At 40.6% G+C, this 57,671-nt stretch carries 40 protein-coding genes, 3 tRNA genes and 8 pseudogenes (2 of these 51 cut by a window edge); 28 read left to right on the top strand and 23 right to left on the bottom strand.

The annotated features are described in order from the left end of the window. Positions 1-549, top strand: a pseudogene (locus P4S61_RS00510) (glycoside hydrolase family 3 protein) (it extends 2,027 nt beyond the left edge of the window). 71 nt (positions 550-620) lie between these two features. Here P4S61_RS00510 and P4S61_RS00505 read toward each other — a convergent pair. The 3 genes and pseudogenes from P4S61_RS00505 to P4S61_RS00495 form a co-directional block, all read right to left on the bottom strand. After that, positions 621-2,111, bottom strand: coding sequence for a tryptophan halogenase family protein (locus tag P4S61_RS00505; protein ID WP_337117589.1), 1,491 nt, complete (start codon positions 2,109-2,111; stop codon positions 621-623). A gap of 7 nt (positions 2,112-2,118) precedes the next feature. Beyond that, a pseudogene (locus P4S61_RS00500) lies at positions 2,119-3,653 on the bottom strand (tryptophan halogenase family protein). Positions 3,654-3,759: 106 nt separating this feature from the next. After that, positions 3,760-6,732, bottom strand: a complete 2,973-nt coding sequence (locus P4S61_RS00495) for a TonB-dependent receptor (RefSeq protein WP_337117588.1) — start codon at positions 6,730-6,732, stop codon at positions 3,760-3,762. 483 nt (positions 6,733-7,215) lie between these two features. Here P4S61_RS00495 and P4S61_RS00490 point away from each other — a divergent pair, with 483 nt between their 5' ends. Beyond that, complete coding sequence (locus P4S61_RS00490; RefSeq protein ID WP_337117587.1) at positions 7,216-7,680, top strand: GNAT family N-acetyltransferase; 465 nt, start codon at positions 7,216-7,218, stop codon at positions 7,678-7,680. Between the two features lie 43 nt (positions 7,681-7,723). Here P4S61_RS00490 and P4S61_RS00485 read toward each other — a convergent pair whose 3' ends face one another. Beyond that, positions 7,724-8,788 carry a GGDEF domain-containing protein gene (locus tag P4S61_RS00485; RefSeq protein ID WP_337117586.1) on the bottom strand — a complete coding sequence of 355 codons (1,065 nt, stop codon included), beginning with the start codon at positions 8,786-8,788 and terminating at the stop codon, positions 7,724-7,726. A 744-nt stretch (positions 8,789-9,532) separates the two neighbouring features. Beyond that, positions 9,533-10,444: a LysR family transcriptional regulator gene (locus tag P4S61_RS00480; protein ID WP_145233062.1), complete on the bottom strand. Its 912-nt coding sequence runs from the start codon at positions 10,442-10,444 to the stop codon at positions 9,533-9,535. Between the two features lie 155 nt (positions 10,445-10,599). On the opposite strand from P4S61_RS00480, the gene P4S61_RS00475 reads away from it, so the two are divergent. Together P4S61_RS00475 and P4S61_RS00470 are read left to right on the top strand one after the other, a co-directional pair. Further along, on the top strand, positions 10,600-11,052 hold the full coding sequence (locus P4S61_RS00475; protein WP_337117585.1) for a DoxX family protein: 453 nt from the start codon (positions 10,600-10,602) through the stop codon (positions 11,050-11,052). 125 nt (positions 11,053-11,177) lie between these two features. Further along, positions 11,178-11,993: a DODA-type extradiol aromatic ring-opening family dioxygenase gene (locus P4S61_RS00470; RefSeq protein ID WP_257326135.1), complete on the top strand. Its 816-nt coding sequence runs from the start codon at positions 11,178-11,180 to the stop codon at positions 11,991-11,993. Positions 11,994-12,925: 932 nt separating this feature from the next. Here the strand turns inward: P4S61_RS00470 and P4S61_RS00465 are convergent. From P4S61_RS00465 to P4S61_RS00450, 4 genes and pseudogenes are all read right to left on the bottom strand, one after another. Next, a tRNA-Val gene (locus P4S61_RS00465) sits at positions 12,926-13,002 on the bottom strand. Positions 13,003-13,035: 33 nt separating this feature from the next. Next, positions 13,036-13,112 (bottom strand) — tRNA-Val (locus tag P4S61_RS00460). Positions 13,113-13,223: 111 nt separating this feature from the next. Continuing rightward, positions 13,224-14,294, bottom strand: coding sequence for a DUF3080 family protein (locus tag P4S61_RS00455; protein WP_182734306.1), 1,071 nt, complete (start codon positions 14,292-14,294; stop codon positions 13,224-13,226). Further along, positions 14,272-15,626: pseudogene (locus P4S61_RS00450) on the bottom strand (MATE family efflux transporter). Before P4S61_RS00450 ends, P4S61_RS00455 begins: the two are co-directional and overlap by 23 nt. Positions 15,627-15,802: 176 nt before the next feature. On the opposite strand from P4S61_RS00450, the gene P4S61_RS00445 reads away from it, so the two are divergent. Next, entirely contained in the window at positions 15,803-16,432 is a 630-nt protein-coding gene (locus P4S61_RS00445; protein WP_337117584.1) for a riboflavin synthase subunit alpha, read from the top strand. Positions 16,433-16,450: 18 nt separating this feature from the next. On the opposite strand, the gene P4S61_RS00440 is transcribed toward P4S61_RS00445, so the two are convergent. Both P4S61_RS00440 and P4S61_RS00435 read right to left on the bottom strand, forming a co-directional pair. Further along, positions 16,451-16,654, bottom strand: a complete 204-nt coding sequence (locus P4S61_RS00440; protein ID WP_145233067.1) for a CPXCG motif-containing cysteine-rich protein — start codon at positions 16,652-16,654, stop codon at positions 16,451-16,453. A 183-nt stretch (positions 16,655-16,837) separates the two neighbouring features. Further along, entirely contained in the window at positions 16,838-17,698 is an 861-nt protein-coding gene (locus P4S61_RS00435; protein WP_145233068.1) for a fructosamine kinase family protein, read from the bottom strand. A gap of 131 nt (positions 17,699-17,829) precedes the next feature. On the opposite strand from P4S61_RS00435, the gene P4S61_RS00430 reads away from it, so the two are divergent. Then, positions 17,830-18,525, top strand: a complete 696-nt coding sequence (locus P4S61_RS00430) for a DUF445 domain-containing protein (RefSeq protein WP_145233069.1) — start codon at positions 17,830-17,832, stop codon at positions 18,523-18,525. A 58-nt stretch (positions 18,526-18,583) separates the two neighbouring features. Here P4S61_RS00430 and P4S61_RS00425 read toward each other — a convergent pair whose 3' ends face one another. Continuing rightward, entirely contained in the window at positions 18,584-18,949 is a 366-nt protein-coding gene (locus P4S61_RS00425; protein WP_145233070.1) for a DUF3718 domain-containing protein, read from the bottom strand. A 353-nt stretch (positions 18,950-19,302) separates the two neighbouring features. Between P4S61_RS00425 and P4S61_RS00420 the strand changes: the two genes are divergently transcribed. From P4S61_RS00420 to P4S61_RS00410, 3 genes are all read left to right on the top strand, one after another. After that, entirely contained in the window at positions 19,303-20,088 is a 786-nt protein-coding gene (locus P4S61_RS00420; RefSeq protein ID WP_145233071.1) for a hypothetical protein, read from the top strand. Positions 20,089-20,184: 96 nt separating this feature from the next. Beyond that, complete coding sequence (locus P4S61_RS00415; protein ID WP_145233390.1) at positions 20,185-21,567, top strand: amidohydrolase; 1,383 nt, start codon at positions 20,185-20,187, stop codon at positions 21,565-21,567. A 12-nt stretch (positions 21,568-21,579) separates the two neighbouring features. Continuing rightward, a complete protein-coding gene (locus P4S61_RS00410; RefSeq protein ID WP_145233072.1) occupies positions 21,580-22,821 on the top strand; it encodes an amidohydrolase family protein in 1,242 nt (413 codons plus the stop codon). Between the two features lie 148 nt (positions 22,822-22,969). On the opposite strand, the gene P4S61_RS00405 is transcribed toward P4S61_RS00410, so the two are convergent. Together P4S61_RS00405 and cspD are read right to left on the bottom strand one after the other, a co-directional pair. Continuing rightward, positions 22,970-25,192, bottom strand: a complete 2,223-nt coding sequence (locus P4S61_RS00405; RefSeq protein WP_145233392.1) for an NADP-dependent isocitrate dehydrogenase — start codon at positions 25,190-25,192, stop codon at positions 22,970-22,972. 465 nt (positions 25,193-25,657) lie between these two features. Beyond that, complete coding sequence (gene cspD / locus P4S61_RS00400; protein ID WP_054204685.1) at positions 25,658-25,873, bottom strand: cold shock domain-containing protein CspD; 216 nt, start codon at positions 25,871-25,873, stop codon at positions 25,658-25,660. A 209-nt stretch (positions 25,874-26,082) separates the two neighbouring features. Here cspD and clpS point away from each other — a divergent pair, with 209 nt between their 5' ends. Together clpS and clpA are read left to right on the top strand one after the other, a co-directional pair. Beyond that, the gene (clpS, locus tag P4S61_RS00395; RefSeq protein WP_179959204.1) at positions 26,083-26,391 is read left to right on the top strand and encodes an ATP-dependent Clp protease adapter ClpS; all 309 of its coding nucleotides are present in this window, start codon (positions 26,083-26,085) and stop codon (positions 26,389-26,391) included. Positions 26,392-26,460: 69 nt separating this feature from the next. After that, the gene (gene clpA, locus P4S61_RS00390) at positions 26,461-28,725 is read left to right on the top strand and encodes an ATP-dependent Clp protease ATP-binding subunit ClpA (protein ID WP_145233074.1); all 2,265 of its coding nucleotides are present in this window, start codon (positions 26,461-26,463) and stop codon (positions 28,723-28,725) included. A 176-nt stretch (positions 28,726-28,901) separates the two neighbouring features. Here clpA and infA read toward each other — a convergent pair whose 3' ends face one another. The 5 genes and pseudogenes from infA to trxB all read right to left on the bottom strand — a co-directional run bounded on the left by infA (position 28,902) and on the right by trxB (position 34,890). Then, a complete protein-coding gene (gene infA / locus P4S61_RS00385) occupies positions 28,902-29,120 on the bottom strand; it encodes a translation initiation factor IF-1 (protein ID WP_002962494.1) in 219 nt (72 codons plus the stop codon). Between the two features lie 90 nt (positions 29,121-29,210). Next, positions 29,211-29,914 (bottom strand): annotated as a pseudogene (locus tag P4S61_RS00380) (arginyltransferase). Further along, positions 29,907-30,621, bottom strand: a pseudogene (gene aat / locus P4S61_RS00375) (leucyl/phenylalanyl-tRNA--protein transferase). Before aat ends, P4S61_RS00380 begins: the two co-directional pseudogenes overlap by 8 nt. A 177-nt stretch (positions 30,622-30,798) precedes the next feature. Next, on the bottom strand, positions 30,799-33,612 hold the full coding sequence (locus P4S61_RS00370) for a bifunctional aconitate hydratase 2/2-methylisocitrate dehydratase (RefSeq protein ID WP_182717360.1): 2,814 nt from the start codon (positions 33,610-33,612) through the stop codon (positions 30,799-30,801). Positions 33,613-33,939: 327 nt separating this feature from the next. After that, positions 33,940-34,890 (bottom strand): thioredoxin-disulfide reductase, encoded by a 951-nt coding sequence (trxB, locus tag P4S61_RS00365; RefSeq protein WP_182717361.1) that lies wholly within the window; start codon positions 34,888-34,890, stop codon positions 33,940-33,942. 287 nt (positions 34,891-35,177) lie between these two features. Here trxB and pssA point away from each other — a divergent pair, with 287 nt between their 5' ends. The 3 genes from pssA to P4S61_RS00350 all read left to right on the top strand — a co-directional run bounded on the left by pssA (position 35,178) and on the right by P4S61_RS00350 (position 37,633). After that, positions 35,178-36,503: a CDP-diacylglycerol--serine O-phosphatidyltransferase gene (gene pssA / locus P4S61_RS00360; protein ID WP_149982341.1), complete on the top strand. Its 1,326-nt coding sequence runs from the start codon at positions 35,178-35,180 to the stop codon at positions 36,501-36,503. Positions 36,504-36,650: 147 nt separating this feature from the next. After that, a complete protein-coding gene (locus tag P4S61_RS00355; protein WP_337117583.1) occupies positions 36,651-36,920 on the top strand; it encodes a hypothetical protein in 270 nt (89 codons plus the stop codon). Positions 36,921-37,102: 182 nt separating this feature from the next. Continuing rightward, positions 37,103-37,633 (top strand): GNAT family N-acetyltransferase, encoded by a 531-nt coding sequence (locus tag P4S61_RS00350; RefSeq protein WP_337117582.1) that lies wholly within the window; start codon positions 37,103-37,105, stop codon positions 37,631-37,633. A gap of 69 nt (positions 37,634-37,702) precedes the next feature. On the opposite strand, the gene P4S61_RS00345 is transcribed toward P4S61_RS00350, so the two are convergent. Continuing rightward, complete coding sequence (locus P4S61_RS00345) at positions 37,703-38,485, bottom strand: nucleoside-binding protein (RefSeq protein ID WP_182731289.1); 783 nt, start codon at positions 38,483-38,485, stop codon at positions 37,703-37,705. Between the two features lie 75 nt (positions 38,486-38,560). Continuing rightward, positions 38,561-39,875: pseudogene (locus P4S61_RS00340) on the bottom strand (Na+/H+ antiporter NhaC family protein). Positions 39,876-40,146: 271 nt separating this feature from the next. Here P4S61_RS00340 and dapB point away from each other — a divergent pair. The 5 genes and pseudogenes from dapB (at position 40,147) to P4S61_RS00315 (ending at position 47,225) form a co-directional block, all read left to right on the top strand. Continuing rightward, positions 40,147-40,945, top strand: a pseudogene (gene dapB / locus P4S61_RS00335) (4-hydroxy-tetrahydrodipicolinate reductase). Between the two features lie 207 nt (positions 40,946-41,152). Beyond that, positions 41,153-42,289, top strand: a complete 1,137-nt coding sequence (carA, locus tag P4S61_RS00330) for a glutamine-hydrolyzing carbamoyl-phosphate synthase small subunit (RefSeq protein WP_145233083.1) — start codon at positions 41,153-41,155, stop codon at positions 42,287-42,289. 16 nt (positions 42,290-42,305) lie between these two features. Then, complete coding sequence (gene carB, locus P4S61_RS00325) at positions 42,306-45,524, top strand: carbamoyl-phosphate synthase large subunit (RefSeq protein WP_145233084.1); 3,219 nt, start codon at positions 42,306-42,308, stop codon at positions 45,522-45,524. Positions 45,525-45,573: 49 nt separating this feature from the next. After that, positions 45,574-46,050, top strand: a complete 477-nt coding sequence (gene greA, locus P4S61_RS00320; protein ID WP_145233085.1) for a transcription elongation factor GreA — start codon at positions 45,574-45,576, stop codon at positions 46,048-46,050. A 128-nt stretch (positions 46,051-46,178) separates the two neighbouring features. Then, positions 46,179-47,225, top strand: a complete 1,047-nt coding sequence (locus P4S61_RS00315; RefSeq protein WP_145233086.1) for a S66 family peptidase — start codon at positions 46,179-46,181, stop codon at positions 47,223-47,225. 51 nt (positions 47,226-47,276) lie between these two features. Here the strand turns inward: P4S61_RS00315 and P4S61_RS00310 are convergent. Then, positions 47,277-47,353, bottom strand: a tRNA-Pro gene (locus tag P4S61_RS00310). A gap of 106 nt (positions 47,354-47,459) precedes the next feature. Further along, the gene (locus tag P4S61_RS00305; RefSeq protein WP_145233087.1) at positions 47,460-48,080 is read right to left on the bottom strand and encodes an arylesterase; all 621 of its coding nucleotides are present in this window, start codon (positions 48,078-48,080) and stop codon (positions 47,460-47,462) included. On the opposite strand from P4S61_RS00305, the gene P4S61_RS00300 reads away from it, so the two are divergent. The 9 genes and pseudogenes from P4S61_RS00300 to tolB form a co-directional block, all read left to right on the top strand. Continuing rightward, the gene (locus P4S61_RS00300; protein ID WP_337117581.1) at positions 48,081-48,794 is read left to right on the top strand and encodes an ABC transporter ATP-binding protein; all 714 of its coding nucleotides are present in this window, start codon (positions 48,081-48,083) and stop codon (positions 48,792-48,794) included. Continuing rightward, positions 48,784-51,284: pseudogene (locus P4S61_RS00295) on the top strand (ABC transporter permease). Before P4S61_RS00300 ends, P4S61_RS00295 begins: the two are co-directional and overlap by 11 nt. A gap of 121 nt (positions 51,285-51,405) precedes the next feature. Continuing rightward, complete coding sequence (gene ruvC, locus P4S61_RS00290) at positions 51,406-51,930, top strand: crossover junction endodeoxyribonuclease RuvC (RefSeq protein ID WP_145233090.1); 525 nt, start codon at positions 51,406-51,408, stop codon at positions 51,928-51,930. 1 nt (position 51,931) lies between these two features. Continuing rightward, positions 51,932-52,549, top strand: a complete 618-nt coding sequence (ruvA, locus tag P4S61_RS00285) for a Holliday junction branch migration protein RuvA (protein WP_145233091.1) — start codon at positions 51,932-51,934, stop codon at positions 52,547-52,549. Between the two features lie 7 nt (positions 52,550-52,556). Further along, positions 52,557-53,564, top strand: coding sequence for a Holliday junction branch migration DNA helicase RuvB (gene ruvB, locus P4S61_RS00280; protein WP_337117580.1), 1,008 nt, complete (start codon positions 52,557-52,559; stop codon positions 53,562-53,564). A 945-nt stretch (positions 53,565-54,509) separates the two neighbouring features. Then, positions 54,510-55,214 (top strand): protein TolQ, encoded by a 705-nt coding sequence (tolQ, locus tag P4S61_RS00275; protein ID WP_145233093.1) that lies wholly within the window; start codon positions 54,510-54,512, stop codon positions 55,212-55,214. Next, complete coding sequence (gene tolR / locus P4S61_RS00270) at positions 55,201-55,635, top strand: protein TolR (protein WP_145233094.1); 435 nt, start codon at positions 55,201-55,203, stop codon at positions 55,633-55,635. The genes tolQ and tolR overlap by 14 nt, the downstream gene beginning before the upstream one ends. 1 nt (position 55,636) lies before the next feature. Next, entirely contained in the window at positions 55,637-56,563 is a 927-nt protein-coding gene (tolA, locus tag P4S61_RS00265; protein ID WP_145233095.1) for a cell envelope integrity protein TolA, read from the top strand. 9 nt (positions 56,564-56,572) lie between these two features. After that, a protein-coding gene (tolB, locus tag P4S61_RS00260) for a Tol-Pal system beta propeller repeat protein TolB (protein WP_145233096.1) crosses the window boundary here: on the top strand, positions 56,573-57,671 show its 5' portion. Its footprint extends 260 nt past the window's final position; 1,099 of the gene's 1,359 nt are visible here — the first part of the coding sequence; the start codon lies at positions 56,573-56,575; its stop codon lies beyond the right edge, outside the window.

Here is a 57,671-nt window from a genome sequence, read left to right as displayed (position 1 = left end):
TTGCCTAATATGGCTATTTTTAATGGCGTGCTGACTGATCCATGGCGATTGTTTTTAAAGTCAGCACAGCAGCAAGTTCAAGTAGCTAGCAATAGCGTTGAATTAGCAGGTATTAGTTATCGTACTGAAGATAAAAATATTCAAGAAGATGCAATGGCATTTGTATTTACAGGTATAGGCCTTACTACAGCCGAAATCAATAGTAACTTCACTGAAGATAAAGTGGCTTATATCGAAGCAAACTCAGCGCTGAGTTTTGATTACAAGATAAATAGCGAATTTGCTGCTCCATTATTTGTTGCTATGAGTTGCGAGCATGGTTGTGGTGGACGTGTTGATATCAGCGCAGAACTCAAAAAGGCTACATTAAATAGATGGCAAACACTCAGCATAGACTTAACCTGCTTTACTGAGCAAGGCGTTGATTTTTCAAGAGTGATTAGCCCATTTTCATTACAGAGCACGGGTAATGGTTCGGTTTCTGTGGCGAATATCAACTTTGTGCCAGAGGGAGCAAAACAGGCAACAATTATCTGCCCAGATAGTTAACTTAGTCTTTGATTTTGTTTTGTTGTGCAAAGCCCTTTAAGTGATTAAAGGGCTTTTTATGCTCACTCAGATTACTCCGCAGAACAATATTGTTGTAAGAACGCTTTATGTGTTGGCAATTGTGCCACGCGTTGAGTAATTTGCTGTTTGATACTGATCAGAAAGTGGCTTAACTCATCATCACTCATCAGGCTTGCAATTAAATGGTATTGTTTGGGTTTGATACCTTGACCCAACATTACTTGCACCCATGAGTCGACTCTAAAAATATCGCCGTCATCTAAAAATACCCGCCCAGTTTCTTTGAATAAACTAATTTTATGAACAAGGGTATCAGGCACTTCCATATTTTTACAATGACGCCAAAATTCGCTATCAGTGCGATCAGTTACTTTATAATGCAAGACAATAAAATCACGAATATTTTCAATCTCACTTTTTAGCTGTTTGTTGTATTCGTGGATTGCTTGTTCGGTAATACCATCAAATGGAAATAGCCGGATAAAGCGAATAATGCCCGACATAATTAAATGAATACTGGTAGATTCAAGTGGTTCAACAAAGGCACTGGCAAGCCCCAAAGCAAGGCAGTTTTTATTCCAGCCTTTGCGGCGGCGGCCAGTTTTAAATTTAATTACTCTGGGTTCAGTGAGAGTTTCACCTTGAATATTACTGAGTAAAAGCTGCTTTGCATCAGTATCGTTTAAATAACGGCTACAATACACTAGACCATTACCTACGCGCTGTTGCAGAGGAATTTGCCACTGCCAGCCTACATCATGTGCTATTGAGCGGGTATAAGGCACTATATCATCGCTAATGGCTCTAGTTTGTACTGCAATTGCGCTATCGCACGGCAGTAAGTGTGACCAATCTTCATAGCCGGTATGCAAAGCCTGTTCAATAAGTAGTCCATTAAAGCCGGTACAATCAATAAAAAAATCACCATTTATGATACTTTCATCTGCAAGAGTTAGGCTGTTTATGAAGCCCGAAGTGGCGCATTTATTAACGTGGATTATTTTTCCCTCTAGACGTTTAACCCCTAGTTGTTCTGAAAATTCACGTAGGAATAATGCATAACGACTCGCATCCATATGAAATGCATAATTAATTGGATTTTGCTGATTAAAAGCACACTTACCTTGTTTAGCTGCTTGCAGTTCATAACAGTAATCACCAAACTCGGATTCAAGTCCTAATGTTAAGCTGTGTAGCCAAAAATGATGAAATTCACCTGCCCAGCATTCTTTGCCCGTCATGCCAAATGAGTGAATATAATCGGTGTTTTTTTCGCCCCAGTTTTCAAAACTGATCCCTAATTTAAAGCTTGCTTGGGTAGCTTTCATAAATGCTTGCTCATTTATGCCAAGTAATTTATGAAAAGTGCGGATCGGTGGAATAGTAGCTTCACCAACACCAACCGTAGCAATGTCGTCGGATTCGATAAGGGTGACATTGATATTTTTACCAACGAGTTTACTGAATGCAGCCGCAGCCATCCAACCAGCTGTACCACCGCCAGCGATCACCACATTTTTTATAGGTTTGTTGTGTGTCATTGTCAGGTTAAGCCTTATTGTTTAAAAGTTGATTTAATAATGCGCGATTTGTTGGTAACCCTTGTAAGTATTTGGCAATTTTTTCACGGTTTTGCTGATAAAAATACTGCCCAGCTTTAGCGTTATTAAAGGTATTTTCTGCTGTTGTATTTTGCGTGTGAAAGCCCATTCCATACAATACATATTGATAGCTGGCAGAGGGGAATACCTCTTCGTTTTCAATTAAATCAAACCTGCTTGGTGGTTGATATTGCCAAATTGCCAGCAATTCATTCAAACGAGTAGGAATGCTCGATGGTTTTTTTATATCACGCCAGTATTGACTATCATCACGTTCACTTAATATGTAGTGTAACTTTAAAAAGTCGATTACTCGCTGCCAGCGATAACTAAAGCGCTCATTAAACCGTTTAGCCAGCAAGTCCATATGAGTACGGTTTTGCGGCATTTGTTCGCTTAACATGCTGATTGAAAGCTCCACCATCGCCAGTGCTGATGCTTCAAGTGGCTCTATAAAACCTTGCGACATACCAACAGCAACACAGTTTTTTACCCAAAACTGTGTGCGGTAACCAGGAATAAAACTCAGCTTGCGAGTTTGTATTTGCTCGGCGACTTGTTCACCAACAGATAGCGCAGCATAGCTTTTTAAGGTGTTCACAGCGGTTTGTTCATCACAGTATTTATCGCTATAGGTATAACCAATACCACGACGACTCGGTAGACCAATATCCCAGATCCAACCATGTGGCTGCGCCGTTGATAAAGTGGCTGAGGCGATCTCTTGTTGATTATCGTTATAAGGGAGATGTGCAGCGATAGCGCTATTATTAAAAAGAATATGCTCTTGTGTGATAAGCGTTGCGCCATAGTGCTCACCAATCAAACGCGCCCGAGCACCGGTACAATCAATGAATAAGTCGCCGTCTATGTCACCGTGCTTTATGGTGGTGAGTGAATGAATATAATCGTCATGGTCATTTTTTACTTCGATGACGTCATCAATAATATGATGCACATTGAGTTTTTTTACGCAGTGGTGTTTTAAAAATGTGGCAAACTTACCGGCATCAAGATGATAGCCGTAATTAGTGACCGCCGCGTATTCTGGTGTGTGTAACTGCTTAGGTGCAAGTGCTGCTTGGCAAACAAAACTTTGCATATTAACGGCGTCGGCATATTTTTGAGTGCTTGCATGATGTTGCCAGTAAGCGTGTAAATCGGTTTCTAAATAGCCTTCGGGAGTCATAAACGGATGATAGTAGTTTTCGCCTATATTTATGTTACGCCAGTTTATGAATTTTGAACCTTGCTTAAATGAAGCATCGCAGTGACGTATAAAATCTATTTCTTCGATACCAATTCGCTTGAGCGTATTGCGCATAGACGGCCAAGTGCCTTCGCCTACACCTGAAATAGCAATGTTTGCAGACTCTATTAAGGTAATCTTTTTTTAGGGTGTTCAGCGGCTAATAGCCCTGCACTTAGCCAACCTGCTGCGCCACCACCTAATACCACAATGTGTTGTATTTTATTATTCATTGTGTGCTCTGTTGTTTTAATAAAATTGCTATTAACCTGCAACGCAAAAAGCCGCTAACAACTAGCGGCTTAATACTCATGGCGTTAATGAGTCAATAACCCTTGCTTAGAAGTTATAACGCATACCAATATTATAGCGTGCACCATTTTGTTCTAAATTCCATAACTGTGCTTCATACCGGCCATGTTGGCGCATATTTTGTTCAGTAATGTTAAGCCCTTCGACAAAGAACGACATTTGTTCACTGTAGTTGTAAGCAATATTAAAATCAATTTGGTAATACTCATCTGTAAAGCCCGGCTCGTTAACGTAACGGGCAGCACTGTTTAAGAATTTATCACGCCAGTTATAGGCGATACGCGCCTGAAACTTATCGTTTTCGTACATGGCTATAAAGTTAGCTGTGTCGCTTAAGCCAACAAGGGCAAATTGTGTGACGGTTGGATCAGCGGCTACATTATAATCAATATCACCATTTACTATGGTGTAGTTAGCTTGTAAGCCAATACCCGTGTCGCCAAAGAAGTGTTGTATAGCAAATTCATAACCATCAATTTTGGCATCTTTACTGTTGGTTGGTACTTGTGCCGTAAAGTCCATCAGTGGGTCATCACTGTTTGGTAGAACGTCGTAAGCGGCTTCAAATTCTTCATAGCTCATCGAGTCAAATGCTACACCATTTTCCATTGCAGCAACCATTTGGAATAAATTTGAATCGGTAAACGCAATACCTTGTGCCTCAAGCTCTGCTTTGGCTGCTTGTGCTCTTGGACCCGCAGATGCATCGCGTAAGCCGTAGTAGTTTTGAGTCATTGGTGATAGACCAATAAAATTATCTACTTTTTTATTAAAGTAACCAATCGACACATAACTTAGATCAGTGAAGTACCACTCAGCAGATACATCAAAATTATTCGATTCAAGTGGGACAAGGCTAGGGTTACCAGTTGCTGCTGGTGCATTAGTGGTGCCTGGAATGATCGAAGGGCCGGTAGGTACACCTACTGTTGCCGCAGAACTTAAATTGTCGTAAGTAGGGCGGGCAATAGTGGTACTGTAAGAGGCGCGAAGAGTCACATCCTCAATAACGTTAATGTTAAAATCTAAGCTAGGTAAAAAATGGTTATAGCTTGAGCTCAAGGAATAGTCATCTTTATTGGTGCCGTAACGCACATTAAAGTCGTTGTTACCTTCCCATGCAACTGCATCAGGTAAATCAATATTAGCAGTTGAGGTAATATCGGTTGTTTCGTAGCGCGCACCAATCACAAGGTTAAATACCATGCCATTGATTTCGTTACTGTAATTATATTGTACAAATGCCGCTTGAATATCTTCTTCAATAGTGCGATTTGTTGCAAACGCGCCATCAGCCGCAAAATTGAACCCGTATTGATCTGCCGCCCAGTAACCAATTTGTGAAGCACTACCGGTAAAGCCTTGATCAAATGAACCACTGGTATCGTAATCATCAAATTCTGCTAAAAAATTAGTTGGATCTAAATAGCCATCGGGTAGTTCTCCAGGGTTTTCAATGCCCCAGTTACCCATTGTATTACGTGTAAGCGATTGTAAAGAGTGACTTTCCATTGAGCGTGACTCAATACCAAAGTCGATACTGCCGTTGTCTATGAGATAACTACCGTGTAGTCGAAATTCATCAACGGTTGATTCTTGACTTGCAAAGTTTGCATCTAAAATTGAGCTACCTACATCAGCTTGATCAAGCGCTCCTGAGCAGTTTAGATTTGTGCGACTACAGTCATCGAAATCTATTACCATAGAGGGTAAGTCACGGCTAAAGTCAACTTGTTGTGCGGCCACGACATTGGCACCTAAGCCTGCATTTATCCAACTACCATAAGGCGCATCGGGTTTGCTGGTGGCTTTTGAGCTGTGGGCATCAAACGTAAAGTTCAGTTGATCACTAAAGTAGTATTGAAGGTTTAAACCGATTGAATTATTTTCGTTTACTTGATTTTGCTCTTGTAATGCTAAGCCTAAGTCGCGAGTGGATAAGTCGCGGCGTTCTTCACGGTAATAAATAGGTGTTTTAACAGCATTGTCATCAAATGTTAAATGGGTTTTATAGTTGTCCATCCAAATTGATTGCTCTGCACGGGCTTCAAATAACTCTTGCTGTGAGTAAGTATAATCAAGTGTTGCGGTAAACGAGTCAATTGGGCTGTATTGCAATGTTAATTGAGCATTAGTACGAGTTCGCTCACGATCTGCAATGGTGTAGCGCAAGTCTGATGGCATTGAATAATACTGGCCCATCGCAGGAGCATTTTCTAATACAATGTCATCTGCTGCTTGAGGGATGGTGCCATCATATTCTGTGGTGCGCCATTCGCCAACAAATGCCCCGGTTGCTGAACTATCACGCTGTTGCATACTTGCTGTGAGTGAAGCACCAAATTTAGCATCTTCATCTGTCCAGCTAAAGATCCCTGAAATTTCTGGAGTAACGTCATCGCCGACACGGTTAGTTGTATCGTGCTGTGCTTTAACACCAATATTGGCAACTAGGCCAGGGTTATCAAGTGGACGAGCGGTATTGATATTAATAGTTGCACCAATGCCACCAGATGCGATGCTTGCTTTACCTGTTTTATATACTTCCACTGATTTCACACTTTCTGAGGCAAGATTAGCAAAATCATAAGCTCGAGAGTTTGGAGCACCACCACCAGCAGGAAGAGAAGCCGCAGGCATTGTACGTCCGTTTAATGTCACCATATTATAATCTGGACCAAAACCACGCACTGTCACTTTAGAACCTTCACCATTGCTACGGTCAATTGAAACACCGGTAATGCGTTGCAGCGATTCAGCTAAATTAGTGTCTGGAAATTTACCAATGTCTTCTGCAGAAATGGCATCAACAACCCCAGATGAGTAACGCTTAAGCTGAGTTGATTCTTTGATACTGCCTTTAAAACCGGTGACTTGAATCACTTCTAATTCACTTTGTTGTTCAACCTCGGCGGCAAACGTAGACAGAGTGGTTGCGGCACCTAAAATCAAAGATAAGCTGGTGGCTAACTTTGTTTTCATTAAAATATGCTTGGACATTAGACTTCCCTCGTACTGTTATCATTATTATTTACTCGCCACAAAAATGCGGCGGTATCACTGTGTGTGGAAGCGCTTCCATAGCGGCTTGTATTGATTTCTGTGGAAGCGCTTCCAGAAAGGCTAGTGTAATTTTTATGTTGCGTCAACAACTGTGTTTAATTTATTGCAGCTAAAATGTATTAGATTTGTTTATTTGGATGTGGTGTTTATTGTTTTATATATAATTATCGGTCAATTATTTTTTATTTTCATCTTTGTAACTTTATTAGGTAAATGAGTGTTCGCATGGTTTTTATGCCCATAAATATGAAAACAACTGAACTTAAACGGGAGGCTAATTGAATGATGGAGTAGCAATTAGCATAAGCAAAAAGTACCTTATTGTTATTATCTAATTGCGGTTGGTATATTTATAACGTATTGTTTGTTATCAATTAACATGGAATATATCGTACTTCCCGCGATTAAGTAAGAGTCGTTATGTTGTTAACTCACGTCAGAAATACCCACATAAAAGAAATCATGTCATGGTTTTTAAATGAAGAAGAAGTTCATGCATGGGCTGGGCCTAATTTTAGATACCCGTACGATTTTAATTCTTTCAAAAAGGGTTTAAAACTTGATGAAATAAACTCATTTGTATTGCTTGCTGATGATAATACGCTAATGGCTTTTGGTCAGTTTTATTTACGTATTGGTCGTTGTCATCTAGGTAGGTTAGTGGTTAACCCTGAGTATCGTGGCGGTGGCATTGTAGCAACACTAATTACGCAGCTCAGTGAACTAGGTCAATTAACTTTAGCTACGCAAACATGTTCTTTATTTGTATTAGCTCATAACAAAAGTGCGATTAAAGCGTATAAAAAACTTGGCTTTGTGCTTGCTGATTACTCAGAGCCAATACCACTTGCTAATTGTTTGTATATGACAAAGACACCAGGCTAAGTTTAATCAGTGGTTATACTCAGTGGATTCAGTGTTTAAAAAATTACAATTCAGTTCGGTTACATAACACCGTTGGCAACATGGTCGGTTTGTTGATCACTAATAACCACTTGATCCGGCCTTTTGCTTTAGCAATATATAAGCGTTTATCGGCTTGGTCTAACAGTGTTTTAATTGAAGCATTGGCATCATAACTACTGCTAATTCCCACACTTACTGATAAATTTATAGTGTTACCTTTAAAACGTAAGCTATGCCCTCTAATTGCATCACAGAGTTTTTGAGCAGTTACCTGAGCTTGATTAAGTGATTGATCTGGAAGTAATAAAGCAAACTCTTCACCACCAATTCGCGCAGCAATATCGTTATCATTTAATTGTGCCATGATATGTTGCGCTATCCATTTTATAGCGGTATCACCTGTGCTGTGACCATATTTATCATTAACACTTTTGAAGTAATCAATATCGATCATAACTACCGAAAATGATTGCTGATATGCAACACCTTGTTTGAGAAGTTTTTCACCTTGCATAAAAAAACCACGTCGATTTAACAGACCTGTTAATACATCGTGATTAACTAGACGCTGAAGGTTTTCTTCAATATTTACAAATAATAAAAACGGCAATACCAATGCTGTAGCAGTGGCTAGTATTATATGGCTTACTAAAATTGCTTGTAGCCAAAGACTATAATCAGTTGCAGAATTACTAACCAAAGGAGCTGCTAACATAAATACTTGTATATACATGATGAGAGAGTGGCTAATAAAACAGCCGGACAAGATTTTTTGTTGCATTGGTGCTACGCATTTCATCTTATAGACTAAGTATGCACCGTAAATAAAGAGTGTTGCAATAACGAGACTTGTCACCAATTGGCCTGCTGTAATCGCATAGATTGGTAGTAACACAATTGCACTGGCAATCACTAAGGTTAAAAAGTGCCGATTAGTATTTCTAGTTAGATTAGTTACTTTCTGCAAACCAATAAGAGCGAGTATAGGACTGATTATGATGCACATATCTGCCAGATAGTGCGTAATAAAAGGGCTATCAAGTACTATCCGTAGACATGCTAAGATTTGCGAGACCACAAATATCATACACGACCCGCCTAAGTATAAATAGCAGGGTTGTTTTTTATACTTATAAACGGTAAAAAAAAGCCGCCGATCAGGACATTCAAAAGTAACGAGATGCTAATCACAGTGGGTAAATGTAGCATTATGAATCTGCCTTGTTTAATCGTGCTGCTTCCAGCAACTATTGGTATAGTTATTATATATTGGTATTCACGAATAAACATAATTAGTGCGCAATTTATGATTAACGGGTGATAGGCCATCAAAGCTAAACTTGTTAGGTTCGAAAGTGGCTAAACTAATAAGTATATTACCATCAGTTATAATCCAATGAGCTAGCAGTAAAGATATCAGATTGGAATTATTTACGCGAGGTGTTGTTATCGTAAAATTGCAACACAATTAAATTACTGCTCATTAAGATCGCCGTTTTTAAAATTGGTACTAGCATATAGTAAACGAGGTTATTACGTTGCTAAGTTAATAATGATAGAGCTCTAATTTTGTTCAGTAAGATCAAATTAATCGCGCTATATTGTTAAGCGCCTGTTCCAAACTCGTCACAGGTATAAAAGGCGTTAGAGCACAGCAGGATAAGGAGTGATCATTGGCTTAGTTGTTCAGGTAAGCTTTTTACAGTAAGTAAAGTACCCGCTAAAATTGTATAAGAGTTATGACGTGTAATAATTGTTAAACGGTAGCACTACCGCAGTTTTATCCACATGGCTAAACTTATATAATTCAATCGACATTACTCATTAATTATTAGGTTACTACTTTGTCCCAATATGGTGGCGTACCATAGTATCCGTTTATAAAATCAATAAAACACCTGATTTTATGTGGTAGTAATTTTCGGTGGGCATAAACAACATATAAACCAACAGATCCCGTTGCAAATTGAGGTAAAACTTCGATCAACTTGCCACTATTAATGGCTTCACTGGCGATAAATGTAGGCTGTAATGCGATCCCTGCACCGGCGATAGCACAATCAACTAATACATCCCCATTATTACTTTGAAACTCGCTACTACGTTGCGTGTTTTTTACCCGTAACCACTGATATATTTCGTCTTTAGTATCCATTTCTGTGTAGCTATAATGCAAGTATCGGTGGTTTTTTAGATCTTCAGGTTTTTCAGGAGTACCATGTTTTTCAAGGTAGTCAGGTGAGGCACATAAAATTAATCTAATGGGCGCAACCTGCTTGGCAATCAAAGACGAACTTTTGAGTCGACCAATACGCAGTGCTACATCATAACCTTCATCAACAATGTCAACTTTGCGGTCGTTCAGTTGCAAATCAACATTAACAAAAGGGTAATGTGATTGGAACTCAGTCACTAATTTACCCATGTGTTTTAACGCGAATGACACTGGAGCACTTATTCTCAGAGTTCCGGTTGGGTGCTGCTGTAAGCCCCCTAATTGTGAATCCATTTCATCAATACTTAACAATATCTGTTGCGCATGCTGAAAATAATGTGTGCCAGCTTCAGTGAGGCTTACTTTACGGGTAGTGCGATTTAGTAACCGTACAGCAAGGCGTTCTTCTAGTTTAGAAACGTACTTACTAACCAATTGTGGTGAAAGTTGTAAGGTTGTTGCCGCATTGCTAAAACTACCTTCGATCACCACAGATACAAAGGCTCGCATTGCATCAATTCTATCCATAATTTTTCTCATATTTAAATTGATTAACAACATTTTGTTGTTAATCATTCTTTATTTGTCATCTTACTCCGCCATGACATTGATAGTAAAGTGTACTTATCCCAACAGGGTCTAATTAAAACGTAAATAAATACTTTGCTAAAGAGGAACAAATAATGAAACTAATAAACACGATACTAAAATCAGATGCAGGACTTGCCGCTTTAATACTTCGCGCGCCAATTGGTTTGATTTTAGCTGCACATGGATCACAAAAATTGTTTGCTTGGTTTGGTGGTTATGGTCTGGAAGGAACAGGTCAATGGATGGCGAGTATCGGTATTACTCCAGGTTATTTAATGGCATTACTCGCAGGCAGTGCTGAATTTTTTGGCGGTTTAGCATTATTACTTGGGTTATTGACTCGTCCTGCTGCACTTATTTCAGCATTTACCATGCTAGTGGCTATTTTTTCAGTACATATAGACAATGGCTTGTTTATGGCAAATAACGGCTACGAATATGCACTGACACTGTTTGTAGTACTGATTGCGCTAACATTACAAGGTGGTGGTCGTTTTAGTATTGATAACTTTATAGCGAATAAATTAACGTCTAGGCAGTTATAGTCCAAGCATGTTTAATCACTATTATGAAATGGCGTGGATTACGGATAAATCCGCGTCTTAGCTTTGCGTTAGTTTAACTATCAAGGTTTACTTGCTCATGTTAAGTGAGCTTGTTTGGAGTAACTATGAATAATGTAGACATTGCATTTATCTCTCATGGTGGCGGCCCAATGCCACTGTTAAATGAACCAAACCATACACAATTGGTTGCTTATTTAAAATCACTTGCAAGCACGCTAAAAAAACCAAGTGCCATTTTATTGATTAGCGCTCATTGGGAGGAGTCAGTAGCTACTATTACTGCCAATGCTGCACCGGGAATGATTTACGATTATTATGGTTTTCCGCCAGCTGCCTATCAAGTGCAATACTCAAGTCAGGGAGAGCCCAAGTTAGCTGAAAAAGTACAACAAGTGTTACAACATGCTGGTATTGAAGCGAAGTTAGATCATCATCGCGGTTACGATCATGGTTTGTATGTGCCTTTAACATTAATGTACCCAGCAGCCGATATACCCGCGATTCAACTATCACTAGTGAATAACTTAGATGCTGCACAGCACTTAGCAATCGGTAAAGCGTTGCAATCTTTGGATTATGAAAACTTATTAGTTATTGGCTCTGGTTTTTCGTTTCATAACATGCAGGCATTTTTCGCGCAGGATAATCAGCAGAGCCAAATCAATAACCACGAATTTGAACAGTGGCTACGATCGACCTTAAGTGATAACACCGTGCCTGAACCAAAGCGTAATTTAATGATGCAAAACTGGCATAAAGCGCCTCATGCACGTTATTGTCATCCGCGAGAAGAGCATCTATTACCACTGCATGTATGCTATGGCTTAGCTGGCAGAGCAAGTGATGAATATGAAAATGTTACTATTTTCAATAAGCAATCAAGCGCATTTGTATGGCGAAGGAAAGAGCTGGGTATTTAATATTTGAATCATTGATCTTCTGTGTAGAGTCAAATCGTGGCGGGCATTTTTTAATTTATTTATTCAGAATTGATACGACTGAGTGGATCCGAACCACTGACCTTTGGACCGGGTGAGCAAGAGTAGGTAGTGCTTTTTCTTGATATAATTTCTATTTATGAATTGGTACGACTGAGTGGATTCGAACCACCGACCTTTGGACCAGGTGATCAAGAGTGGGTAGTGCTCTAACCAGCTGAGTTGTAGTTTACTTAAGATTTATAAAGTAGGTTAGGCTGATTTTTGTTTTTACTTGAATTGGTACGACTGAGTGGATTCGAACCACTGACCTGTGGACCGGGTGATCAAGAGTGGGTAGTGCTCTAACCAGCTGAGTTGTAGTTTACTTAAGATTTATAAAGTAGGTTAGGCTGATTTTTGTTTTTACTTGAATTGGTACGACTGAGTGGATTCGAACCGCTGACCTTTGGACCGGGTGATCAAGAGTAGGTAGTGGGCTAATCAATTGAGCTAGGGTTTACGAATTGAGGATATTAGTGATTAAGATTGGTACGACTGAGTGGATTCGAACCACTGACCTGTGGACCGGGTGATCAAGAGTGGGTAGTGCTCTAACCAGCTGAGTTGTAGTTTACTTAAGATTTATAAAGTAGGTTAGGCTGATTTTTGTTTTTACTTGAATTGGTACGACTGAGTGGATCCGAACCGCTGACCTTTGGACCGGAGTGATCAAGAGTAGGTAGTGGGCTAATCAACTGAGCTAGGGTTTACGAATTGAGGATATTAGTGATTAAGATTGGTACGACTGAGTGGATTCGAACCGCTGACCTGTGGACCGGGTGATCAAGAGTGGGTAGTGCTCTAACCAGCTGAGTTGTAGTTTACTTAAGATTTATAAAGTAGGTTAGGCTGATTTTTGTTTTTACTTGAATTGGTACGACTGAGTGGATTCGAACCACCGACCCCTACCATGTCAAGGTAGTGCTCTAACCAACTGAGCTACAGTCGTACAATATATTTTAATAGGACTTTTCCTTAAATTTGGTACGACCGAGTGGATTCGAACCACCGACCCCTACCATGTCAAGGTAGTGCTCTAACCAACTGAGCTACGGTCGTATCATAAATTTAAGTTGTGCTAATTGCTTAACAACGGTCGCTAATATATAGCGTGCGCTGAAGTGAATCAAGCGAGAAACGCTTTTTTTAGTTCGTTTGCCGTTTTTTTATTCATATTGGGCTGATTTCACACGTTTTATAAAATTTTTGCCACCAAATAACGTGTGTTTTGGTGGAGTCTTTAAATGCTGTGAGTATATTACTTGGCTGCGCTGGGCTTAGTAATGCCGTTAGTTGCGGTTGTGTTGGGCTGGAGTCTTGCCATAATGCTCGATACAACGGCATTAGGCGCTCTAAAGCACCTGATAGTTGAGCCTGATAGGGTTGTAACTGCTGCAAGTAATATTTCTTGAATACGTTGCTGAGGATCTGTGCTTTGCGTTTATTTTTTAGCGGGTTGCATAGTGTGCTTAGCTCAATATTCGCTAAAAAGTTACTAGTACTATTATTTAGCTGTGTTTGTTGGCGTACTGCGCTTATTAAAGCTTGATTGAAGTTAAACTGGCGCAATTGTGCCAGTAGCGGATAGAGCGCTTGAGAGTCTATTTGTGCATATTGCTGCTGTATTATTTGCTGTTTTAAATTCACTAGGCTTTGCAGCGCAAGTTCGGTTTCTACAAGGCCGGCTAAGTTTGTATCAAGTGTATAGCCGGTTAGCTGCCATGTGCGTTTTAGTTCTGGGTCTTTATAAAGTAGCTGCTTGAACTGCTCTAATAACTGTTGTTTTTTATTATGTAATTCGTTACTTATGGCTTGATAACTTTTTGAATCAGGTTCTAGACTATCTAAGCACTGTGGTGCAAATTGAATAAATTGAATCTGGTATATTAACTGGCTAGCAGGAGAGGCGAGTTTTCCTAGTTGACTATTATGTTCAGCAATAAGGGTATTGAGTTTACAGTGTGAAAGTTGTGCCAGTTGCAATATGCTCAACTGTTGTGCATTTTTTGGTTTATTGTTGCTAACAACTGATAGCGCAACATTGGTAAGTTTTGCTGTATCAGGAGTTGGCTTATCTAACGCATTCGCGAGCCGCTGCTGATATTCTAAATACACATCAGCGGGTTTATCTGTGCATGCACAAAGTAGCAGTAAACAGCACAGTAAACTACAAAGGTAACCAAACCGTGACGTTTGGTTACCTTGTTGGTGCGATTTTTTAAGCGCTTTTAAGTGGTTCATGTTTGAATCTATTCGCGACAGTGAGCATTAATAACACTGCGGCTACACTTAAGCCGACGATGATACCTACCCAAAAACCATGCGGGCCCATTGCTGGCACTATTAAATCGGTGCGTGCTAAAACAAAACCCAGTGAAAAACCAATCAACCAGTAAGATATAAAGGTTATATACGAAATCGGTGCTGTGTGTTTTAAACCCCTTAACATACCGTTGGCAGCTACTTGTAAGGAATCAGGTAGCTGATAAATACACGCTAGAATCATGATTGACGTTGCTAAGGCAATAACACGTGCATCATCTGTATAAAGTTGACTGATCACGTTTCGGCCAAAGAAGGTGATGGCAGCAAGTAGAATGGCAATGATCATGGCTAGAATATAGCTTGTTGAAATAGCTTTTTTAAGCTGCTCAAAATGATGTTGGCCGTATAAATTGCCAATCCGAATACTGATCGCAATAGATAAACTCAGTGGCATCATAAACAGCAAGGTTGTGACACTTGCAGCAATCTGATGGCCGGCTACCGCAACCGCACCTAAGTGCGCAATAAATAAAGGAATACAGGCAAATAAAGTGACTTCAAAAAATGTAGCAAGTGAGATTGGTATGCCCACCTTAGTAATTGCCCACATGGTTGGTAATTGCGGTGCTTGAAAGTTTGCTAATAATGTTTTGGCATCTACTTTTTTACTTAATTGGCAATAAATAACTTGTGCGATGGCCATAGCAGTAAATACTAATGCTGTGGCAATCCCACAGCCTGCACCACCGAGTGCGGGCATACCAAACATACCGTGAATAAACACATAGTTGGCTGGGATATTGATGGCTAAACCAATTAAGCTGATATAAAAAGCCGGCTTTGTCATCCCCATGCCTTCGGTAATATTACGATAAACACTGAACACTAAAAATCCAATAATGCCCCATTTTACAAAATGAATATAATCATAGGCCATATTGGCGATAGCAGAGCTGGTATCGAGTTTGAGAATAATAATATCGGCAAAATAGGCAATAGATAAACCGATAACACTCAATACACCAGCTAGGTACAAGCCTTGTTGAAAGTAATGGCTGATGCCGGTTTTATCGTTAGCGCCGGAAAATTGCGCAATTATGCCAGTCAGGGCTAATAATATGCCTTGCAGAGCCAACATGGCGGGGTTCCATACGCCGGTTGCAATTGACAATGCTGCTAAATCGGTAGGACTCACTTGTCCTGCCATGATGGTGTCGACCACTGACATTAAAACTAAGGTTACTTGTGCTAAAAAACGGGGATTGCCAGAGAAACTAACCGTTTGGCTTCCCAACTACAAAAAGTCATATCACTTACTACGTAAACTGAAGAGGCAGATAGTGTAATCGATAAAGCACAGAATCAAAAATTATAGCGATGAGTCAATGTTATTGGTTACAGTAATAATAACGTGGATCGGGTAAACTAAAGCGTGAAATAATATGAATAGTATCTACTTTAGGTAATGAAAGGTGAATTGATTTATGTTTACAGGAATTGTGCAAACACAAGCGACGGTGATTTCAACTAACCAGCAGCAAGGTGTGATGCGTTTAGTGCTCGCTGTAGCAAAGCAATATGTTACAAAACTTGAGTTAGGCGCCAGCGTTGCCATTAATGGTTGCTGTTTAACGGTTGTTAAAGTAGATAATATCTCTGATCAACCGCTTGCTCAGGTTCACTATGATGTAATTGACGAAACATTACAGTTAACTAATTTAGGAAAGCTTATTGCTGGCAGTACCGTTAACTATGAGCGCTCTATGACTTTTGGTACTGAGTTAGGTGGGCATATTGTATCTGGTCACATTCACTGCACCGCCCAGATTGAAAATATTATTCATACACAAGATAATTGTAAAATACAGTTATGCTTACCAAGTCAATGGCAAAAGTATGTGATGTATAAAGGTTTTGTATCAGTCAATGGCGCTAGTCTCACGGTAGGTGAAACCGATGAGCAGGGCTTTTGGCTGCATTTGATCCCAGAGACGTTAGCTATTACCAATATTGGTAAGACTGCAATTGGTGATGCGCTAAATATCGAGGTTGATCAACAAACTTATACCATCATCAATACGGTCGAAAATTACTTACGACCGCAGGCTTCGTAGTCAAATATAAATGCTAGGCTAAAATATTTGTTCGTCATCGCTATCAATATGTAACTCTACCTTACTATTTGCATAGTCAATATGCATATTAAAATGGATAGGGTTACAGCATGCTGCGCAATCTTCGAAGTAATCTTGATCGCCATCACTAGCATCAAGGGTAATATGAATATGATGGCCACAATGTGGGCAGCAGATCCGTTGTGAGAGTTGGTTTTTCATAAATGATTCAACCTTACAAAGCAGAGCAATAAAAGGTAATTATTTATCGCTGCTGATAAATGGTTATGCACCCCATAATTGAACGCTAGCGCCTGTCATTGCTCGGGTTGTTCAACATTAGGCGATACCTAAATATAGTCTGCTTTATTCATTTGTGACATCTATTTGACAATAAAAACGACCTTATTTCAGTAGTAGTTCTATTTGTTGTTTAGCTTCAGTAAGATAGTGGCCGGCAAAGATATTTGCATGATTTAAAATAGGGTAAAGCTGGTAAATTAACTTACGTTGCTCATAGCCATGTGTTAGTGGGTAATGCTTGTTATAGGCGATGTAAAAAGCGTCAGGTAAAGGAGCAAACAGCTCGCTCATGGCAATATCAACTTCCCGATCACCATAATAGCAACTCGGATCAAATACACTCGGTACTGATTGAATAAATCCCATGTTGCCACGCCAAAAATCGCCATGCAACAATGATGGCTTTACGGTATGACCATGTAGCATGTCTTTTATCAGTGCGACAAAGTAATCTTTGTCGACGAGATCAATGCCTTTTTCATGCAGTAATTGGAGCTGCCAGCCAATGCGCTCTTCGGCAAAAAATATATTCCATTTTTTATGCCAGCGATTGGGCTGAGTTGTTGGGCCAATAAAGTTATCCTGATCAAAACCAAACATGGCTTGGCGATGTTTCAGATGCAGGCTTGCAAGGTGGCCACCCATAATATGCCAGTTGGTATGAGGTTGTTGGTCAAGTTCAAGCCATTCTAAAACGATAAATGAAAACTCAATATTAGCACCTGTAGTGATACAATCTGGCACCATAAATAAGCTCTCTTTAGTGAGCAGTTGTAAATTGTGGGCTTCGTTTTCAAATCGCTCTAAGTCACTACGATGGGCTACTTTAACAAAATACTGGTGTATACCATCACTGAGTTGAAATAATTTATCGCTATTAGGGCTTTGCAGTTGGCGTTTTATAGTGTGTTTAAAGTCAAAATGCATTGCTTGGCTGATCTGTTCGTTAACCGTATTCCACATAGCATTGTTCGCCTTTTGTACAGATAATTAAACTATGGCAAAAAGTAGTTAAATAAACAAACTCTTGAGAGTAAAATTAATGTTTTATAAGCGCGCGCTTAGCTTTATGCAACAACCAAGTGGAGAGAATGATGAATAAAAGCCTTATTACCAATGTAATTGCCGGGATTTTAGTGGTGGCGGGTTTTCTATTTGACCAAGCAATTGTACTGTCAATCGGCTTATTTGCACTCTCAGGCGCAGTGACTAATTTACTCGCAGTGCATATGTTATTTGAAAAAGTACCTTTGTTATATGGTTCGGGCGTGATCCAGCTGAAGTTTGCAGGGTTTAAAGTGGCGATTAAAAATCTTATTTTAACCGAGTTCTTTTCAGAGCAAAAAATATCTCAATTGTTAGGCAACAAAAATATCAATGTTGATCTACAGCCAGTGATCAATGAAGTCGATTTAAATCCTGCTTTTGATAGCTTACTTGACGTTATTGAGCACTCCCAATTTGGTAGCATGTTAGCGATGTTTGGTGGTAGTACCGCGGTTGAGCCGATGCGCGAAGCATTTATTGACAAAATGCGTGGTTCATTACTTAATATGAGCGAAACCGATGAGTTTAAAAGCTTGGTGAATGAAAAATTAACGCAATCAGGACTCGCAAGTGATTCGTTGTTTAACACGGTTTCTGGCTTAGTTGATGAGCGTTTAGACGAGCTGACACCAAAAATGGTCAAAGATATTATACAAACCATGATCCGTGAGCATTTAGGCTGGTTAGTTGTATGGGGCGGGGTATTCGGTGGTTTGTTTGGCCTGATTGCTGCAATCATATAAATTAGTTTTTAAGCAGGCCAACGACTCGCCTGCTTAAATTTGATATTGCTTAGCCATACTACTTAGAACCGGCAACAACCATAATTGTTTGTTGGTCTAGTTTTGCTAAATCTTGAATTGAGGTACCCGTTGTCGTTTCAAGGTTTAGATATTTTGCCGTTTTATTAAAACCGTAAGTTCCCGCAAATTTTGCGATACTCATGTCGTTACAACGCAGTTTATCGGTTGTGGTTGTTTTGCTAATACGTAAGTCTCTCATCGTTGCATAAAGTTGCGAAGGCCTATTGGAGCTCACCGCCATGCATATTTGGGTACTTGGACTATTATCAGCTGCAACAAATTGTGCAGCCTCAGTATTTGTTGCAGTAAGTGCTGCAGAGCTTAAAAGTAATGTTGTACAAATCGTTGTTGATAAAGTATTCATCATCATTCTCCAGTGGTTTGGGTATGTCTGCTTGTTGATGAGTTAATTATCAGCTTTATTTTTAAATAAAGCTGTAAATGAAAATCGACAAGATGTAACACCGTGTGTGGATGTGTTTTATAATAATTAACCATCTGATAATAAATGATTTAATGTATGTATTTTGACATGTTTCAAACAAATTATTTTTCACTTTTTTTATTGTTTTTGGTTGTTTTTCAATCTGCTTTCATAGGTTTTACATGCTATTTACTTTAGAGTCATTGTACTTTGTTGTGCAGCATTACTGACATATTTTTCAACCCTGTTATGATCGTCTTGATTATCAAAATACCTGTCTATTAGGAGACTCTGTGAGTAAAACATTGGCGAGTTATTATCAGCAAGCATACGCCTGTGAACAGCATAATTTTAACCGTTGCTTTTATTGTGGCTGTGAAGCGACTGAGCGCGATCATTGCCCGCCATTGCATATGCTACAAAGCATTATTGATTTAGGTGAAGAAGCTGAGTTTATTAGTATTCCAGCGTGCTATGAATGCTATGCAATATTGCACAACGAGCGCTTAATGACGATTGATGAACGCTTTACTAAGTTAAAAAACAAACTCGGTGCCAAATACGCTAAACCACTGCGGGTTTATAATATGTGGCATGAGAATGAACTTAGCGATATGAGTGATGAGTTTGCACATAGCATTAAAGCGGGTATGGCGTTAGGAAAAGAAGCCGCAGAGCGCTTGGCGTTTAGTGGTTTTAGTTATGCAACCGAAGAAGCCAAGGTCACAGTGCGAGAAAAAACGGCTGAGTTTGATGTTGAAGGCGCCATTTTTACTGATTTTAAAGAAGCTTTAAATTATTGTATTAGCGAATTAAAAGTACAAAAAAGTGATTTTTATAAAATTTTAGTAGAAGACTACCAAGGTGATTTTAATAAAGCCTTGAGTCAGTATCGTCATCGTCACGATAAAGTGACTGCCGCTAAAGATGGCGATTGCCTAATTAAGGATTTTTCAAAATTGCATAAACAAAATTCAGACTTCGTAACTCGAACTGTTAAGCACTTTATTAGTAAAGATCCAAGTTTGACAACAGAAGCTGCACTTGAGCAACTGTATAACAATTATATTAAGAAATAACATTCATCTTATATAAATGCAGCTCTAGCTGATTTTTTAGCTTTATGTTGTGTGTTTATATAAAGTAACAAAAAAACAACAACAGAGACTAATATGATGCAAAAATTTGCTCCTTCATTGTTGGTTGTTGCACTTGGTGTGGCGATTGCCGGCTGCCAAGACAACGGCCCACAAGACGACAAAGTAACAATCAATAAAAATCCATATCCAAGTACCTATAAGGTACTTAAATCAACCACGACGCTTATCACCAATGCAACAGTACTAACAGGTACAGGTGAGCGTTTAGAAGAAGCCGATGTATTACTTGTTGACGGAAAAGTGCAACAAGTCGGTAAAGATCTAACTGCACAAGCTGATTTGACTATTGATGCACAAGGTAAATGGGTTACACCTGGGCTCATTGATGTACATTCACATTTAGGAGCATACCCAAGCCCTTCTGTTGAATCTCATCAGGACGGCAATGAAATGACCAGCCCAAATACTGCCGAAGTGTGGGTTGAGCATTCAATTTGGCCGCAAGACCCTGGCTTTAACCGCGCGCGTGAAGGCGGTATTACCGCATTACAAATTTTACCTGGCTCAGCTAATTTATTTGGTGGTCGTGGGGTTACTTTAAAAAATGTTCCATCGCACACGATGCAGGGTATGAAGTTCCCTGACGCACCGTATGGTTTAAAAATGGCCTGTGGTGAAAACCCTAAGCGTGTTTACGGGCGTAAAGGGGTTTTACCATCAACACGAATGGGCAATATGGCTGGCTATCGCACTGCTTGGATTGGCGCCGCTGAATATAAACGCGCGTGGGATAAATACGATGCTGATTATGCAGCAGGTAAAAATCCAGAGGTGCCGCATCGTGATATTAAATACGATACATTGCGTGGTGTATTAGAAGGCGAAGTAATGATCCACAATCATTGTTACAAAGCAGAAGAAATGGCAATGATGATTGACCTTTCAAAAGAGTTTGGTTATCACGCGGGTACTTTCCATCACGGTATTGAAGCATACAAAATTGCTGATTTACTTGCAGATAACGGCTCATGTGCTGCGCTTTGGCCTGATTGGTGGGGCTTTAAAATGGAAGCTTACGACATGGTACAAGAGAACGTAGCGATTGTTGATGCGGTTAAAAATTCTTGTGCTGTTGTTCATTCAGATTCTGACACCACAATCCAGCGCTTAAACCAAGAAGCCGGTAAAGTAATGTACCGCGCTAACGATAATGGGTTTAATATTTCAGAACAGCACGCAATTAAATGGATCACTTCGAATGCTGCAAAATCGCTAGGTATAGCTGATAAAACCGGTTCACTCGAAGCTGGCAAACAGGCTGATGTGGTAATTTGGAATCAAAGTCCGTTTAGTGTTTATGCTAAAGCTGAGCAAGTATTTGTTGATGGTGCGAAAGTGTATGATCGCTACGATGATACATTCCAAGCACAAAGCGATTTTATGTTAGGTCAAAAATAAGGAGTAACTAGGATGACAAAATTAACACATTCATTTTCACTCTCGCTAGTTGCTGCTGGTTTGTTAGCAAGTACTGCGGTGAACGCCCAATCAGTCGCGATCATCAACGCCACTGTTCATACCTCAACTGAGCAAGGTATTTTACAAGGCGCTAGCATCATCATGGATGAAGGCAAAATTATTGCTATTAATCCTGCAACAGTCGAAGCTGATACGATTATTGATGCCAAAGGGCAAATTGTTACAGCTGGCTTTATTGGCAGCATGAATCAGTTAGGTCTAGTTGAAGTGGGCGCTGTTGCTGGCTCTCGCGATGCTGGCGATGATAAAGCGGGGATCGATTTTGATCCAAGCCTAGCATTTAATGCTCACTCAAGCTTGATCCCGTATGCACGTAAAGGTGGCATCACCCGTGATGTGATCACCCCACATGGCGGAGAAAGTATTTTTGCAGGCCTTGCCAGCGTAGTTGATTTAAGCGGTGAGTTTGACAGTGTTAAGCAAACGCAAGTCGCGCTGGTAGTTAATTTAGGTGAGAAAAGCAAAGGCTCGCGCGCAATGTCGCTGAAAAACTTGATTGATAAGTTAGCAGCACATCAACAAAAAGCCAGCAAAAAAGATAAAAAAGACGATGCTGTACCAAGCACTGAAGATAAAGTGCTCGATAAAGTATTAGCGGGTGAAATGCCACTATTAGTAACGGCTTCTCGCGCCGCAGATATTATTGAGCTAATCAAAGTAAAACAACAGTTTTCACTTAATTTAGTGATTGCAGGCGCACAAGATGCCGTGGTTGTAAAAGAGCAATTAGCGCAAGCAAATGTTCCAGTCATTGTAAGTTCTATGGAGAGCTTGCCAGGCAGTTTTGATTCGCTACATGCGAGTTTAGATAATGCAGGCAAACTCGAAAAAGCAGGCGTAAAGGTGTTGTTGTCGATCGCAGGCGATGCCAGTCACAATGTTTATCAATTGCGTTTTGACGCGGGTAATGCGGTTTCTTATGGCATGACACAAGCGGGTGCATTAAAAGCGATAACAGCGAATGTTGCTGATGTATTTGGAATTAATGCCGGTAGTGTGGCGGTAGGTAAAGCTGCTGACTTAGTGATGTGGAACGATGACCCATTTGATTTTACTAGTCACGTAACTAAAATGTTTATTAACGGCGAAGAAGTTTCAACTGAAGCACGCCAAGATAAACTCCGTAAGCGTTATACTACTGACTCAGATATGCCTCGCGCATATACTAAGTAACTACGTTCAGCTTAGTAACTTGAACAATTTAAAGGCTGCATTTGCGGCCTTTTTGCTTTTTGTATCAGTGAAAAATAAAACATTATTTAAAAACCACAAAAAAGGCGCTCACTTTAACAGTGAGCGCCTTTTAAATTTAAATCGATACTTATACTAGTTTAGCTAAGATATCGTTAAATGTTGTGCTAGGGCGCATTGCTTTAAATGCTGCATCATCATTTGGTTGGAAATAACCACCGATGTTTACAGCTGGGCCTTGTGCATCGTTAAGTTCGTTAACGATTTGTTCTTTGTTGGTTTCTAAATCACTGGCGATTTGTGTGAACTGTGCTTTAAGTTCACTGTCATCGTTTTGCTTGGCAAGCTCTTGCGCCCAGAATAAAGATAGGAAGAAGTGAGAACCACGGTTATCAATTTCTTTCACTTTACGAGACGGTGATTTGTTTTCAGCAAGGAAAGTACCTGTTGCTTTATCAAGGGTATCAGCTAGCACTTGTGCTTTGTTGTTACCAGTATTGACAGCTAGGTGCTCAAGTGATGCCGCAAGTGCTAAAAACTCACCTAACGAATCCCAACGTAAGTGGTTTTCTTTTTCGAATTGTTGAACGTGCTTCGGTGCTGAACCACCCGCGCCAGTTTCAAATAAACCGCCGCCATTCATAAGTGGTACGATTGAAAGCATTTTTGCACTCGTACCAAGCTCAAGAATTGGGAATAAATCAGTTAGGTAATCACGTAATACGTTACCTGTTACTGAAATAGTATCTAGGCCATCTTTAATGCGTGCAAGAGAGAATAAGGTTGCTTCAAGTGGTGCAAGTATTTGAATATCAAGGCCAGATGTATCGTGGTCTGGCAAGTATGCGTTAACTTTTTTGATTAACTGTGCATCGTGTGCACGGTTTTCGTCAAGCCAGAAAATAGCAGGGTTACCGGTAGCGCGTGCACGGTTTACAGCTAATTTTACCCAATCTTGAATTGGTGCATCTTTAACTTGGCACATGCGCCATACATCGCCTTGCTCAACAGTGTGTTGTAGCAATACGTTGTCAGCACTATCAACAACACGGATCACACCATTTGCTGGTGCTTCAAAGGTTTTGTCGTGTGAACCATATTCTTCAGCTTTTTGTGCCATTAGGCCAACGTTAGGAACGCTACCCATAGTGGTTGGATCAAATGCACCGTGTTCTTTACAGAAATCAATTGTTGCTTGATAAACACCAGAGTAACAACGATCAGGAATGACAAAGCTAGTATCTTGTAATTTACCTTCACTGTTCCACATTTGACCGCTTGAACGAATTGCAGCAGGCATAGACGCATCGATAATCACATCACTTGGTACGTGTAAGTTAGTGATACCACGATCAGAATCAACCATCGCAATTGCAGGGCGTGTAGCGTATACAGCGTCAATATCAGCTTCGATTTCAGCGCGTTTAGCATCGTCTAATGTTTGGATTTTAGCGTAAACATCACCAAGACCATTATTAACATCAACACCTAGCTCAGCAAATAAAGCGCCGTGCTTAGCAAAAACGTCTTTATAGAATACTTTTACCGCATGACCAAAGATGATTGGATCAGATACTTTCATCATGGTTGCTTTCATATGTAATGAAAACAGAATGCCTTTTTCTTTTGCAGCATCGATTTCAGCCGCTAAGAAAGCTTGTAGTTTCGTAATACTGATTGAAGATGCGTCAATCACTTCACCAGCAAGTAATGGCGTGCTTGCTTTAAGAACAGATACGTCGCCATTTTCAGCAACGTGCTCAATACGTACATCAGTAGCAGTATCAAGCGTTACTGATTGCTCAGAGCCAAAGAAATCGCCTTCGCTCATGCTCGCAACATTTGAAGCAGAATCTTTGCTCCATGCACCCATTGAATGTGGGTTGTTACGTGCATATTCTTTTACAGAGCCAGGAGCACGACGATCAGAGTTACCTTCACGTAATACTGGGTTTACAGCACTACCTTTGATTTTGTCGTAAGTTGCTTGAATTGCTTTTTCTTCATCTGTTTTAGGTTCAGCAGGGTAGTCTGGCAGTGCGTAACCTTTTGCTTGTAATTCTTTGATAACAGCACGTAATTGTGGAACTGATGCACTGATATTTGGTAATTTAATGATGTTTGCTTCAGGTTTTTTAGCCAGCTCGCCTAATTCAGCAAGCGCATCACCAATACGTTGTTCTTCAGTTAAATACTCAGAGAAGTTAGCAATAACACGACCCGCTAAAGAGATGTCACGTGTTTCAACTTCAACGCCTGCGGCATTAGTGTATGCTTGGATGATCGGCAGCAAAGAGTATGTTGCTAGTGCCGGAGCTTCGTCTGTTTTAGTGTAGATAATTTTTGATGTCATCATCATTCCTAGATAGTAGGCGTAAGAGCCATATTCAACAATGCAAAGAAATATCATCGCCATCATGCGTGCACGACGTGACAATGATCAGTCAGTTAGGTGTTAATACTGTTGATTAAATAATCACACCTGACGAACTGTATTTAATTTTATGTTATTTATAAACTAAGTAAATTAGCCATTAGCCTAATTATTAGTGTTTAAAGGGCCTTTTGAGGCTGCTTTTAAGCACCTAAGAGTGTAACAAGCTTGGCAACAAAGGGCTAATAACAAATATAACATGGGGGTATTAAAAAAGAATTTCAAGAGGAAGGACAGTTTTTGTTCATTCTGTACGTTTAATTTCTAATAGATTAGAAATGCCAGCTTTGAATCTGAATGTAAAATTTAATTGAGATTAAATAGTTTAGAGGAATTAAGCGAGGATCTTTACAGGTCGCTCGCTTTAGTCGAACGTCTAAACAACTACACTAACTCTTCGTTAGGCGCTATATTAGTCGCATGCATGCCTTTAGGGCCTTGCTGCAATTCGAATGTTACATCTTGACCAGCTTTAAGTGTTTTATAACCGTCCATTACAATCGTTGAGTAATGGGCGAATATATCATTCTCGCAGCCGTCTTCTACGATGAAACCAAAACCTTTGGCATTATTGAACCATTTGACTTTACCACAAGCCATACTTCTACATCCTTCTATAAGTTGACTAATTTAGTTATTCTAAACCGTATAGTTTGATAGACTGACTAAGGTTTAATCAATCTACAACTGACTGTAGTTTATTTCGCCGATCAGTCAAGTGTTTTAAACTATTTTTTTAACATTTAATTTATTTTTTATTCAAGTTTGCTTGAGTTCCAAAGACAAGACTATATTTAATTATGAGTGGCATGAAAGATTCAGGTGTTTTAGATACGGTTCGCGATAGTGAGAAGCAAAAACTGCAACCACCGCGAAAATACAAAGTCATTTTAAATAATGATGATTACACGCCAATGGACTTTGTGATAGAAGTACTAACGACGTTTTTTAATATGGATAGCGATAGAGCAACAGATGTGATGCTGCAAGTTCATCAAAATGGTCGCGCAATTTGCGGTGTTTATACCGCAGATGTAGCGTATACCAAAGTTGAACAAGTTAACCGTTATGCACGAGATAACGAGCATCCACTGCTATGTAGTTGTGAGCAGGAATAATACCAAGGTAGGGTGATCAAAATACCCATCACAACGGTATAAAAATATTATCTCAGTAAGGGGTTGCTAATGCTAAACAAAGATTTAGAACTAACTTTAAACGCGGCGTTTCGCGAAGCGCGTACACGTCGCCATGAATTTATGACTGTAGAGCACCTATTACTTGCCCTACTTGATAATCCATCGGCTGGAGAAGCGCTACACGCCTGCGGGATTGATATGGCAGCATTAAAAGCTGAGCTATCAGAGTTTATTAATGAGACCACTCCAGTCATTCCTGATTTAGAAGAAGAACGTGAAACTCAACCAACACTTGGTTTTCAGCGGGTATTGCAACGCGCAGTATTTCATGTGCAATCATCGGGTAAAAACGAAGTAACAGGCGTCAATGTGCTGGTTGCCATTTTTTCAGAACAAGAAAGCCAAGCGGTTTACTTGCTGAAAAAAGCTGATATCTCGCGACTAGATATTGTGAACTTTATATCTCATGGTATCTCTAAAGCAGACGATGACATGGGCGGTGAAGATGCTGATGACATCCATGAAGAAGTACAAGCCGTTCAAGGCGAAGAGCCAAGTAAATTAGAAAACTTCACGTCTAATTTGAATGTACTCGCCCGTGAAGGGAATATCGACCCATTGGTGGGCCGTGATAGTGAAGTAGAGCGCACGGTACAAGTACTGTGTCGTCGTAAAAAGAATAATCCGTTATTAGTTGGCGAAGCTGGGGTAGGTAAAACTGCTATTGCTGAAGGTCTAGCGTATCGCATAGTGCATGAACAAGTACCCGAAGTGATTGCCGATGCTGTGGTGTACTCGTTAGATATGGGGGCATTACTTGCAGGTACTAAATACCGCGGTGATTTTGAAAAGCGCTTTAAAGCATTACTAAAAGAGCTTCAGGCGAAACCTGGCGCTATTTTGTTTATTGATGAGATCCATACCATAATTGGTGCCGGCGCAGCCTCTGGTGGCGTTATGGACGCATCTAACCTGCTTAAACCACTGCTTTCGAGCGGTAAGTTACGTTGTATGGGCTCAACTACCTATAACGAGTATAAAAATATCTTTGAAAAAGACCGTGCGTTAGTGCGCCGTTTTCAGAAAATTGATGTACTTGAACCAAGTGTCGCTGATACCACTAAGATACTTAATGGTTTAAAAGAACGTTACGAAGAGCATCATGGCATTCGCTATACGCAAAAAGCGTTAAAAGCGGCGGCAGAGCTCAGTGCTAAGTACATTAATGAGCGTCACTTACCTGATAAAGCCATTGATGTTATTGATGAAGCGGGTGCTAGCCAACGATTACAACCGATCTCTAAACGCAAAAAAACCATTGGTGTGGCAGATATCGAATTGATCGTGGCAAAAATGGCGCGTATTCCGCAGCAAAGTGTGTCATCAAGCGATAAAGAGACTCTTAAAAATCTTGATCGTAACTTGAAGATGTTGGTATTTGGCCAAGATCAATCAATCGATGCACTAACCTCGGCCATTCGCTTATCACGTTCAGGCTTATCAAATGAAGATAAACCAGTCGGTTCGTTCTTGTTTGCAGGACCAACGGGTGTAGGTAAAACGGAGGTAACTAAACAGCTTGCAAAATGTATGGGTGTTGAGTTTATCCGTTTTGATATGTCTGAGTATGTTGAGCGCCACGCGGTAAGCCGTTTAATTGGTGCGCCTCCAGGCTACGTTGGTTTTGAACAAGGTGGTTTGTTAACTGAGGCTGTGATTAAAAATCCACATTCGGTTGTCTTACTGGATGAGATTGAGAAAGCTCACTCAGATATTTACAATATCTTACTGCAAGTGATGGACCATGGCACGCTGACCGATAATAACGGCCGTAAAGCTGACTTTAGAAACGTTGTGGTGGTGATGACTACCAATGCGGGCGTACAAGAAACAGTACGTAAATCAATAGGCTTTACTGATCAAGATCATTCTCATGATGCGATGAGCGAAATCAATAAAGTATTTTCGCCAGAATTTAGAAACCGCCTAGATAACATCATTTGGTTTAACCACCTTGATCGTGATGTAACTTTACTGGTTGTTGATAAATTTATTGTTGAGTTACAAGCGCAGCTGGATAAAAAGTCAGTTAATCTTGAGCTTACTAATAAAGCGCGGGAATGGTTGGCAGATAAAGGCTACGATAAAGCTATGGGCGCACGTCCAATGGGCCGCGTGATCCAAGAGCAATTGAAAAAGCCGCTGGCAAACGAGATCTTATTTGGGCAACTTATCGACGGTGGCACAGTGAAAGTGTCTATCAAAGATAAAAAATTGCGTTTTGATTATGAAACGAATTTAACACCTGCATAATTGCAGCGTTAAATAGAAAACAAAAAGCCCAGCAATTGCTGGGCTTTTTGTTTATTAAATGTAATTGTTAGTTTAGCTATCAATTACATTTAATAAACGCTTCAAGCTAATGTAGAAAGTAACTAAGTTACTCAGACAACTTAGCTAAAAACTTGATATTTCGTTAACGCACTAACTTAGCGAGCACGGAATACGATGCGACCTTTTGATAAATCGTATGGGGTCATTTCTACGGTAACTTTATCGCCGGTTAAAATGCGGATATAGTTTTTACGCATTTTACCTGAAATGTGAGCCACAACTACGTGACCATTTTCAAGCTCAACTCGGAACATTGTATTTGGTAAAGTATCAAGGACCGTCCCTTGCATTTCGATTACGTCTTCTTTCGCCATGTTTAGCGTAACACCTCTTTAATAGTTAAACGATGCAGATTCTGCCGAAAATACACCAATAAGTAAAGCCGCAGTAGGCATTTTTGTAAATTAAATAGCCAGCCACTGGTCTGCAACCCTATTTTGGGCAGGTAAAAATTGGGTTTTGTAACGCATTTTTGCACATTCATCAATTTGATAACCTAAATAGACAAATTCTTTATCGTATTGTTTGGCGAATTTGAGCTGCTCTAAAATCATAATTGTGCCCACACTGAAGTGCTCATAATCAGGATCAAAAAAGTGTAAATAGCAGAAACAGCGTTGTGCATACAATCAGTTACCGCCACTGCAACCAGTTTCTCTTGGTCCCATAATTCAATAAAAGTAATTGGTAACCAGTGACAAAATATAAAGCTGTTAAACTGACTTTGTTCTGGTGGGTACATAGAACCGTCTTGGTGACGCTCGGTAATGTATTTACTGTATAACGGAAAGTATTCAGGGCGTTGTTGGTCTGAGTATTTCACGCAAAAGGCATTTTTTGCTTTATTAAGTTTACGTTTTTGTGATTTTGTCGGTAAAAATGCCTTAGCTAATACACGCACAGACTTACATGCGCTGCAAACAGGGCAGTGTGGTCGGTAAATTTGGTCACCACTACGGCGAAAACCGAGGGCCAGTAATTGCTCAAATTTGCCCGGGGTATAACAACTTGGATCCAAAATGACTAATAATTGCTCTTGGCGATCGGCTAGGTAGCTACAATCAAATTGTTGGCTTAAACCTAAACGAGCAGGTAAGTGTTCAGTCATAAATAGCGATAAGCTCCTGAGGTTGCCACATTGTTGTTGGAATAATAAACTCTTCTGCTTGTTTTAGTTTAGTTAAAAATTCTGAGCGCGGTAGCACTTTTTCACCTAAAGTGACTAAATAAGGATTCTCAAGCTGACAGTCAATAAAATGCGCATGGTGACGTTTCAACCAATTGACCAATGCCCACATGGCTAATTTTGAACAATTAGCTTGATGATGGAACATTGATTCGCCGCAAAATACGCCATGCTGCATAATACCGTACAAGCCACCAACAAGTTTGTCGTCTGACCAGATTTCTAAACTATGCGCTAAGCCTGCTTTATGTGCATCTTTATAAGCGTTGAGCATTTTTTTGTGATCCAGGTGCCATCGGTTTCTAATCGTTGTTGGCGACGGGCTTCAATCACCTGAGTAAATTCGGTATTAATAGTCACTTTAACCGGATTTTTTTCAGATGCTTGCGTAAGCTTCGGCTAATATGAAATTCATCGAGTTCAATGATGCCGCGCATACTTGGCGACCACCACATAATTGGCTCGTATTCACTAAACCATGGAAAAATACCGTAGCGATAGGCATTTTTTAATCGCGTTACAGATAAGCATCCACCAATGGCAAGTAAACCATCTGGATCATCTAATGCATGGGTGGGATCAGGAAAAGCAAAGTGGCTTTTAGCGAGTTGATAAAGTTGTTTAGTCATAACACCGATTGAATAACTGAATGATCAAGATAAAGTGTAACCTGTTGCTTTAAATTCACAAACCACAAATTATTGTGTTATCCATAGCCTCGTACAGGGCTTACTTCTGATAGGCAAATTGTAGGCATAAAAAAGCGCGTTAAAAAACGCGCTTAATTGAACCATTAACTAATCGAATTAGCTAACCACTTTTACGGGTACTGCTTGACCTGCGTTGAACTTAGTTGTCATCGCTTCTTCAACAGGTACAAACGATGTAAGGTCAATACCTTCAACTGCAGACTTATACTCTTCGATAGTCGGGAAACGACCAAGAACAGAAGAAAGTACTACAACTGGCGTTGAACCCAGTAGTGACTCACCTTTTTTCTCAGATGTATCAGCTACTACACGGCCTTGGAACAGACGTGTTGACGTTGCGATAACAGTGTCACCAGGTTCAGCTTTTTCTTGGTTACCCATACATAGGTTACAACCAGGGCGTTCTAGGTATAAGATATTTTCATACTTAGTACGTGCAGCCGTTTTTGGTTTTGCATCGTCAAATTCAAAACCTGCGTATTTAGCAAGGATATCCCAATCGCCTTCCGCTTTAAGCTCATCAACAATGTTATATGTTGGTGGCGCAACGACCAATGGCGCTTTGAATGAGATAGAACCGTTTTTCTTCTCAAGGTTACGTAGCATGTGAGCAATAATTTTCATATCGCCTTTGTGCACCATACACGAACCAACAAAAGCTAAATCAACAGGTTTGTCGTTGTAAAAAGAAACAGGGCGGATCACATCGTGAGTATAACGCTTAGAAACATCATCGTTATTTACATCTGGATCGGCAATCATTGGCTCAACGATTTGGTCTAAATCAACCACAACTTCTGCGTGGTATTTAGCATTATCGTCTGGAGAAAGTGCTGGCTCTTCACCAGATTGAATACCTGCAATACGCTTATCAGCTAAGTCGATTAGACCTTGTAGCGTTTGCGCCTCGTTATCCATACCTTTGTTGATCATGATCTGGATACGTGACTTAGCAAGTTCAATTGACTTAATTAACGTTTCATCATTTGAAATACAGATTGACGCTTTTGCTTTCATCTCTGCAGTCCAGTCAGTGAAAGTAAACGCTTGGTCAGCCATAAGGGTACCAATATGCACTTCAATGATACGGCCTTGGAACACGTTTTCGCCACCAAATTGCTTAAGCATTTGCGCTTGCGTTGCATGTACAACGTCGCGGAAATCCATGTGCTTAGCCATTTTGCCTTTAAACGTCACTTTAACTGAATCAGGAATTGGCATCGCTGATTCACCCGTTGCAAGTGCAACAGCAACAGTACCCGAATCGGCACCAAAGGCAACACCTTTAGACATACGTGTATGCGAGTCACCACCGATGATGATTGCGCGGTCATCAATAGTAATGTCGTTCAATACTTTGTGAATAACGTCAGTCATTGCATGATAAACGCCTTTCGGGTCACGTGCTGTGATCAAACCAAACTTATTCATGAACGCCATTAGTTTTGGAATGTTTGCTTGCGCTTTGCTATCCCATACAGATGCAGTGTGACAACCAGACTGATATGCACCATCAACAAGAGGTGAAATCGTAGAAGCAGCCATTGCTTCTAATTCTTGTGCTGTCATTGGACCGGTTGTATCTTGCGAACCAACGATGTTCACTTTAACGCGAACATTTGAGCCTGCGTGAAGTGGCGTATCTGATAGTACACCTACTGCATTACGGTTAAAGATTTTTTCAACCGCTGTTAAGCCTTGGCCTTCATGTGAAATTTCTTTTGAAGGTGCATACACAAGTGGGGTTTCAATGCCGAGTGTTTCAGCAGCAAACGTTTGTAGTTTTTTACCGAATACAACAGCGTAAGAACCACCGGCTCTCATGAATTCAACTTTTTGCGGTGTGAATGCTGACGAAATATCAACAAGTTCTTTATCACCGTTATAAAGCTTTTTCTCTTTAGTATTGATTGTTAACACAGTACCGGTAGCAACAGAGTACGCTTCTTCAAGCACTGCATCACCATTGTCATCAGTCACTGTATTGCCGTTTGCGTCTACTTTTTTAACCCAGTTTTTAAGGTCAAGACCAATACCGCCAGTTACATCAACGGTTGTTAAGAAGATTGGCGCAATACCATTAGTACCTGCAACAACAGGGGCAATGTTGATGAAAGGAACGTATGGGCTTGCTTGTTTACCCGCCCAAAGTGCTACGTTATTCACACCAGACATACGAGATGAACCAACGCCCATCGTGCCTTTTTCAGCAATAAGCATTACTTTAGCGTTAGGGTGTTTCTTTTGAAGTGCAACAATTTCTTGCTGTGCTTCTTCAGTGATCATGCATTTACCGTGTAATTCACGGTCAGCACGTGAATGTGCTTGGTTACCTGGAGATAGTAAATCAGTTGAGATGTCGCCTTCACCGGCAATATAGGTTACTACATCGATTTTTTCTTCGATGTCAGGTAATTTTGTGAAGAATTCAGCTTGTGCGAAACTCTCTAGTAACTCTTTAGCAATAGCATTGCCTGCTTCGTATGCCGCTTTTATGCGCGCCATATCTGCATCGTATAAGAATACTTGAGTCTTAAGTACTTCAGCCGCTTGTGCTGCGATTGTTGCGTCATCAGCAAATACTAAATCAATTAGCATTTCAATTGACGGGCCGCCTTTCATGTGTGAAAGCAGTTCAAATGCGAATTCTGGAGTGATCTCTGCAACTTGCTCTTCACCCAAAATAATTTCTTTTAGAAACTGTGCTTTAACGCCCGCAGCACTGGTTGTTCCTGGTAATGTATTAAAGATAAAGAAATGCAGTGAATCTTTACGGTGCTCGTTATTAGTATCTTTAATTTGATTAATGATTTCTGATACTAGTTCAGCGCTATCGATTGGTTGTGGGTTTAATCCAAGCTCCGTTTTACGGGTTTGGATTTCTTCCATATATTTTGTATACAAACTCATAGAAAACTCTCGGTATTTTACTTGATATGAAGTTAAGCATTTTAACTGATTTTACAGTCTCTAGTAATGCCTAAATGAATAAAGCTTTTCTGACTAACTATAATTATAGCTAGTTTTACTTACTATACTTTGACGATATTCATTGCTCGAACTTAGATCCTATCGCACCTAAGCCATTAATTGTATAAATATGATTGATTCCGAGTATAAGTGTTGTGAATGTTGATGCGACTGCAATGAGTACTTTTCGGTGTTGGATGAGCCTTTATAATTTTGGGCCACAAAAAAAGGGCTGAAAATTCAGCCCTTACTATATGTTGTGTAAACTTATAGGTTATCTAAGAAACGCTCAGCATCAAGTGCTGCCATACAGCCAGTACCAGCAGAAGTGATTGCTTGACGGTAGATATGATCAGACACATCACCTGCAGCAAAAACACCTGGTACACTTGTTTGTGTTGCATTGCCGTTTAGGCCTGACTCAACCACTAAGTAGCCGTCTTTCATTTCAAGTTGGCCAACAAACATATCAGTATTTGGTTTATGACCAATTGCAATAAATACGCCCGCTAAATCAATTTCTTCAGTGGCTTCTGAGTTTGCATCCTTGATACGAACACCGGTAACACCCATTTGGTCGCCCAGTACTTCATCAAGCGTACGGTTATAATGCATGACTACGTTACCGTTTGCTGCTTTTTCAGCGAGGCGATCGGCTAAGATTTTTTCACTGCGGAAGCTATCACGACGGTGAATTACATGTACTTCATCAGCAATGTTCGATAAATAAAGCGCTTCTTCAACCGCAGTATTACCACCACCAACAACCGCAACTTTTTGACCTTTATAGAAAAAACCATCACAGGTTGCACAGGCAGACACACCACGGCCTTGGAAGTTAGTTTCAGACTCTAGGCCCAAGTACTTAGCAGATGCACCCGTTGCAATGATCAGCGCATCACACGTGTAAGTACCTTGGTCGCCAGTTAGCGTGAAAGGGCGCTTAGTTACATCAACAGTGTGAATGTGATCAAAGACAATTTCAGTTTCAAAACGCTCGGCATGCTCTTTCATACGATCCATTAATGCAGGACCTGTTAAACCGTGAGCATCGCCCGGCCAGTTTTCAACTTCAGTCGTTGTTGTAAGTTGACCGCCTTGTTGCATACCGGTGATCAATACCGGGTTTAAATTTGCGCGTGCTGCGTAAACTGCTGCAGTGTAACCCGCAGGTCCAGATCCTAAAATTAGCAACTTACAATGTTTTACTTCACTCATGTTTTTATATCCTAAACGTTTAATAGCGTATTAATGCGCTCGATTTTAAGAGAAACAAGAGGGAAGTAAATAAAAGCGGCGATTATTTTTTTTCTAAATCACAAAGCTGTCAAATATTGTGTACTAGAATCATGATAAGTGTACGATTTGTATGATATCTGAGCTATTAATTCAGTATTAACTCAGCATGCGACGTTAATTCATGACCAAGCTGTGTTTTTTTGATATGTTTTAACTAATTTTGATTTGTGACCCTGATTAAGGGTGACCTAAGTGAATAGGCAATTATGTTATTTTGGCAGGAAAAACCCGCGTACGGGTTGACTTCAAAAGACGTTAACGTCTTAACCAATGCACAAGAATATCGCACGCATTTACTAGCACTGATTGCGCAGGCAAAAACACGTATTTATATTACGACACTTTATCTGCAAGATGATGAAGCAGGGCGTGAAGTGTTAGCAGCGTTACATCAGGCTTCATTAGCAAACCCCGCATTAGATGTAAAAGTGTTGGTTGACTTTCATCGTGCCCAACGCGGTTTAATTGGTGCGGCAAAGTCAGATGGTAACGCCAGTTTATATTGTGAATATCAAGAAAAATATCAATCAAATGTACAAATTTTTGGCGTACCAGTAAAAGCAAAAGAACTTTTTGGGGTGCTGCATTTAAAAGGTTTTGTAATTGATGATACGCTGCTTTACAGCGGTGCGAGTTTAAATAATGTGTATTTGCAGTATCAAGAGCGCTACCGGTTAGATCGCTATTTTTTAGTCGAGCAGGCCTCACTATGTGATTCTGTGATTGACTTTATTGAACATGAATTGTTGAGTTCTGAAGCCGTTCCACGTATTGATGTGCGGCCTTTAACAAAGTTTAATGATATTAAAATCGCACAAAAACAATTGATGCGTTCATTAAAGCAAGCTAACTACGCTCACAGTGTGGAGCAAAATGAGCAAGCACTTGGCGTGCGACTATTTTTAGGACTGGGACGACGTAATAACGAGCTTAATCGTGTGATCAAATCCTTATTTGATGCCACCGAGCAAGAGTTAGTGCTGTATACCCCATACTTTAATTTTCCTGCACCGTTAATGCGTTCCTTGCGCCGCTTACTAAAACAGGGCAAGCAAGTAACAATCGTAGTAGGCGATAAAACGGCGAATGATTTTTACCTGCCACCAAGTGAACCATTTAGTAAAATAGGTGCTTTGCCATACTTGTATGAAACGATTTTGCATAAATTTTTAAAATCGCAAAAGCGCCATATTATTAACGGTAATTTAAATGTGTATTTGTGGCAGCATGAAAGTAACTCATTTCATTTGAAAGGTATTTGTGCTGATCGTAAATATCATTTATTGAGTGGTCATAATTTAAATCCTCGTGCCTGGGGATTAGATATCGAAAATGGCATTTTATTAGAAGATCCTGAGCAAAGTCTCATGCCAGCAATCGACAATGAAAGAGCCGAGATATTACAACACTGTCGTCGTTTAAACGGTGCCGAAGATTTAGAAACCATGGACGATTACCCGCCAGCGGTTAAAAAACTGCTGGGGCAAGCTAAGCGTGTCAAAGTTGATTTTATTATTAAGCGTTTTATTTAACGCAAAGTTAGAGACTAAAATGTAAGTACTATAAAAGCAGCGGTTACGCTGCTTTTTGTTGATTTAGCCTCGGAGCTGTTGCCCAACTCCGCTACAATATTTTTGCAAAACTGATGATGGTTATTTTAATATTCAAAGGAACTAACAATGCTTATTAAATCCGCCGAGCAAAAAGATTACGCCTCTTTAATTGAGATCTGGGAAGCTTCCGTTTCTCATACCCATGACTTTTTAACCCAACAACACATAGATGAACTGAAACCATTGATTTTGACACATTATTTTGATGCTGTTAGTCTTTTTTGTTGTAAAGACAACAGTGGAAAAATAATTGGGTTTATTGGCGTTGCTGGCGGCAATATTGAAATGCTGTTTGTTGAGCCGACTTTCTTTGCGAAGGGGTTGGCACGTTCTTAATTAATTACGCGATTGATAATTTAGCGGCAACTCATGTTGATGTTAACGAGCAAAACCCTAAAGCCCATGGTTTTTATTTAAGTAGAGGGTTTGAGCAAATAGGGCGCTCTGAATTAGATGGTCAAGGAAAGCCGTTTCCGCTGCTACATATGCGTTTAGCAAAAGTAGTTGAGGCTGACTAAATGGAACTGGTGATTTCAGATTCAATAATTTTAAAGCCATTAGATATTAGTCACGCAGTTGAACTTTACCAAGTTATCGCCGATAGTCGGGAAAATCTGAGTCAATTTTTACCTTGGGTGGATTACGTAATAGATGTTAATTCAACTAAACGTTATATATATGAACGACTACACAGCGGTAAAGCAGGTTCTCAGTGGTTTGCGGTATATATAGAGGATCGCTTAAGCGGTGTATTTGGTATTAAACACATTGATCCTGACAGTAAGGGTGCTGAATGCGGTTATTGGTTAGCTGATTTTGCACGCGGGCAAAGAGCCATGAATCAAGTGCTTACTAAAATAGTGCCTTATATAAAAAATAATAGTCATGCAAAAGTGATTGAGTTTTGTTGTTTAGAGGAAAACTTAGCGAGTATAAAGGTTGTGCAACGCGCAGGCGCACAATTTAAATATTATCAAAAAGAGACATCAATCTTCCTTGCTAATCAGCAACAGCAGCGTTTAGGTGTTTATGAAATAAAGCTAACGTGATCTGTGTTCATGGTAAGTAAAAAAAGCGCAATACAATTAATATCGCGCTTTATTATTCTCGCTAACTCGCTAAAACGTCCACTCAACATGAAATTGCGGTACCGACTCAGTGGTATCGGTCCCTAGCTTGTTGTGCCAATATTGCCACTCAAGGCCAAGTAGTAAGGTGTTTTCTTTCATGCTGATGGCATTACCCAAGTCCCAAGTAATGATAGGCTGCGCTAAGATCCACGCCTTAACATCTTCACCAAATTCATTTTCGCGCTCAGCAATATATTCAACATGGCCAGTTATATTAAATTTTTGTGAACCAATCGAAAACGGGTAACCCCATGCAACATCTAGCATCCAGCTGTTAGTTTCAATAGGCGCGCCGCCACGCGCAACACCCTCGTTATCATCTATATAGGCCGTAACTAGGGTTGATAAAAAACTAAATCCTGGCGCTTGCCAATTTACTTTAACACCAGGTAAATACTTCAATACTTTAGCATCACCTGCGGCGTTAAAGCCCGCTGTTAATCCAACGTCAGCAATAGCGCCAAACGAAAAGTCATTACCGGTTATTTTAGAAAGGCTAAAAGTTGAATACCATTCGCCATAAAAGTCACGGTCTTGATAGCCATCATCAACATTATCATTAATGTAATCTATGAAGAAAAAGTTATCACCATAGTCATAGCCAGAGGCGTGTTGCAGTGAAGCGATTGATGTACCTGCTTCTTGTTCAGTAAATGGGTTTTTAAAATCGCCGTAGTTTAAATGTAGTTGCGTTGTGCTCCAATTTGCAGCAAAGCTAGATGTACTAACTGCACAAAGGGCGAATAAAGATAATGTTGATTTTATATTCATAACTATATGTTTAATGGGGAGTAAAGTGCAAAGTATAGCAGATACGCCCAAACGTGAGCGCATCTGCTTAAGTATTTATGCCTTATTTCGGCGTAGGCAAATTACAGCTATAGCAGTAAATGCCAATATAAAGCAGTAGTAAGATGAGGTTGATACTTGCCACGGGCTAATTTTAAATGTTGCGCCAAGTAGTAACGCTTGTGCACCATAAGGGAGGAGATCCTTGCGTAACACAGGCGAAAATATCCAGTAAGCTTGCTGAACGCTTACCGCTGATCTCACCATCATCGGCAAGTTTTTTGGCGATAGGACCGGCAACAATAATCGACACGGTATTATTCGCTATACATACGTTGCTGGTCATAACTAACGCGGCAATACCAAGTTGATCTGCCACTTTTCTGTGCCATTTTGCAATGACTTTAGTAATGGCTTGAATCTTTTGCGCGATATAATCAAGGCCACCGTTAATACGAATAAACTCTGATAAGCCACCAATAAACATCGACAGCAAGAATATTTCTTGCATATCAGTAAAGCCCTTATAAATATCTTTTACAAAGCTGGCACCTTCATAACTGCCAGTAAAGCCCATCAGTGCCGCAAATATAATACCGCTGAACAGCACCACAAATACATTAAAGCCCATCACCGCTAGTACTAAAATAAATGCATAAGGTAGTACTAATAGAATATCGTAATCTTTAGTTTCTACTGCTTGAGCCGCAGGAGTTAAAAAGAATAATAAACCAATAGTAAGGATAGCTGCTGGCAATGCGATTTTTAAATTCTCACGGAATTTATCTTTCATCTCACAGCCTTGGGTACGCGTTGCAGCAATGGTGGTATCAGAAATAATTGATAAGTTATCGCCAAACATCGCACCTGACACAATCGTACCGGCCATTAATGCTGGATCAATACCGGTTTTAATAGAGACCGCATACGCAATCGGGCCAATCGCCCCGATAGTACCCATTGAAGTACCCATGGCCGTAGATACTACCGCTGCAATTAAAAATAAGCCCGGTAAAAGTAATGCTGGTGGAATAAGTGATAAACCGGCGTTAACAACCGCATCCACGCCGCCTGTTGCACCTGCGACGGCAGAAAATGCCCCAGCAAGTAAATAAATTAAGCACATGGTAATGATGTTGTTGTGACCGGCACCTTTTATAAAGGTTTCTACACTGTGGTTAATGGTGTTTTTATTTAACATAAACGCCAGCATAATCGCCGGTAAAATAGCAACAGGGGCAGGGAGCTGATAAAAAGCGTAATCGACCCCTTGTGATTGCAGGTATAAACCCGCGCCTAAAAATAAGGCCACAAAGGTTAATAGGGGGAGCAAAGATAGTTTTGCTGTTGTTTTATTAAATGATGGCTGCATCATATTCCTCGTTAGATAACTTCTTGCACAACTAACACAGCCAAAACATCCCTCTTTTAGCTGAATTTAGTTGTCATACCTACCACAATGATAAGTACCTCAACAGCGCCCGCAAGCCAAAGACCAAATCGGCGCAAAGAAAGAAGTTTAAATGTATAGATGGCTAAAGTCTATGGGTATCTGTTATTATTATTTTTTAAAAGGCTTACCTGACTATTACACGAGTTTTAGATAAAATCTAGCCAACTCAAAAAATGCATAGGTTATTAATATGAATCGAATAGGCGTATTTGGCGCAAACGGAAGAATGGGGTTGGCATTAATTGAAGCCGCTCACAAAAATAATCATACCGAGCTTAGTGCAGCCTATGTACGCAGCAGTTCTCCCTTATTAAATATTGCCGTTAATCAATTAAATAGCGCAGCACCTGCGACAGTTAATTTTAGTGATGAACGCAACGTTGACAATACCGACGTACTGATTGATTTTACGCTCCCAGCGGGTATGCGTGAGCATTTAAAAACAGCTGTTGCACAAAATATCCCGATGGTGATTGGCACCACCGGTTTAAATGACGACGATATGCTGGCGTTACAAACGGCTGCCAAGCAGATTCCAATTGTGTTTGCGCGAAATTACAGCGTAGGCGTAAATTTACTGTTGAATTTAGTGCAAACCGCCGCCACTAAATTTGGTGATGATTTAGATATCGAAATTTTTGAAGCGCATCATCGCCATAAAATAGATGCGCCATCAGGCACTGCACTTGCCATTGGTGAGGCAATTGCCGATGCAAAAGGGTGAGGTGCATGATGAGGTTGCGATATTTGATCGCAGCCGAGTAGAAACAGAAAAATCGCAAAATGAAATTGGTTATTCGGTGCTCCGAGGCGGAGATATAGTTGGTGAACATACCGCATATTTCGCAACTTCTGGCGAAAGGCTTGAATTAACTCATAAAGCAAGTTCTCGAATGACCTTTGCATTAGGCGCAGTAAGAGCTGCGGGCTGGTTGAAAAATAAGCCTGCAGGACTTTATGACATGCAAGATGTCCTCGACTTGAAGTAGTTTAGTTACTTTTTGGGTGTTTGGTGGCTTTTTTGGCTTATAGGGCTTATTTTTACTGATTATTGAAATAGGGTTAGACCTAAAAGGCAAAATTACTATAAAATAGCGCTAATTTGCCAAAAATTCATAATTGCGTGTTTCCAATCGCTATAAACGGGTAGTAAAGCAAATGACTTTACTCCCGTTTTTTACTGTTAGGAGGTTAACTTGACTAAATCCGCTCTGTTAGTTCTAGAAGACGGCACAGTGTTTCGCGGTACTGCAATCGGCGCTGACGGCATGTCTGTCGGTGAAGTAGTATTCAATACATCAATGACTGGTTATCAGGAAATTCTGACTGACCCTTCATACGCGGAACAAATCGTAACTTTGACGTACCCACACATAGGTAATACGGGTACTAACAGCGAAGACGAAGAAGCGAGTCACATTTGGGCTAAAGGCCTAGTGATCCGTGATTTGCCACTGCTAGCAAGTAATTTCCGTAACGAGCAATCGTTAGATGATTACTTAAAAGAACGTAATATCTTAGGTATTGCAGACATCGACACCCGTAAGCTTACCCGTATTTTGCGCGATAAAGGCGCTCAAAACGGTTGTATTATTGCAGGTGACGAATTAGATGAAAACCAAGCGCTCGCAGCTGCGCAAGCCTTCCCAGGCTTAAAAGGTATGGATTTAGCGAAAGTAGTATCAACCAAGGAAAATTTCGAGTGGCGTGAATCAAGCTGGACATTAGGCGCAGGGTTCAAAACTCTAAACGCAGCCGATGAAAAGTTTCACGTTGTTGCTTATGATTTCGGTGTGAAGCGTAATATTCTCCGTATGCTTGTAGACCGTGGTTGTAAATTAACCGTTGTACCTGCACAAACCTCGGCAGCTGACGTGTTAGCACTTAACCCAGATGGTATCTTCTTATCGAATGGCCCGGGCGATCCAGAACCGTGTACTTACGCCATTGAAGCAATTAAAGCCTTTTTAGAAACTGAAATTCCTATTTTTGGTATCTGTTTAGGTCACCAATTGTTAGCCCTTGCCTCGGGTGCAAAAACAGTGAAAATGAAGTTTGGTCATCACGGTGGTAACCACCCAGTGAAAGATTTAGACCGTAACGTAGTAATGATCACTGCGCAAAACCATGGTTTTGCTGCCGATGAAACAACGTTACCAGATAACCTTCGTGCTACGCATAAATCGTTATTTGACGGAACGTTGCAAGGTATTCACCGCACCGACAAACCTGCTTTTAGCTTCCAAGGTCACCCTGAAGCAAGCCCAGGTCCACACGATGCAGCCCCATTATTTGACCACTTCATCGATTTGATGCAAGCGCGTAACAACTAATTAAACCGGAGTAACAATGCCAAAACGTACCGACATAAAAAGCATTCTTATCCTAGGCGCAGGCCCGATTGTAATCGGCCAAGCCTGTGAATTTGACTACTCTGGTGCTCAAGCGTGTAAAGCACTTAGAGAAGAAGGCTATCGAGTTATTTTAGTTAACTCAAACCCTGCAACAATTATGACCGATCCTGATATGGCTGATGCGACCTACATCGAGCCAATTCATTGGGAAGTGGTAGAAAAAATTATTGAAAAAGAAAAGCCAGATGCAGTGCTACCTACAATGGGTGGTCAAACCGCATTAAACTGTGCGCTAGAACTAGACAAGCACGGTGTATTGGCAAAGCATGGTGTTGAGCTAATTGGCGCAACAGCTGATGCAATCGATAAAGCAGAAAACCGCGAACGTTTCGACATCGCAATGAGAAATATCGGTTTAGAATGCCCGCGTGCTGAAATTGCTCATTCAATGGATGAAGCAAAAGACATCATCACACGCATTGGTTTACCGTGTATTATTCGACCTTCTTTCACTATGGGCGGCACCGGCGGCGGTGTGGCGTATAACTTAGAAGAGTTTGAAGAAATTTGTGAACGCGGTTTAGACCTTTCTCCAACCAGCGAGCTATTGATTGATGAATCATTGATCGGTTGGAAAGAGTACGAAATGGAAGTTGTGCGTGACAAAAACGACAACTGCATTATCGTTTGTGCAATTGAAAACTTTGACCCAATGGGTGTTCATACTGGCGATTCAATCACCGTTGCTCCTGCGCAAACATTAACTGACAAAGAATACCAATTAATGCGTAATGCCTCTATGGCAGTACTGCGTGAAATTGGTGTTGAAACAGGTGGCTCAAACGTACAGTTTGGTGTTAATCCTGATGACGGCCGTATGGTTATTATCGAGATGAACCCACGTGTATCACGTTCATCAGCACTTGCTTCAAAAGCAACCGGTTTCCCGATTGCTAAAATCGCGGCTAAGCTAGCGGTAGGCTACACACTTGATGAGCTACAAAATGACATCACCGGTGGTAAAACACCTGCGTCGTTCGAGCCATCAATCGACTATGTAGTCACAAAAATTCCTCGCTTTAACTTTGAAAAATTTGCTGGTGCAAACGACCGTTTAACCACGCAAATGAAATCTGTAGGCGAAGTAATGGCGATTGGTCGTAACCAACAAGAGTCGTTACAAAAAGCATTACGTGGTCTGGAAGTTGGCGCAACGGGTTTCAACCCAATCGTGGCACTTGACGACCCGAAAGCGAAAGAGAAAATCATCCGTGAATTACGTGAGCCAGGCGCTGAGCGTATTTGGTATATTGCTGATGCAATGCGTCACGGCATGAGCGTTGAAGAAGTGTTTCAGTTAACGAAAGTTGACCGTTGGTACTTAGTACAGATTGAAGACATCTTAAAAGACGAAGCTAAAATTGCCGAAGTGGGCATGGCTGGCTTAAGCGCTGATTTCCTTCGTAAGTTAAAACGTAAAGGTTTTGCTGACCCTCGTATCGCTGAAATTGCCGGTGTGTCTGAAGCTGAAATTCGTAAAAAGCGTCATTTATTAAACATCGTGCCAGTATACAAGCGCGTTGATACGTGCGCTGCAGAGTTTAGCTCTGATACTGCATACATGTACTCAACGTACGATGAAGAGTGTGAAGCTAACCCATCTGATCGTGATAAAATCATGGTTATTGGTGGCGGTCCTAACCGTATTGGCCAAGGTATTGAATTTGATTACTGTTGTGTTCACGCAGCCCTTGCACTACGTGAAGACGGTTACGAAACTATCATGGTTAACTGTAACCCTGAAACGGTTTCTACCGACTACGATACGTCAGACCGTTTATACTTTGAACCAATTACCCTTGAAGACGTACTTGAAATCGTACGTGTAGAAAAGCCTGTTGGTGTAATCGTGCAATACGGTGGTCAAACACCACTTAAACTTGCCCGTGAACTTGAAGCTAACGGCGTGCCAGTAATTGGTACTTCACCAGATGCGATTGACCGTGCAGAAGACCGTGAGCGTTTCCAACAACTTGTTGAGCGTTTAAACCTGCTTCAGCCTGAAAATGCTACTGTTACTTCAACTGAAGAAGCGATTTTAAAATCAGCTGAAATTGGTTTCCCACTGGTTGTACGTCCTTCGTATGTACTAGGTGGTCGCGCAATGGAAATCGTGTATGACGAGCAAGACTTACGTCGTTACATGACCGAAGCCGTATCTGCATCAAACGAAGCACCAGTACTACTTGACCGTTTCTTAGATAACGCGATTGAAGTTGATGTTGACGCAATTTGCGACGGCGAGCAAGTGATCATCGGCGGCATCATGGAACACATTGAACAAGCGGGTGTTCACTCAGGTGACTCAGCCTGTTCATTACCAGCACATTCGTTATCACAAGAAGTGCAAGACGTAATGCGCAAGCAAGTAACTGACATGGCACTGGAGCTTGGCGTGGTTGGTTTGATGAATACACAGTTTGCTGTTAAAGATGGCAAAGTGTACTTAATCGAAGTAAACCCACGTGCAGCGCGTACGGTACCGTTCGTATCAAAAGCGACCGGTGTGGCACTTGCAAAAGTAGCGGCACGTTGTATGGCGGGTCAATCTTTAGCAAGCCAAGGCATTACTAAAGAAGTGATACCACCTTACTACAGCGTAAAAGAAGTGGTATTGCCATTTGCTAAGTTCCAAGGTGTGGATCCTATCCGTGGCCCTGAAATGCGCTCTACTGGTGAAGTAATGGGTGTCGGTGATACATTCGCCGAAGCCTTTGCAAAAGCACAATTAGGTGCAAGCAACACTTTACCACGCGGTGGCCGCGCGTTACTATCTGTGCGTAATAGCGATAAGCCACGTATTGTTGAACTAGCTAAAACCATGACAGACCTAGGTTTTGAACTAGATGCAACAGGTGGCACAGCCGCTGCACTTGAAGATGCTGGTATTGCAGTACGTCGTGTAAACAAAGTATTTGAAGGTCGCCCGCACATTCTTGATAGAATCAAAAATGGCGAGTATAGCTATATCGTTAATACTACCGAAGGTCGCCAAGCGATCGAAGATTCGAAGGTGTTACGTCGTGGTGCATTGCAACACAAAACTAACTATACAACGACCTTGAATGCGGCATTTGCTAACTGTACTGCTAACCAAGCAGACGACCGCAGCAAAGTGACGTCAGTTCAAGAACTACACCTGCGATTGAACTAAGGAAATGTGCCAAGGCCGTTTATCGGCCTTGGGATTAAGTGAGAAAAGTATGCAAACAATTCCGATGACAGTTCGTGGCGCAGATTTAATGCGCAAAGAACTTAACGAATTAAAAACAGTTACCCGTCCAAAAATTGTATCTGATATTGCAGTTGCACGTGAACATGGTGACTTAAAAGAAAACGCTGAATATCACGCAGCGCGTGAGCAACAGGGTTTTTGCGAAGGCCGTATTCAAGAAATTGAAGCTAAGCTTTCAAATGTACAAATCATTGATGTGACTAAACTACCAAATACGGGTAAAGTTATTTTTGGTACCACAGTAACAATCGTTAATGTTGAGACTGATGCTGAAGTTAAATACCAAATTGTTGGTGATGATGAAGCAAGTATTAAAGATAACCGTATTTCGGTTAATTCACCGATTGCCCGTGGTTTAATTGGTAAACAAGCAGATGATGCTGTGATCATTAAAACCCCGAAAGGCGACGTGGAATACGAAATCATTGAGGTTGAGTACATTTAATTACTTTACTCATTTTCACGTTTTTAAAAACCGATGCTTGCATCGGTTTTTTTATGCCATAAACAATCTCGACATTTCTTAATAAATTGGGTACGTTAAGCTAACATATTGATAATTTGCAGATGTTGATGACAGCTATTACTTTTCCTGACGCATTAAAAAACGGCGATAAAATTGCCATTTGCGCATTTTCATCCGGTGTTGAGAGCATCTTTCACCCACGCCTGGAACGCGTACTTTCTGGCTTAACACGCCGTGGCTACCAAGTAGTCGAAGGTAAATGCTTAAGACAACAAAGTAGCCCAGCAAAACAACGCGCTGATGAGCTAATGGCATTCTTACTTGATGACAGCATTGCCGCAATTATGCCGCCGTGGGGTGGTGAGCTTGCCATGGAAGTACTGCCATATCTGGATTTTAATGCAATTAAAAAAGCGCGGCCTAAATGGCTCGTTGGATTTTCTGACATTAGTACACTCGCTTGTACTTTAACGGCCAAATGTGGATGGACCACATTACATTGTACTAACCTAATGCAATTGCACCCAAGCGAGGAAGATACTCACTGCTTACAAGTATTTAAAACGCTTGAATTAGCCGCAGGCGGTGAGTTTACACAAACACCGGCACAATTTTATCAAAGTGATGCGATTAATTATGCCCAGACACCCGACGCACTATTTTCACTCACGCAACCGAGCCAATGGCGCTGCTTAAATGTCAAAGATAATCGCGAAGTGGAACTATCTGGGCGGTTATTTGGCGGGTGTTTAGATACGCTCGGTTTATTACTTGCGTCACCATTTTTAGCCTTGGATGAATTTAAAAAGCAATATGCATCGCATGGACTGGTTTTATATTTAGAAAATGCTGAACTTCACCCCAGTGCATTAGCACGGTTTTTAATAGCACTTAAATTGAATAATGTTTTTAGCGATATTAATGGGTTGATTATCGGAAGAAGTGGGGTGATCAGCGCCCCTGAGCAAACTATAGATTACTACCAAGCACTTACTCTAGCGCTCGGCGAATGTTTATTCCCAGTGATCATCGATGCTGATATCGGACATATCGCACCCAATTTATGTTTAGTGAATGGTGCAAGAGTAAGAATGCTCGCGAAGCTTGAAAATACAGTGGTGTGTAAAGCGCAAATAACAACGTATTTTGGATGATTTATTTAAAACCTGAGTGGAGATTGATTTTTATAGGGTTTGGCAGTTAATTGGTCGGTATGGAGAGATTCGAACTCTCGACCCCTGCCACCCCATGACAGTGCGCTACCAAGCTGCGCTACATACCGACGTTGCAAGCAATAGTACGTATATTTTTTCAAAAATCAATAAGCTTTTGTTTGTTTGAACATTTATTGCACGTACTGAGTGAAATAAATCATTTTATGAGGATGTTTAGTTATTTATCCAGTCATTGATCGATTTATACATCACATCTCGTAGTATAGGTTGAGCAGTTTTGTTAGGGTGTATGTTGTCGTTTTGCATCAGGCTATTATCAGCAGCGACATTCAAGATAAAAAATGGCATTAAATGGCTGTTTGTGGCACCAGCAACCTCAGCAAAACTAGCGGTAAATAATCCGGTATAACGTGGCCCATAGTTAGGCGGGATGTGTACTTCCATAATCGCTACTTTGGCATCAGCTTGTTTGCTCTTGCTCACTAAACTGGCTAGGTTTTCTTTTAGGCGTTTAATTGGAAAGCCACGCAGGCCGTCGTTACCACCAAGCTCTATAAGTACATGGCTCGGTTGAAACTCATTAAGTAGGGCGTCTAAACGACGCAGTGCGCCACCGGTGGTTTCGCCACTGATACTGGCATTGATAAGTTGGATTGGTGCTTGCTCGTTGTCGTACTTATCTTGTAACAGTTTAACCCAGCCTTGCTCTTGTTTTAAGCCGTAGGCGGCGCTTAAACTATCACCTAAAATTAAAATTGTGTTGTCAGCTGCCGCACTAAGTGGTTTGATTACTAATAGTAAAACGAAAATAAAACGTAGGATTGAATACATCATATGTCAGCGCTATCTCAATTAAATATCATTCAGGTTAAAGGTCTTTCTAAAATGGTTAATACCCTTGAAGGGGATTTGCCCATCCTCAGTGACATCACCTTTAATGTCAAGTCTGGAGACTCAGTTGCTGTAGTTGGTACCTCAGGTTCAGGTAAATCAACTTTATTAAGTTTGCTCGCAGGGCTTGACCAATCGACTCAGGGATCAATTTATTTAGATGGTGAGCCGCTGCATGAACTTGATGAAGAAGCGCGTGCGGCATTAAGAGCTGCAAAAGTCGGTTTCGTATTTCAATCATTTATGTTAGTACAGAGTTTAACAGCACTTGAGAATGTGATGTTACCGGCAGAGCTTGCTGGTGAAAAAAATGCCAAGCAACAAGCACTCGATCTTCTGGAAAAAGTAGGTTTAAGTCATCGTATTGAGCATTATCCGTCGCAATTGTCTGGTGGTGAGCAGCAGCGTGCAGCGATTGCTCGCGCATTTATTGGCACACCAAAGATTTTATTCGCCGATGAGCCATCAGCAAATCTTGATAGCAAAAATGGTAAGTTAATTGAGTCACTGTTATTCGAGCTTAATCAGCTTCATGGCACGACGCTGATTTTAGTCACACATGATGAGGCGTTAGCAGCAAAGTGTCAGCATGTGTTACAAATTGAAGCGGGTCAATTAGTTAAAAATACCAATGAGGCTGTGGCGAATGTGGGTTAAATTAGCATTAAAATTATTTAGCCGGGAATTTCGCCGTGGTGAACTTACGGTGATTTGTGCGGCCATAGCGTTGGCGGTATTGACGGTTTTAACGCTTTCTATGGTGACTGATCGCATAGGGCAAAGCATAGCGCAAAAAAGCAGCGCCTTTATTGCCGCTGATCGCGTGCTGGCAAGCAACCATGAATTACCGGGTGAATATTTAACAACAGCAAGCGAATACAACTTACAAACCGCACAGCTAACTTACTTTGATACTATGCTGTTTGCTAATGACGGAATGCAATTAAGCTCAGTAAAAGCGGTGTCGGAGCATTACCCACTTAAGGGCGAACTAAAAGTTAAAAGCAGCTTAACCGGAGAGGTTGAAGTGGCCACGCAAGGGCCAGCTGTTGGTAATGTGTGGTTTAGTGAATCGGTATTTTATGCACTAAATGTAAAAGTAGGTGATACGGTTGAGCTTGGCGCTGCGCAATTTAATATTGAAAAAGTATTGGTGGAAGAGCCTGATGCGCCATTTAATATTTTTTCAAGTAGTCGTCGTGTGTTGTTAAATAACCAAGATGTAGACAAAACTGAAGTGATCCAGCCGGGCAGCCGTGTTTTTTACCGCCAGTTGTATGCAGGGGATGAGAGTAACCTTACTGACTTTTATAGCTGGCTAAAACCACAAATGAAAGAAAACCAGCAATGGTATGGTGTTAAAGACAGACAGTCGCCGATTGCAAATAGCTTAAACCGCGCTGAAAGCTTTTTATTATTAGCGGGGTTATTGGGCATTATTTTAGCGGCGGTGGCTATTGCCGTGTCTGCAAAGCGTTATTGCGAACGCCAATATGACCCAGTTGCGATGATGAAAACCTTAGGTGGTAGCCGATCGACAATTCGCAAAATTTACTTACTGCATTTATCACTGGTGTGTGCTTTGTCGGTCATACTTGGCTTAGCCATTGGCTATGGTTTACAAGAGATAGCTACTAGTTATTTAGCTAAATCAATGAACAATACTCTTCCTGCTGCGGGTATAAAACCGTGGTTTGTGGCGATTAGTACTGGCGTTATCTGTGCGGTGATGTTTTCAATCAAGCCGTTATTAGATTTATTTGATATTCCACCGCTTAGGGTATTACGCCGTAACTTAGGCGATAAGCTATTAGTAAGTAAAGTGCATTTAGCTATGTCGGGCTTAACAGTCTTTTTATTAATGTGGTTGTTTAGTAATAACCTTAAAATTACCGCTATTTTGTTTGTCTCCACTTTAATTTTGATTGCAATACTGTTTGTATTATCGCGGTTAATCTTTGGCAGCGGACGTAAACTAGGATTGCGCCCGGGAATAGTTGGTCATTAGCGATTGCTTCGTTGCAAAAACGTGCCAATGCTAATGCGGTACAGTTGATCAGTTTTTCGTTGGCAATAAAGCTATTGTTATTTTTAGTGGTGCTGAAAAACGATATGATCGCAGATTGGCAATCGCAACTTCCAAGCGACGCGCCGAATGCTTTTTTAGTCAATATAACCGAAACTGAATTGCCAGACGTAACAAGCTTTTTAGAGCAAAAAAATATTCAAGTATCTGAGTTCTATCCGACTATTCGTGGTCGCGTAAACGCTGTTAATGGTGAATTAGTTGCTCGCGAAGTCTCATTACAAGATAACGAGAAGAAAGACGAAGAAGCACGCGCAGGTATTGGTCGAGAGCTAAATCTTACATGGTTAGAGCAAGTCCCTGTGCAAAATGAGATCATAGACGGGCAGTGGTTTGGCGACAATGCCACCGCTGAAGCATCGATCGAAGAATCTATGCTAGAACGCTTAGATGTGAAACTGGGTGATACGCTAACATTTTTGATTGGCGCCCAGTCATTTGATGCCAAAATCACCAGTGTTCGTAAAGTTAATTGGGCTACTTTGAAGCCTAATTTCTTTATTATATTAAGCCCTGATGTACTGGCTGATTTTCCTGCGACGTATATTTCATCAGTGCGTATCGAAGCCGAGCAAAAACGCGATTTTAGTGAGCTACTACGTGCCTACCCGACAATCAACGCCATCGACGTTGACAGCTTTGTCAAACAAATACGTTCTACTATTTCGCAAGTATCGCTGGCAATTGGATTTGTACTGGCGATCGTGGTGATGTGTGGTGGCTTGGTTTTAATTTCGCAAGTGCAAGCAAGCCTTGGTGAACGGATGCAGGAAATTGTCATATTGCGTACCTTAGGCGCCAAAGGGCGGCTAATAAAAAATGCCACTTTATATGAGTTTTTATTGCTGGGCAGCGCTGCTGGTTTTGTCGCTGCGTTGGTCAGTGATGTGGCTTTATTAATAGTGCAACGTGAGATGTTTGACTTAGCAGGTAAGCTGCACCCGCATATTTGGCTTATTGGACCATTAGTGGGTGGTGTGTTTGTGGCATCACTGGGCTACTTTATGATAGCTAGAACCATGCGTAAAAATACCCAAGGGTTACTACGCTCTTTAGCCTAAAAGGTTAGCAATTAAACAAGCCCGTTTTTACGGGCTTTTTTATGCCAATAATGCACTGGTAATTTATACAGTGCTCTGGCATTATTAGCGTACTTAACTATTTACACTGATTGGGCAAGTATTGGCTATTATTTTAGGGATTGATCCTGGCTCACGATTAACCGGTTATGGGGTGATTGCCCATCAAGGTGCTAAATTTACTTATTTAGGCAGCGGTTGTATAAAACTGGCCGATCACGAGTTTCCTATTCGATTAAAAATGATTTATCAGGGGATCAGTCAACTAATCGAACAATTCTCTCCCGATCATTTTGCCATTGAAAAAGTATTTATGGCGCATAATCCTGATTCAGCTCTTAAATTAGGCCAAGCCAGAGGAGCTGCAATTGTTGGTGCGGCAATGGCTGAGTTACCGGTGTTTGAATACTCGGCGCGGCAAATTAAACAAGCGGTGGTAGGGCACGGTGGTGCCGATAAATCGCAAGTGCAGCATATGGTTAAAAATATTTTAAAATTGCCAGGCACACCGCAAGCGGATGCAGCCGATGCATTAGCCATTGCGATATGCCATGCTCATTCCGATCAAAATTTAATAAAACTAGCGGGCAGTGCCAGTAAAACCGTTAGAGGACGATTAAGGAAATAACATGATAGGTCGCTTAAATGGCATCTTAGTAGAAAAACAACCGCCAGAAATTTTGCTTGAAGTAAGCGGTGTTGGTTACGAAGTTAACATGCCGATGACGTGTTTTTATGATTTACCAAACATTGGCGAAAATGCCATTGTGTATACTCATTTTGTAGTAAGAGAAGACGCCCAGTTATTATTTGGCTTTAATAATAAAATTGAGCGAGCATTATTTAGAGAGCTATTAAAAGCCAATGGCGTTGGGCCAAAGCTCGGATTAGCAATACTTTCAGGGATGTCGGCTAAGCAATTTGTTAGCTGTGTGAATAACGAAGATGCCACCAGTTTAGTGAAACTGCCAGGTGTAGGTAAAAAAACCGCAGAGCGCCTGGTACTTGAAATGAAAGACCGATTAAAAGATTGGGGTAATGACTTATTCACGCCATTTAGTGATAATGCAGTTATAGAGCCCGCATCTGACGCACTTATTGCTAATAATGCGGCAGATGATGCAATCTCTGCGTTAGTGTCATTAGGTTATAAATTGGCGCAAGCACAAAAAACAGTAAAATCAGTGGCCAAGCCTGGTATGTCTACAGAGGTTCTGATCAAAGAATCTCTAAAATCAATGTTGTGAGTAAACCATGATTGAAGCGGATCGTTTAATAGATGCGACTGAACAAAGAAATGAAGATGTAGTCGATCGCGCGATTAGACCAAAACTATTAGCCGATTATACTGGTCAGCCCCATGTTAAACAGCAAATGGAAATATTTATAGAAGCTGCACGTAGTCGGGGTGAAGCGCTTGATCATTTATTAATATTTGGTCCGCCGAGTTTGGGGAAAACCACACTAGCAAACATTGTTGCCAATGAGCTGAATGTCAGTATTAAAACAACCTCGGGCCCAGTGCTTGAAAAAGCCGGTGATTTAGCCGCACTACTGACCAATTTAGAAGAAGGCGATGTACTTTTTATTGATGAAATACATAGGCTAAGCCCGCAAGTTGAAGAAATACTCTATCCTGCAATGGAAGATTATCAACTCGATTTAATGATTGGTGAAGGGCCCGCAGCTCGTTCCATTAAGCTCGATTTACCCGCTTTTACCTTAATTGGCGCAACCACTCGCGCAGGCTCGTTAACCTCACCACTTAGAGACCGTTTTGGTATTGTGCAGCGTTTAGAGTTTTATTCGGTGGCAGATTTATCGACTATAGTGGGGCGTTCTGCTCATTATTTAAATTTAGCCATGTGTGATGAAGGTGCTATTGAAATTGCTAAACGCTCTCGTGGTACGCCACGTATCGCTAATCGATTATTACGCCAGGTACGAGATTACACACAAGTTAAATCAGACGGTACTGTAAATGCCGAAGTAGCAGAGCTGGCACTTAATATGATTGATGTCGATAAAAGCGGCTTTGATTATATGGACCGTAAATATTTACTCGCGATCATTGAAAAGTTTATGGGGGGTCCGGTAGGGTTAGACAACTTAGCCGCCGCTATCGGTGAAGAAAAAGAAACCATTGAAGATGTGATCGAGCCTTACCTCATCCAGCAAGGATTTATCCAACGTACGCCAAGAGGGCGTATTGTGTCTGATAACGCCTATCATCACTTTGGCTTATTACCCAAACAAGAATAAAGTACATTTATTGTAGCTGTATGCGTGCGTATGGCTGCAAACCCACCTCACACATCTTCTATACTGTTCTTTTAGCCACTATTCAAATGTCTATTTTGCTGTGTTTAAGTTAATCGCGTGATTAGCATATTACTTAAAGTTTAGATTATTTAGTTATTTGGGCTAATACAATTCACATGCTGTTAAGTTTGTAAACGATATTGTATGCGCCATAGCGAGGTAGTGCTGTGCGTGATTTGCAGGCAAAAAAAGCCCGCATAAAATGCGGGCAAACAACAAGTTGAAGGAAGTAATCTAAGTAACACTGCTTAAATTCATCAAGTTTTATCAAGAAGACTTTAAGCATAGCAATACGAAAAATCAGAATCATATTGCAAAGAACTGGGCTGAATGAAGTATTCATTGCTGCGCTAGCTCGGTATGGGAGAATAATACGCAATAGTTGGTTTTTGTTCAAACTAGAAAAATTTAATTTTCAGATAAAAAAACTAATAGCAAGATTTTTATGAACGCTTTATTTTTGTTCATAAAGTTCACGGTAATATATTAATTTGTTGAATTTGTGATGTTTTATTTGTTTGAGTGTTTTTTTTATAGATTAGTTAAACTGTTGCATTGACCATGCTTACAGTCAATTATGCTTGTTTATTCATTAAGAGTGAATAAACGGGGTGTTTTACACAGTTTTTGTTTATAAATAAGCACCGCAGCATGTATTTACCTTAACAGCCCAGTCTTAAATAGTTGCGTTAAGATTGACTAATAAGGTTATAAAAATGATGTCAGCCTGCTCTTCAACGTTTTTTGTTGCTAATTCACAGCAATAGCGTTGTCAGTACTGAGCTGAATCGATACACTAGTTGCAACTTTTGGCCATTTTTTCGGTCATATACCTAGCGTATAATGAAATGTTATTTATACAAGAAATCTTATTAGGAGTTTAATGTGGGTTCAGGGCTTAATTTTTTAGATTTAATTCTAGAAGCAAGTTTTCTTGTGCAATTAGTTATGCTGGCATTAGTAGGTATGTCAGTGATGTCATGGGCAATTATTTTTCAGCGCAAAAAAGCAATTTCAGATGCATTATCCAATACTAAGCGATTTGAGCAAAAATTTTGGTCAGGCATTGATTTAAGTAAACTCTACAATGAGATCTCATCGCGTAGCGGTAGCTCAACCGGCGTTGAAGCATTATTTATAGCAGGCTTTAAAGAGTTTGCTCGCCATAAGAAAAACTCTTTTCAAAGTGCTAGCATTGTAATGGAAGGGACGCATCGTTCAATGCGAGTTGCGTTATCTCGTGAAATCGAAAAATTAGAATCAAGTTTATCGTTTTTAGCAACAGTGGGGTCTATCAGTCCTTACATTGGTTTGTTTGGGACTGTGTGGGGCATTATGAATGCCTTTATCGCGTTAGGCGAAGTTAAGCAAGCAACCTTGCAAATGGTTGCCCCAGGTATAGCTGAAGCGCTTATTGCAACAGCTATGGGGTTATTTGCAGCTATTCCTGCGGTTATTGCATACAACCGTTTTGCTAATAGAGTTGAAAAGCTAGAATCTAACTACATTAACTTTATGGAAGAGTTTGCAAATATTTTACACCGTCAAGCAGCTACCCAAATAGAGGCAAAAGCGAATGTATCAGCGTAAGAAGCGTCGTCCTGTTGCAGAGATAAACGTAGTTCCTTACATTGATGTAATGCTGGTGCTACTGATTATTTTTATGGCTACTGCGCCTTTGATCACTCATGGTGTTAAAGTTGATTTGCCAAAAATGGAAGAATCAGATTTAGTCGATACTAAAGATACGCCACCGATCATTGCTTCAATTGATGCACAAGGTAAGTACTATGTCAGTATTGGTACTGATCCAGAAGAACCGATGGAAGCATTAGATGTTGCCGCTGTTATTAAGTTGCAACTGATGAAAAACCCAGAAACTCCAGTGATGATCAAAGGCTCAGGTAAAGTATCGTATCAAGAAGTATTATTATTGATGGATTTCTTAAAAAATGCCGGTGTACCTTCAGTTGGATTAATGACTGAGTCGTTTGAAGGGAATAAAAACTAATATGGGTGCTTCAGTATTAAAATCAGTGTTATTGCACCTCGCTATAATAGGCGTTCTGGTAGGAACCGCGAGTTTTCATACTTCACCGCCTAAAGTAATGGAAGTCACCTTGAACAAGGCTATGCCTGATGCTGAAAATGCTGTTTCAGCAGTGACTGTTGACCAGAAAATGGTTGAACAAAAAATTGCTGAGTTGAAACGCAAAGAAGATGATAAAAAACGTGCTGAAGATAAACGCATTCGTGATTTAGAGCGCCGAGCATCTGATGCACGTAAACAACGTGAAGCTGAAGATCGTCGAATTAAGAAGCTAGAGCAAGAGCGCCGAGCAAAAGAGAAAGAAACGGCACAAGCGCAAGCACAGGCTAAAAAAGCGCGTGAAATAGAGCAAAAAGAACGTGAAAAAGCGCAGCAGGCTGAAAAGCAAAAAGAAGCGTCTGAGTTAGCTGCAAAAGCGGCAGCTGAGAAACGTAAACAGGCAGAAGAGGCATTAAAAAAAGCCGAAGACGACCGTAAACGTGAAGAGTTAGCCGCTAAAAAACGCGCAGAAGCTGCTGAAGAGGCGCGTCAAAAAGCATTACAAGAGCAAATGCTGCAAGAGCAGTTAGCCACAGAGCAAGCCGCGCGAAATAAATTGCGTCAGCAACAGGTCGGCACTGAGGTTGATAAATACAAAGCATTAATTATGGCGCGTATTCAGCAAAATTTATTAATTGATGAAAAAATGAAAAACCAACAATGCCGTGTGAATATTCGCTTAGGTTTTAATGGTCTGGTCACACAAGTGAAATCTTTAGGTGGTGATAAGTTAGTATGCGAAGCGGCGCTAAGGGCGGTTCGTATGGCTGAAACACTGCCGGTATCTAAAGATCAAGACGTGTTTGAGCAATTAAAAAATATTAACTTAACGATCAAGCCACAATTTTAAAGGAATTATATGTTCAATCAGTTGAAAACAGTTTGTTTAATTTTAGTTCTTGGCTTTACCAGTGTTGCAAATGCTGCGCTTGAAATAGTCATAACAGAAGGTGTTGATAGTGCACGCCCTATAGCCATCATCCCTTTTAAATATAAAGGTGTTGGGCCAATTCCACAAAAGCTCAGTGATGTTATTGCTGCCGATTTGATGCGCAGTGGTAAATTTAAACCAATTAGTGTTGACGAAATGCCACAGCTGCCAAGCAAAAATGCAGATATAGATTATGGTGCGTGGGTAAATAAGGGTGTTGAAGCAATTTTAGTTGGTGAAGTTGAACAGCAAACAGATGGCCGTTATTTGGTACGTTATGAGCTTGTTGATGTTATCCGCGGCCAAATCACCGGCGGTGAAACGCAAATGATGAGCAATGGTAAATTAGTTAAAAATCAAGATCATGTTCAAGAAGCACGCGAAAGTGTGATAAGCGAATCTGGGTTTAGACGCTACGCTCATCGTATTAGTGATGTTATTTATGAAAAACTTACCGGTGAGCGCGGTGCCTTTTTAACAAAAATTGCTTATGTCATTGTGCGTGATGACGAACCAAAACCTTATCAGCTTGTTGTTGCTGATTACGATGGGTTTAATGAACAAGTTTTATTACGCTCTCAAGAGCCGTTAATGTCCCCAGCATGGTCACCTGATGGTACTAAATTAGCTTATGTGACGTTTGAAAATCGTCAAAGCCAAATCTATATGCAAGATTTATACACTGGTAAGCGTGAAATCATTACCAGCCATCAAGGTATCAATGGTGCGCCACAGTTTTCACCTGACGGTAAAAAACTATTATTAGTACTGTCAAAAGACAGAAACGGTGCCACAGAAGTGTATATGTTAGATTTAGCTACACGTAAAGAAACACGCCTTACTCGCCACCGTAGTATAGATACTGAACCGTCTTGGCATCCGAATGGTCAAGATATCGTGTTTACCTCGGAAAGGGGTGGTAATGCTCAGATTTATAAGTTAAATTTACAAACAGGTAGGTCACAACGAATGACCTTTGATGGTGATATGAATCTAGCAGGTTCTATTACCCCTGATGGCAAAGAAT

Origin of the sequence: Pseudoalteromonas sp. B160 (assembly GCF_037162485.1) — a bacterium.
Lineage (GTDB): Bacteria > Pseudomonadota > Gammaproteobacteria > Enterobacterales > Alteromonadaceae > Pseudoalteromonas > Pseudoalteromonas rhizosphaerae.
The sequence above is the reverse complement of the archived record's forward strand: the minus strand, read 5'-3'. Positions and strand labels throughout refer to the sequence as shown.

Coding starts and splice junctions, on each gene's coding strand:
- P4S61_RS00355 (WP_337117583.1), top strand. CDS start 36,651: ATGCTTATTAAATCCGCCGAGCAAAAAGATTACGCCTCTTTAATTGAG.
- P4S61_RS00345 (WP_182731289.1), bottom strand. CDS start 38,485: ATGAATATAAAATCAACATTATCTTTATTCGCCCTTTGTGCAGTTAGT.
- P4S61_RS00410 (WP_145233072.1), top strand. CDS start 21,580: ATGACAAAATTAACACATTCATTTTCACTCTCGCTAGTTGCTGCTGGT.
- P4S61_RS00315 (WP_145233086.1), top strand. CDS start 46,179: ATGACAGCTATTACTTTTCCTGACGCATTAAAAAACGGCGATAAAATT.
- P4S61_RS00350 (WP_337117582.1), top strand. CDS start 37,103: ATGGAACTGGTGATTTCAGATTCAATAATTTTAAAGCCATTAGATATT.
- P4S61_RS00455 (WP_182734306.1), bottom strand. CDS start 14,294: ATGAACCACTTAAAAGCGCTTAAAAAATCGCACCAACAAGGTAACCAA.
- P4S61_RS00485 (WP_337117586.1), bottom strand. CDS start 8,788: ATGATATTTGTGGTCTCGCAAATCTTAGCATGTCTACGGATAGTACTT.
- tolR (WP_145233094.1), top strand. CDS start 55,201: ATGTATCAGCGTAAGAAGCGTCGTCCTGTTGCAGAGATAAACGTAGTT.
- P4S61_RS00505 (WP_337117589.1), bottom strand. CDS start 2,111: ATGACACACAACAAACCTATAAAAAATGTGGTGATCGCTGGCGGTGGT.
- P4S61_RS00490 (WP_337117587.1), top strand. CDS start 7,216: ATGTTGTTAACTCACGTCAGAAATACCCACATAAAAGAAATCATGTCA.
- P4S61_RS00415 (WP_145233390.1), top strand. CDS start 20,185: ATGCAAAAATTTGCTCCTTCATTGTTGGTTGTTGCACTTGGTGTGGCG.
- P4S61_RS00495 (WP_337117588.1), bottom strand. CDS start 6,732: ATGTCCAAGCATATTTTAATGAAAACAAAGTTAGCCACCAGCTTATCT.
- P4S61_RS00370 (WP_182717360.1), bottom strand. CDS start 33,612: ATGAGTTTGTATACAAAATATATGGAAGAAATCCAAACCCGTAAAACG.
- P4S61_RS00440 (WP_145233067.1), bottom strand. CDS start 16,654: ATGAAAAACCAACTCTCACAACGGATCTGCTGCCCACATTGTGGCCAT.
- clpA (WP_145233074.1), top strand. CDS start 26,461: ATGCTAAACAAAGATTTAGAACTAACTTTAAACGCGGCGTTTCGCGAA.
- ruvA (WP_145233091.1), top strand. CDS start 51,932: ATGATAGGTCGCTTAAATGGCATCTTAGTAGAAAAACAACCGCCAGAA.
- P4S61_RS00405 (WP_145233392.1), bottom strand. CDS start 25,192: ATGACATCAAAAATTATCTACACTAAAACAGACGAAGCTCCGGCACTA.
- pssA (WP_149982341.1), top strand. CDS start 35,178: ATGTTATTTTGGCAGGAAAAACCCGCGTACGGGTTGACTTCAAAAGAC.
- P4S61_RS00480 (WP_145233062.1), bottom strand. CDS start 10,444: ATGGATAGAATTGATGCAATGCGAGCCTTTGTATCTGTGGTGATCGAA.
- P4S61_RS00445 (WP_337117584.1), top strand. CDS start 15,803: ATGTTTACAGGAATTGTGCAAACACAAGCGACGGTGATTTCAACTAAC.
- P4S61_RS00470 (WP_257326135.1), top strand. CDS start 11,178: ATGAATAATGTAGACATTGCATTTATCTCTCATGGTGGCGGCCCAATG.
- clpS (WP_179959204.1), top strand. CDS start 26,083: ATGAAAGATTCAGGTGTTTTAGATACGGTTCGCGATAGTGAGAAGCAA.
- greA (WP_145233085.1), top strand. CDS start 45,574: ATGCAAACAATTCCGATGACAGTTCGTGGCGCAGATTTAATGCGCAAA.
- P4S61_RS00425 (WP_145233070.1), bottom strand. CDS start 18,949: ATGAATACTTTATCAACAACGATTTGTACAACATTACTTTTAAGCTCT.
- carB (WP_145233084.1), top strand. CDS start 42,306: ATGCCAAAACGTACCGACATAAAAAGCATTCTTATCCTAGGCGCAGGC.
- P4S61_RS00435 (WP_145233068.1), bottom strand. CDS start 17,698: ATGTGGAATACGGTTAACGAACAGATCAGCCAAGCAATGCATTTTGAC.
- infA (WP_002962494.1), bottom strand. CDS start 29,120: ATGGCGAAAGAAGACGTAATCGAAATGCAAGGGACGGTCCTTGATACT.
- P4S61_RS00430 (WP_145233069.1), top strand. CDS start 17,830: ATGAATAAAAGCCTTATTACCAATGTAATTGCCGGGATTTTAGTGGTG.
- cspD (WP_054204685.1), bottom strand. CDS start 25,873: ATGGCTTGTGGTAAAGTCAAATGGTTCAATAATGCCAAAGGTTTTGGT.
- ruvB (WP_337117580.1), top strand. CDS start 52,557: ATGATTGAAGCGGATCGTTTAATAGATGCGACTGAACAAAGAAATGAA.
- P4S61_RS00300 (WP_337117581.1), top strand. CDS start 48,081: ATGTCAGCGCTATCTCAATTAAATATCATTCAGGTTAAAGGTCTTTCT.
- P4S61_RS00305 (WP_145233087.1), bottom strand. CDS start 48,080: ATGATGTATTCAATCCTACGTTTTATTTTCGTTTTACTATTAGTAATC.
- P4S61_RS00475 (WP_337117585.1), top strand. CDS start 10,600: ATGAAACTAATAAACACGATACTAAAATCAGATGCAGGACTTGCCGCT.
- tolA (WP_145233095.1), top strand. CDS start 55,637: ATGGGTGCTTCAGTATTAAAATCAGTGTTATTGCACCTCGCTATAATA.
- trxB (WP_182717361.1), bottom strand. CDS start 34,890: ATGAGTGAAGTAAAACATTGTAAGTTGCTAATTTTAGGATCTGGACCT.